Raw genomic sequence first — 49,403 nt, forward strand, 5'->3', positions numbered from 1 at the left:
CCGGGGCGTATTCGGGCTGCACCATAAAAGATCCGCCGGCCCGATGAACGGGCCGGCGGAAATTCAGCGGGTCTGGGCGGTGGAGCGGATCTCGCGGAAGAGCGTCGCGGCCTCGGGCTCGGTGCGGTCGGGGAACATCGCCATGGCGAGGCTGCCGTGGTCGGCCCAGCCGCAGACCGTCAGAGCGCCGTCCTCGGTCTTGGTGTTGCCGCACTTCATCGTGCCGCCGAGAGGACCGGCGTCCACGTCGTGCAGGCCGGTGACGGCGCCCTCGTTGTCGGAGATCAGGCCGAAGGCGGTGTCGAGGTCGTCGGAGGGCGTCCAGAAGAGGTTCGTGCCGCCGAGAAACAGGACGTTCTTGCCCGCGGTGTCCCGGTAGACGGCGCCGACCGCCTTGTCGAGCTCGACCTCGGCGGCGAGCGCGGTCCGCAGGTACTCGGCCGTCTCCTGTCCCGAGGCGCTGTCGTCCAGGGTGAGGCCGCCGATCTGGGCGGGCGCCGAGAGGGTCGCGTCCTTCTGGGTGTAGATCTGCCACCCCGTACGGCCGAAAGCGACCGCCCCCGCGAGGCCCACCGCCAGCACGACCCCCAGGGCTATGCGCCGGGCCGGCACGCGACGGCGCGACTTCTCGTCGGCGGCCTCCTCGCCCGGAGGGAGATCGTCGGCGAAGGCCGGCTCGGGACGGTCGACGGTGCCGATGTCGATCGGGCGGGACTCGGCGGTGCCGATGTCGCTGGGGCGGGACTCGGCGGGGCCGGATGCGGACATTCGGCGAGCGTAGCAACCCCGGTCGTTCGTGGGTGGTGCGAATTCGGCGATGCCATGCGACATCCGTAGACTTGTCGGGTGACCGATGCGACCGAGACCCGCACCCCCGACAGCCGGCCCACGGGTGGCCTCTCAGCCCAGTACCAGCCGGGTGAGGTAGAGCAGCGGCGGTACGAGAAGTGGGTATCGGAGGGCTACTTCACCGCGGACCCCAAGAGCGACAAGCCGCCGTTCTCCATCGTCATCCCGCCGCCCAACGTCACCGGCTCGCTGCACGTCGGGCACGCGCTCGACCACACCATCCAGGACACGCTCGCGCGCCTCAAGCGCATGCGCGGATACGAGGTGCTCTGGCTGCCCGGCATGGACCACGCCGGCATCGCCACGCAGAACGTCGTGGAGCGCCAGCTCGCCTCGCAGCAGCTGTCCCGGCACGACCTCGGCCGCGAGAAGTTCGTGGAAAAGGTGTGGGAGTGGAAGGCGCAGTCCGGCGGCGCCATCCTCGGCCAGATGCGCCGGCTCGGCGACTCCGTCGACTGGACCCGCGAGCGGTTCACCATGGACGAGGGCCTCTCGCGGGCCGTCCAGACGATCTTCAAGCGGCTGTACGAGGACGGGCTCATCTACCGGGCCAACCGGATCATCAACTGGTGCCCGCGCTGCCTCACCGCGCTCAGCGACATCGAGGTGGAGCACACCGACGACGAGGGCGAGCTCGTCTCCATCCGGTACGGCGACGGTGACCACTCGATCGTGGTCGCCACCACCCGCGCCGAGACGATGCTGGGCGACACCGCCGTGGCGGTACACCCCGACGACGAGCGCTACAAGCACATGGTCGGCACCGAGGTGAAGCTGCCGCTCACCGGCCGGCGCATCCCGATCGTCGCCGACGAGCACGTCGACCCCTCGTTCGGCACCGGCGCCGTCAAGGTGACGCCGGCCCACGACCCGAACGACTTCGAGATCGGCCAGCGGCACAACCTGCCCAGCCTCACGATCATGGACGAGCGCGCGGTCGTCACCGTGCCGGGGCCGTTCGAGGGCCTCGACCGGTACGAAGCACGCCCCGCCATCGTCGACGCGCTGCGCGAGGAGGGCCGCATCGTCGCCGAGAAGCGTCCCTACCTGCACTCGGTGGGACACTGCTCGCGCTGCAAGACCACCGTCGAGCCGAGGCTGTCGCTCCAGTGGTTCGTCAACACCGGCCCGCTGGCCAAGGCGGCCGGCGACGCCGTGCGCGACGGCCGGGTCACCATCGAGCCCGCCGAGCTGGCCAAGCGCTACTTCGCCTGGGTCGACAACATGCACGACTGGTGCATCTCGCGTCAGCTGTGGTGGGGACACCGCATCCCGGTCTGGTACGGGCCGGCCGGCGAGGTCGTCTGCGTCGGGCCCGACGACGAGGCGCCGACCGGCGAGGGCTGGAAGCAGGACGAGGACGTGCTCGACACGTGGTTCTCCTCGGCGCTGTGGCCGTTCTCGACCATGGGGTGGCCGGAGCAGACGGCCGAGCTCGAGAAGTTCTACCCGACCAGCGTGCTCGTCACCGGCTACGACATCCTGTTCTTCTGGGTCGCCCGGATGATGATGTTCGGCCTCTACGCGATGGACGGCCAACAGCCGTTCGACGTGGTCAACCTGCACGGCATGGTGCGCGACGGCCACGGCAAGAAGATGTCGAAGTCGTTCGGCAACGTGGTCGACCCGCTCGACTGGATCGAGCGGTACGGCGCCGACGCCACCCGCTTCACGCTGGCCCGCGGCGCCAACCCCGGCTCCGACGTGCCGATCAGCGAGGAGTGGTGCCAGGGCTCGCGCAACTTCTGCAACAAGCTGTGGAACGCGACCCGCTTCGCCCTGATGAACGGCGCGACCGTCCAGGGCCCGCTGCCCGAGCCGGCGGAGCTGTCGGCGATCGACAAGTGGATCCTGTCGCGCCTCCAGCACGTGATCGGCGAGGTCGACCAGTACTTCGAGACGTACGAGTACGCGAAGGTCTGCGACACGCTCTACCACTTCGCGTGGGACGACGTCTGCGACTGGTACGTCGAGCTCAGCAAGCCCGTCCTCGGCGCCGCGGGCCCCGAGGCGGACCGGAGCCGGCGCGTCCTCGGGCACGTGCTCGACCAGCTGCTGCGCCTGCTGCACCCGGTCATCCCGTTCGTCACCGAGGAGCTGTGGATCGCGCTGACCGGTGGCGAGACGGTGATGCGGGCGTCGTGGCCGGTCGCCGACCCGGCGCTCGTCGACGACGCCGCCGAGGAGGAGCTGGCCGCCCTGCAAAAGGTGGTCACCGAGGTCCGGCGGTTCCGCTCCGACCAGGGGCTCAAGCCGAGCCAGCGGGTCAGCGCGGCGCTCACCGGCCTGGGCAACGTCGGCATCGACACGCACGAGCCGCTGATCCGCTCGCTGGCCCGGCTCGACCCGCCGGCGGCCGACTTCACCGCGACGGCGACGCTCGCGGTGTCCGGCGCGATCACGGTCGACCTGGACACGCGCGGGGCGATCGACGTGGCGGCGGAGCGAGCCCGGCTCGAGAAGGACCGCGCGGCCGCCGAGAAGGAAGCGGCGCAGTGCCGGGCCAAGCTCGGCAACGAGTCGTTCGTGAGCAAGGCGCCCGAACAGGTCGTCGCCAAGATCAAAGACAGGCTGGCGACCGCTGAGGCGGACCTCACGCGAATTGCCGCCGCTCTGCAAGCGTTGCCTACATCATGAGCACGTACGAAGAGGTGGAGGCCGCGCTCGACCAGCGCGGCTTCACCCGCATGGCGTTCGACATGCAGAAGATCCGGGACCTCATGGACGTGCTGGGCAGCCCTCAGCGCGCCTACCCGGCGATCCACCTGACCGGCACGAACGGCAAGACCAGCACGGCTCGCATGATCGACGCGCTGCTCCGGGCACACGGGCTGCACACGGGCCGCTACACCAGCCCGCACCTCGAGACCGTCCGCGAGCGGATCAGCCTCGACGGCGAGCCGATCTCCGAGGAGCGGCTCGCCACGACGTACGACGAAGTGGCTCCTCTCGCCGACCTGATCGACGCGCGCAACTCGGAACCGCTGACCTACTTCGACATCACGACGGCGATGGCCTACGCGGCGTTCGCCGACGCGCCCGTCGACATCGCGGTGGTCGAGGTCGGCCTGGGCGGCGAGGAGGACGCGACCAACGTGATCGACGCCGGGGTCTGCGTGATGACGCCGATCGGGCTCGACCACACCGAATGGCTCGGCGACACCATCGAGGACATCGCCTGGGCCAAGGCCGGCATCATCCACAAGGGCGCCACGGTGATCAGCGCCGTGCAGACCGAGGAGGCCATGCGGCCGATCCTCGAGCGCTGCGCCGAGATGGGCGCGACGCTGGCCCGCGAGGGCAGCGAGTTCGGCGTGATCGAGCGGACCCAGGCGGTCGGCGGGCAGCTGCTCACCCTGCAGGGGCTCGGCGGCGTGTACGACGAGATCTTCCTGCCGCTGTTCGGCGCGCACCAGGCGCAGAACGCGGCGATGGCGCTCGCCGCGGTCGAGGCGTTCCTCGGCGCCGGCAAGGGCAAGCAGCTCGAGGCCGACCTGATCCGCGAGGGCTTCGCCCAGGTCGACTCGCCGGGCCGGCTCGAGCGGGTGCGCAGCGCGCCGACGATCCTGCTGGACGGGGCGCACAACCCGCACGGCATGGCGGCGACGGTGAGCGCGCTCGAGGAGGAGTTCTCGTTCCGCCACCTGGTCGCGGTGGTGGCGGTCCTCGCCGACAAGGACGTGTCGGGCCTGCTCGACCTGCTCGAGCCGGTGGCGGCGCGCATCGTGGTGACGCAGAACAGCTCGCCGAGGTCGATGCCGGTGACCGAGCTGGCCCAGGTGGCAGCGGGCATCTTCGGCGAGGACAGGGTGACGGTCGCGCAGAGCATGCCGGACGCCATCGAGGAGGCCGTGGTCCTGGCCGAGGAGGACACGTCCGGCGAGCTCAGCGGCGTCGGCGTGATCATCACCGGCTCGGTGGTCACGGTCGCGGACGCGAGGAAGCTGCTGAAGCGATGACGCCACCCGAACAGCCCCGGTCCGGTCTCAAGAACCCCCAGGCGGCGGTACGCGGCATGGGCGCCGGCACGCTCGTCATGGAGGCGATCGTGCTGCTGCTGGCGATCCAGCCGATCCGCATCATGGGCGGCCACCTGAGCGGGCTGGGTATCGCGTCGGTGGTCGGCCTGGCCGTGGCGGCGATCGTGCTGTCGGGCATGATGAAGCGCTCCTGGGCCTGGCCGGCGGGCCTGGTCCTCCAGGTCCTGCTCCTGGCCAGCGGCTTCTTCCACTACTCGCTGGCCGTCCTCGGCCTCATCTTCGGCGCCGCCTGGGTCTACGCGCTCAGCGTCCGCCGCACCATCCTGGGCCGGCCCGGCCTGCTCTGACCGGACCGGCCTCAGCGTTCCTCGGCTCAGTGGCTCAGTGGATGGCCCGCCACTGGGTGATGGCGATGTTGTGGTCGTCGGGGTCGCGGAACGACGCCGACCAGAGCTCCAGCCGGTCGCCCCGGTTGACCGGGCGCGGGGCGTGGACGAACTCGACGCCCTTCGCCCGCAACTCCTCGTAGACCGCCTCGACGTCGCCCACCTCAAGATTCAGGTAGATCAGGCGGCCGGCCTCGGCGGACAGGCCGTGCACCGTGCGCAGCACCAGCCGGGTGTCGCCGGAGGCCAGCACGGCGCTGCCCTCGCCGCTGTCGATCTCGTAGAACCCGAGGGTGTCCCGGTAGAACGCGATGGACCGGGCCAGATCGGTCACCAGCACGGTGATCCCCACACCGTGTATCGCCCCGGCCGGCCCCGGCCGGGCACTCGGATAAGCGGTGATCACCTCGGCCGTGCTCTCGTCGGGCTCACGGCTGCCGGCGAAGTCGGCCCACGGATTCTTGTCGCCCCCCGAAGCCGGCCCAGCGGCCGCAGCAGCGGCGGCAGCAGCCGCCAGAGCCGCGGCGGCCGGAGTGGGAGCGCTCGGCCGCGGAGCCGCGATCTCTTCTTCAGCGGCGGCCGAGGCTTCCCGGACCGGCCAGGCCGCGGCGCCACCGGCAGCCGGGGATTCTCCCGCCGAAGCCGCGGCATGAGCTGAGGGGGGCGCTGCACCCGCGGTGGCGTCGGCGTCCTCTGCGGTGGCGTCAGCGTCCTTTATGGGGGCGTCGGCGTCCTCTGCGGGGATGTGGGCGAAAGCCGGGGTGTCGTCGGCAGGTGTGGCCGTGGGGTGCGAGGCCGGGGTGTCGTCCGCAGGTGCGGCCGTGGGGTGCTGGGCCTGGGTGTCGTCGGCAGGCGTGGGCGTGGGGTGCTGGGCCTGGGTGTCGTCGGCAGGCTTGGCCGTGGGGTGCCCGGTGTCGGCGGCAGAGGGCTGGGGGGCCGAGGCTCGCTCGGTCACCGAGAAGGCGGCGGCAGCGGCGGGAGCCGGTGGCCGGGCGGCGTTGTCGGCGTCGGCTTCCGCTATGGCCGGGCCGTTGCCGGCCGGGGGCTCGTCGGCCGCTGGGACGGCCGTGGCAGCTGCTGCGGCGGGAGCCGGAGGGCGTGCCGCCGGTTGGTCCGGGATCGCCGCCGAGCCCGCGGGTATGTCGTCGGTGGGTGGTTCGTCGCGGTCCTGCTTGCCGGCCTTTTTGACGGCGGCGACGGCGGCAGCGGCCACAGCGCCCACGGCGGTGGCGATCAGGCCATGCTTCGCCTGAGAGTGCTCCTGCCCGCCGGAATGGGCCGCAGAGACCGGCTGGGCCGCGGAAGCGGGCTGGGCGTCGGAAGCGGGCTGGGTCGCGGAAGCGGGCTGGGCCTCGGAAACGGGCTGGGCGGCCTCGGCGTCTTGCGGCCGAGGTGGCGAGGCGGTCTCCGAATCGGCCGTTGAGACGGGCTGGGCCTCCTGCGGCCGGGGCGGTGAGCCGGTCCCGGAGGCGGTTTCCCTCGACTCGTCGGCGGGCGCGGCGCCGGCCTGGTCGGCCAAGGGTGCCTCATCCCGGCCGGAAGAGGACGGTTCGGGCTCCCACGGCACAGCCGCCACGCGCTGCTCGGGCGGGAGGTCGTCGCCGGCCGTCCGCGGCGCGGCCGCGGCGTCCCGCGCGGCCTCATCGGCCGAGCCCAGGTTGGCAGCGGCCGAGTCCCCGTCGGCAGCGGCCGAGGTGGCGGAGGTGGTGGCGGAGGCCGCGGTGGTGGCGTCGTGGGCCGCGTTGGAGACGAAGCGGGTGGACGACGGGGGTGGTGGGGCGATCAGGTCGTCCTCGACGGCGGCCGCGGCGTGGGGGGTGGTCTCGGGGGCCGGGTCGGGGTCGGCGTCGAGGGGCAGGTCGATCTCGTCGTCGGCCGGGGCCGGAGGTGGGGTCGACGGTGCTGGTGCCGTGGGTGGCGGGGTCGACGGGGGTGGCGCCGTCGGGAAGGAGCCGACCGGTGACGGGTGCGGTGCCGTGGAGGTCGGGACCGGCTCGGGGCGGCGGGGCTGCTGGGGCTGGTCGGCCGGCTCGTCGAGGGGGATGTCGGTGGCCAGGAGGTCGTCGGGGTGGGGCTCGCGCTGCGGGGGCGGCGCGGTGACCGTGGTGGGCTCGGCGGTGGCCGTCGCGGAGCCCGCGCCCCGGGGGTGCGGGCTGGGGCGGCGGGTGCCGGGGGTCGAGGCTGCCGTGCCCATGCCGGCGGCCGCGGCGCCCGCGGTGGCGGCGACGGTCGGGCTCTCGGCGCCGGTGGCGGCCTTGGGGGCCCGGCGGGGCAGGGTCTGGGGGGTGTCGTCGTGGTCGACGAACTCGCCCTCGACGACCGGGCCGGCGGGGGTGTCGCGGACCACCACCGTGCCGTCGTCCAGGCCGGGCTGGGGCGGCGACGCCGACGGGGGCGGCGGGGGTGGCGGCTCCTCGGGGCCGCGGCCCCACTGGCGGTCGCGGGTCACCCACGGCGGGGGCTCCACGTCGTCGAGCAGGTCGGAGTCGAGGTCCGACTCGTTGTCGAACTCGTCGTACTCGGGTGGGGGCGGCGGCGGATCCTCGCCGTGCTCGCGGGGGATCGCCTCGTCCCAGTTGATGCGGACGCGGCGCATGTCGTCGACGTCGACCGTGATCGGCAGCGTGTCGCCGGGCGCGGGCCACTTGACGACCGGGACCTTCGACTCGTTGATCTCCACCTCGGAGGTGGGGAGGCCGGGCGCCACCACGACCGCGAGGATGCGGGCGCGCCCGTAGACCGCTGCGGAGGTGGGCGGCGGGGAGATCGAGCGGACCTCGGCCGTGCCGCTCACCCAGGCGCGGGCGCCACGCCGCACCACGTTGACGGAGCCGAGCGCGACCGAGAGCGCGAGCAGGACCACGCCGAAGATGACCACGCCCAGGCTCGACATGCCGAAACCCAGCGCGACCACGAAGACCGCGATCGTTCCCGATACCGCCGCCACCAGCTTCCGTGCCGGTGCGATCGGACGGCCGGTCTGGTTTGCCAATGTGGACCTCCCGCTCGTTACGGTCAGGTTATTGCCCGCCGCCACCGGAGGGAAAGTGCGGCAGGTCCGGCGTTGGCGCTTGCCGGATTCCCGGTACCGATAGGCTGAACCTCCCCGCGTGTCGCGCAGTTGGTGAAGTCGCGCAGTCAGAACGGAGAAACACCGTGTCCAGCAACACCGAGCGTTCGCTCGTGCTCATCAAGCCCGACGCCGTCCGTCGCGGACTGCTCGGCGAGGTGCTCTCCCGCTTCGAGCGTAAGGGCCTGGTCGTCGAGGCGCTGGAGTTGCGCACGATGGATGCGGCGCTCGCCGACCAGCACTACGCCGACCACGTGGACAAGCCGTTCTACCCGCCGCTCAAGGAGTTCATGACCTCGGGCCCGCTGGTTGCGCTGATCCTGAGCGGCGACGAGGCGATCGAGGTGGTCCGGGCCATGATCGGCTCGACCGACGGCCGCAAGGCGGCCGCCGGCACGATCCGGGGCGATTTCGCGCTCTCCAACCGGGAAAATCTGGTGCACGCGTCCGACTCGCCCGAGAGCGCCAAGCGCGAGATCGACCTCTGGTTCCCCCAGCGTTAGGGTTTCCCCAGCGTCAGAGCGTGTCGAGCGACGCCTTCCGGCGCGACTCGACCTCGAAGACCTTGAGCAGGACCACGGCCGCGGCCGCGTAGAGGGCGCCGACCAGCAGTTCCCGGCCCAGCGCGGGCGCGGCCGCGGCGAATCCCGCCCCGGCGGCGATCTGCCGGGCGGCCTCGGCGGCGTGCGTGATCGGCAGCCACTGGCCCACGGTCACCATCCAGCCGGGCAGGCCCGAGGCGGGCACGTTCACCCCGGTGAGCAGCAGCAACAGGGCCACCGAGACGTTCGAGACCACCCAGACGTCGCGAAACCGCAGGCCCAGGGCGCCGAGCGTGAGCCCGAAGAAGCCGCAGGCGAGCGAGCCGGCCGCCATCGCGACCAGCAGTCCGGGCAGCGCCGGGACGGGGATGCGCAGCCCGAGCAGCAGCGCACCCGCCGACAGGGTCACCACGGCGATGAGCAGACCGTTTCCCGCGTACGGGAGCACGCGCCCCCAGAAGATCGCCGTGCGGCTGCGCGGCGAGAGCAGCACGTGCCCGAGGGTGCCGAAGCGCCGCTCGTTCGCGACCGCCATGGTGCCGCCGAAGACGCAGGCCAGCGACGCGGTCAGCACCGCGTTGCCGACGATGTAGAACCGGTCGTCCGCCACCTGCAACTGCCGGCCCAGATAGGCGAAGAAGAGCAGCTGGAACAGCGGCCCCACCAGCAGTGTGCCGACGAACATGCCCGGCGTCGTCCAGTTGAACAGGGCCCGGTAGGCGATCGTCCCGCCCACCGTCATCAATCGCAGAGTCTTCATCACGCCAGCGCCAGGGTTGCGGCCGCGCGGGCGCGGCGTTCGACATGGGTCAAGGTGAGGGCCCCGATCACCAGGCAGACGAGGCTGATGCCGAGGCAGAGCAGGATCGACGGCCACACCGGCCCGCCGCTGGTCGCCTCGCGCAGCGCCCGGGCGCCCCACGTGGTCGGCAGGATCGCCGCGATCGGCGTGGTCCACGCGGGCAGCACGGTGATCGGCACGAGCATGCCGGAGATCAGCCAGACCGGGTATTCGAGCGTGTTCGCGAGCGCGTTGGCGTTGCGCATGAGCACGAAGGTCGAGGCCAGCAGCAGGCCGAACATGCCGAGCCCGATCACGCACACCACGGCGGCCACGACGAAGGCGACCGGGTGCGCGAAGTCGAGGCGGATCCCGTACAGCACCCTGCCCCAGACCAGGGTGGCGAGCAGCGCATAGGTGCCGGTGACGCCGGTGGCGATGGTGATCGGCAGGATCACCAGGGCCGGGCGGCGTGGCGCCAGCATGATCATCTCCAGGGTGCCCTGCCAGCGCTGGTTCTGGATCGCGCCGCCGGAGCCGAAGAGCACCGACGACCAGACGCCCATCACGCCGGCGCCGACCGCGGCCTCGAGCAGGCGGTGCTGCTCGCCGCCGGAGCGGAACAGGTAGACCGCCAGGGTGGCCTGCACGACCGGCACGACCAGGGCGATCGCCACCTCGAACGGGGACCGGCTGATCTGCTTGGCGTGCAGCAGCGTGCCGACGGTCAGCAGCCGCAGCGTCCTCATGCCGTGCTCACGATCGCGACGTAGGCGTCCTCGAGGGTGGGCTCGCGGCTGTTCACCCGGCCGAGGCGGATGCCGGCCAGCTCGCGCAGCACGTCGCCCTGCACGTCGACGTGCGCGTCCGAGTGCACGGTCAGCAGCTGGAGGGCGCCTTTCACTTCCACTGCCGTTTCCCGTACGCCGGGAAGGCCGCGCAACGCGTCGACGGCGGTCTCCGGAACGCCGTACGCCTCCACCTCGACGACCCGCAGCCCGTCGGCGCGGCGGCGCAGCTCGGCCGGGGTGCCGAGCGCCTGGATCTCGCCGTCCGCGATGACCGCGATGCGGTCGCAGAGCTCGTCCGCCTCGGCCATGTAGTGCGTGGTCAGCAGCACTGTCGTGCCCGTCGCCGCGAGATCGCCGACCGTGCGGCGCAGCTCGCGGGCGGCGACCGGGTCGACGCCGATCGACGGCTCGTCGAGGAAGAGCACGTCGGGGGAGTGCAGCAGGCCCCGGGCGATGTGCAGCCGCTGGCGCATGCCGCGCGAGTAGCCCTCGACCCGCTCGCGCTCGCGCCCGGCGAGGCCCACCAGCTCGAGCAGCTCGGCGATGCGGCGCTTCTGCTCGCGCGGCGCGACGCCGTACAGCTCGGCGAAGTACCGCAGGTTGTCCAGGGCGGAGAGGCGGTCGTACAGCCCGCGGTCGCCGCCGAAGACGTAGCCGATGCGCCGGCGTACCTCCTTGGTCTGCTCGACCACGTCGTGGCCGCACACCCGCGCCGTGCCCGAGGTGGGGATGAGCAGGGTGTTGAGCATCTTGATGGTGGTGGTCTTGCCGGCGCCGTTCGGCCCGAGCAGGCCGAACAGCTCGCCGCGGCCGACCGTGAAGGTCACACCGCGGACCGCCTCGACCTCCGTGCGCTTGGGCCGCAGCCAGCCCGTGCGCGCCCGGTAGGTCCGGCGTAAGTCGTCCGCCTCGATGGCGTAGTCGCTCCCCATGCGCGAGACGGTAGGGAAGCGGCGGCGGTCTAGGAAACGAATTCGGTCCGGGCCGAATCCCCGAGGAGGTTGACGAGCGCCACCCCGGCGGGCTCGAGGCCGTAGAGGACGCGGCGGCCGGCCCGGCGGCGGTGCACCACCCCGGCGGCCTGGAGGCCCGAGAGGTGCTCGGACACCGTGCTCGGCGCGAGGCCCAGCGCGGTGGCGAGGCCCGTGGTGGTGGCCGGCACGGTCAGCGCGCGCAGGATCGAGGCCCGGCCGCGGCCGAGCAGCACGGCGAGGCGGTCGGCCGGCTGACCGGCGGGCCGCGGCGGGCCGTCCGCGAGCACGGCGGCGCCGCGCGACTGGTAGGTCACCATCACGATCTCGGGATGGTCGCCGGAGCACATCAGCGCGCCCCGCGAGAAGATCAGCGGAACCAGCAGCAGGCGCTGGTCGACCGCCTCCATCTCCTGGTCGAGCGGCTTGATCAGGGTGAGCACCGGCCGCTCCCAGCGGATCCGCTCGTGCAGCTGGGCGAGCAGCGCGTCGGGGCCGTCGGCGGCCAGCGCCCGGGCGCGCAGCAGCACCTCCTCGTCGAGCGCGGCCCGCATCGCCGGCCAGTACGGCGCGATCGCGGCGTCCCAGTACGCCTGCATGCCGTCGGCGAGCCGGGCCAGCGCCGCCCGCCGGTCGTCCCGGAACGGCCGCATGATCTCGGGCAGGTCGCCGTCCGGGTAGTGCTTGGCGAGCTGGAAGTCGATCACGTCGTCCGGGGTGTCGCGCAGCTCGTCGAGCTGCTCCTCGATGGTCGGCAGCGGCGACGTGGGCAGCGGCGAGAGGAAGTCCGGCGACACCGACGGCAGCCGCATGTGCAGCGTCGCGGGGGCGGTGGCCGGGTCGGTCCGCAGGATCTCCCGCGCTCGGCGGGCCCAGCCGTCGTACGGCCAGGGCACCACCTCGGGGTTGCGCTGGAGCAGGTAGAGGCTCACGGTCGCCTCGGTCAGCGGGCTGATCGCGATCCGGGTGCGGGCCAGGGTCGGTTCATCGATCTCGATGCGGATCACACACAGGATTTTAGGGAACGGCCACCCGCGCGCCATGTCCGATCGACAGGCATCGTGGTCACATCGTGGTCATGACGTATGTGTCCCGACGGAACCTGTTGCGCGCCGGCGTCGCCGGTGGTGTGGCGGGCGTGCTCCTCGAAGCGCCCGCGTTCTCCTCGGCCGGCACCCGCCCGGTCCTCACCCACGGCATCCAGAGCGGCGACGCCACCTCCGGCTCGGCGATCGTCTGGAGCCGCGCCGACCGGCCCGGGCGGCTGTGGGTGCAGGTCAGCCGCCGGCCCGACTTCCGCGGCTCCCGGGTGGTCCGCGGCCCGGTCGTCACGCCCGAGACCGGCTTCACCGGTAAGCTGCGGCTCGGCAACCTGCCCGCCGGCGGCCGGCTGCACTATCGGGTGCGCGCCGAGAGCCTGGAGCGTCCGGGCCTGTTCAGCGCCCCGCTGACCGGCACCTTCAGCACGGCGCCGGTGCGCCGCGAGGACATCCGGTTCGTCTGGACCGGCGACGTCGTCGGCCAGGGCTGGGGCATCGACCCCGCGTACGGCGGCCTGAAGATCTTCGAGTCGATGCGCCGCCGCCGGCCGGACTTCCTGCTGCACAGCGGCGACACCGTGTACGCGGACGGTCCGCTCCCGGAGACCGTGACGCTGCCGGACGGGCGCGTGTGGCGCAACGTGGTCACCGAGGAGAAGCTCAAGGTCGCCGAGACGCTGGACGAGTACCGCGGGCAGTACGCGTACAACCTGCTCGACAAGGCGTACAAGACCTTCGCCGCCGAGGTGCCCCAGATCAACCAGTGGGACGACCACGAGGTCACCAACAACTGGTATCCGGGGGAGATCCTCGACGACGCCCGCTACACCGAGAAGCGGGTGGACGTGCTCGCCGCGCGGGCGCGGCAGGCGTACCACGAGTGGATCCCGACGCCCTTCGCCGAGGGCCCGGTGTACCGCAAGATCTCGTACGGGCCGCTGCTCGACATCTTCGTGCTCGACATGCGCACCCTCAAGGACGTCAACGACGGCAACACGTACGCGGACCCGAAGCGCGGCCTGCTCGGCGCGAAGCAGCGGGACTGGCTGATCCGCGGGCTGCGCGAGTCGCGCGCGACCTGGAAGGTGATCGCCAACGACCTGCCGCTCGGCCTCGTGGTGCCGGACGGCGCGGCCGCGCAGGAGGGTGTCGCGCAGGGCGACCCGGGCGCGCCCCGGGGCCGCGAGCTCGAGTTCGCCCAGGTGCTGCGGGACGCGCACCGGCACGGCGTGACCGGCATCGTCTTCCTCACCGCTGACGTGCACTACACCGCCGCGCACCACTACGACCCGGCGCGCGCGGCGGTCCAGGACTTCACGCCGTTCTGGGAGTTCGTCTCCGGCCCGGCGCACGCGGGCGCCTTCGGCCCGAACGCGCTGGACGGCACGTTCGGCCCGCGGGCGGTCTTCGTCAACGCCCCGCCCGCGGCGAACACGTCGCCGGCCTCCGGTTTCCAGCACTTCGGCGAGGTGGAGATCGACGGCCGGACCGGCGCGTTCACGGTGAACCTGCGTGACCGTGACGGGAAGGTTCTCTGGTCCACCACCCTGGAGGCAATGCGTTCGTAGGAATGGGGTGAGGGCCGGTATCGTTGTCTCGCACACGGGCAACGATCCGGCCATCACCGGGGAGCCTCCGGAAGAACGGGCCTGCGGGCCTCACTAGAACCGGGCACCAGAAATGAGCGGGCGGGTTCGCTGAACCCGTCAAGCGAGGTGGTACCGCGGGCGGTCACGCTCGTCCTCGCAGTCTGATGACGACTGTTGGAGGAGAGCGCACCAGCGATGGCCTATCCCAAGCACACCGACGGCACGGGCGTCCCGGCGAGCCCCGATCTGCCCGCTGTCGAGCGCGCGGTCCTGGAGCACTGGGAGGCGGACAAGACCTTCGAGGCCTCCGTCGACCAGCGGCCGGCCGGGGAGAACGGCGCCAACGAGTACGTGTTCTACGACGGGCCGCCGTTCGCCAACGGGCTCCCGCACTACGGGCACCTGTTCACCGGCTACGTGAAGGACCTGGTGCCGCGCTACCAGACCATGCGCGGCAAGCACGTCGAGCGGCGGTTCGGCTGGGACACCCACGGCCTGCCCGCCGAGGTCGAGGCCGAGAAGCAGCTCGGCATCACCACCAAGGCGCAGATCGTCGAGCTCGGCATCGACAAGTTCAACGAGGCCTGCCGCACCTCCGTGCTCGCGTACACCAAGGACTGGGAGCGCTACGTCACCCGGCAGGCCCGCTGGGTCGACTTCTCCCACGACTACAAGACCCTCGACCCCAGCTACATGGAGTCGGTCATGTGGGCGTTCAAGACCCTGCACGACAAGGGCCTGGTGTACGAGGGCTTCCGCGTGCTCGCCTACTGCTTCCGCTGCGAGACGCCGCTGTCGAACACCGAGACGCGGATGGACGACGTCTACCGCGACCGCACCGACCCGGCGCTGACCGTCACCTTCCGGCTCGAGACCGGCGAGAAGATCGCGGTGTGGACCACCACGCCGTGGACGCTGCCCTCCAACCTCGCCCTCGCGGTCGGCCCGTCGATCGAGTACGCGGTGCTGGAGAAGGACGGCGAGAAGCTGATCCTCGGCGCCTCGCGCGTGGCCGCGTACGCCAAGGAGCTCGAAGGCTGGGAGCAGGTCGGCACGGTGCTCGGCAGCGAGCTGGCCGGGCGCCGGTATGAGCCGCTGTTCGACTTCCTGGTCGAGGCGGGCGGGCCGAACGCGTTCCAGGTGCTCGCCGCCGACTACGTGACCGACGAGGACGGCACCGGCGTGGTCCACCAGGCGCCCGCCTTCGGTGAGGACGACCAGAACGTCTGCAACGCGGCCGGCATCCCGACCGTGGTGACCGTCGACGACCACACCCGCTTCACCTCGCTGGTGCCCACCTGGCAGGGCGTGCAGGTCTTCGACGCCAACAAGCCGGTGATCGCCGAGCTCAAGGAGCGCGGCGTCGTCGTGCGGCACGAGGGCTACACGCACTCGTACCCGCACTGCTGGCGCTGCGACACCCCGCTGGTCTACAAGGCGGTCTCGTCGTGGTTCGTCGCGGTGACGCAGTTCCGCGACCGCATGGTCGAGCTCAACCAGGAGATCACCTGGACGCCGGCGCACATCAAGGACGGCTCGTTCGGCAAGTGGCTGGCGAACGCCCGCGACTGGTCGATCTCGCGCAACCGGTTCTGGGGATCGCCGATCCCGGTGTGGAAGTCCGACGACCCGCAATATCCGCGCGTGGACGTCTACGGCTCGTACGAGGAGCTCGAACGGGACTTCGGCGTGTCCGTGAAGGATCTCCACCGGCCGTACGTCGACGATCTCGTGCGCCCGAATCCCGACGATCCGACCGGTAAGTCGATGATGCGCCGGGTGCCCGAGGTGCTCGACTGCTGGTTCGAGTCGGGCTCGATGCCGTTCGCCCAGGTGCACTACCCGTTCGAGAACAAGGACTGGTTCGAGCACCACTACCCGGGCGACTTCATCGTCGAGTACATCGGGCAGACCCGCGGCTGGTTCTACACCATGCACGTGCTGGCCACCGCGCTGTTCGACCGGCCGGCGTTCCGTAACTGCCTGAGCCACGGCATCCTGCTCGGCGAGGACGGGCGCAAGATGTCCAAGTCACTGCGCAACTACCCGGACGTCTACAAGGTCTTCGACACGTACGGGTCGGACGCCATGCGCTGGATGCTCATGTCGTCTCCCGTGCTGCGCGGCGGCGACATGGCCGTCACCGAGGTGGCGATCCGGGACTCCGTCCGCCAGGTGCTGCTGCCGCTCTGGAACGTCTGGTACTTCTTCAGCCTGTACGCCAACGCGTCCGGCCACGAGGCCACGTTCCGCACGGACTCGCGGCACCTGCTCGACCGGTACATCCTCGCCAAGACCGGCGAGCTGGTCACCGACGTGCAGCGGCAGATGGACGACTACGACATCTCCGGCGCGGCCGGCTCCGTCCGCTCGTACCTCGACGCGCTGACCAACTGGTACGTGCGCCGCTCGCGGGACCGCTTCTGGGAGGGCGACCGGGACGCGTTCGACACCCTGGCCACCGTGCTCGAGACGGTGTGCCGCGTGGTGGCGCCGCTCGCGCCGCTGACCACCGAGGAGATCTGGCGCGGCCTCACCGGCGGCCGGTCGGTGCACCTGACCGACTGGCCCTCGGCGGCGGCGCTGCCGGCCGACCACGAGCTGGTCGCCTCGATGGACGCGATCCGCGACGTCGCCTCGGCGGCGCTGTCGCTGCGCAAGACCCGCTCGCTGCGGGTCCGGCTGCCGCTGGCCACGCTCACGGTCGCCACCGCGGACGCGGCGGCGCTGGCGGGCTTCGCCGACCTGCTCGCCGACGAGGTCAACGTCAAGGACGTCGTCTTCACCGGCGACGTGGCCGCGTACAGCCAACAGGTCCTGACCGTCGTGCCGCGCGCCCTGGGCCCGCGCGTCGGCAAGCAGGTGCAGCAGGTGATCAAGGCGGTGAAGGCCGGCGAGTGGGAGCTGGTCGACGGCGCGCCGGTCGCCGCCGGGGTGACCCTCCAGGAGGGCGAGTACGAGCTGAAGCAGGTCGCCTCCGACGTCGAGAACTCGGCGCCGCTGCCGGCCGGGGCGGGCGTGGTCGTGCTCGACACCGCGGTGACCCCCGAGCTGGCCGCCGAGGGCCTGGCGCGCGACGTGATCCGGGTCGTGCAGCAGGCCCGCCGCGAGGCGGACCTCGACGTCTCGGACCGCATCGCGCTGGTGGTCTCCGCCTCCGAGCAGGTGCGGGCCGCCGTCGAGGCGCACCGGGACTTCGTCGCGGGCGAGACGCTGGCCACCACGCTGAGCCTCGGCGAGGTGACCGAGGGTGGCTTCGCGGGTGAGGCCGGCGACGGTGAGCAGGTCATCGTCGCGGTGTCTGTTGCTTCTTAGGGTGTGAAACAAGCAACCGGGCCCGGGCATTTGCCGCTTCTACGGTGAATGTCCGGGCTCGCCCGCGAGATCGACAAGGACTTCCCGGGTGACGTCCGATACCCTCACAGCCGCCCCCCACTTTTTCGCACCACCCGTCCCGGAGGAACCCCCGTTGCCGCTGCTCTACTCGATCGGCAAAATCACCGTCGGCAACGCGCTGAAGGTCGGCTGGCGGCCACGCGTCGAGGGCCTCGAGCACGTGCCCAAGACGGGTGGAGTGATCTTCGCGAGCAACCACCTCTCCGTCGCCGACGAGCTCTTCCTCGGTGCGGTGGTGCCGCGGCACCTGGCGTTCTGGGCAAAATCCGACTACTTCGACGGCACCGGCCTGAGCGGCTGGTTCACCCGCAACCTGCTCAACGGCCTCGGCGCCATCCGCGTCGAGCGGGCCGGCGGCCGGGCGGCGCTCGCCGCGTTCGACGGCGCCATCCCGGTGCTCAAGGCCGGTGACCAGGTCGTCGTCTATCCCGAGGGCACCCGCTCGCCCGACGGCCGGCTCTACCGCGGCCGCACCGGCGTGGCCCGGCTGGCGATCGCGGCCGGCGTGCCGATCATCCCGGTCGGCTGCCTCGGCACCGACAAGATCCAGCCGATCGGCCAGCCCTACCCGTCGCCGGTGCTCCGCGGCGGCACCATCACCATCAAGTTCGGCAAGCCGATCGACCCCGTCGGCCGCGCCGACGACCGCACGTCGCTGCGCCAGCTCACCGACGAGGTCATGGTCGAGATCCAGAAGCTGACCGGCCAGGAGTACGTGCCGCGTTACGCCCCCAAGAAGGACCCGGCCTAGTTCAGCACCGCGTCGCGCAGGCGGGCGACCAGGTCGGCGCTGTCCTCGACCGAGCGGCGGGTGAGCAGCACAGTGGCGAGGCTGCCGTGGTCGGCCCATGCGCAGACGACGACGGTGGCGCCGTTGTCGCGGCCGACGCCGCAGCTCTCGTGCGCGCCGGTCTCGCCGAGGTCGAAAGCTTGCACCTCGGAGAGCTTGTATTCGTCGGCGACCTGGTCGAGATGGGTGCGCACGTCGGTGCCCGGGGTGAGCCGGAAGCCGGTGACGCCGAAGACGGTGACGCGCTTGCCGCGGCTGTCGCCGTATTCACCGGCGAAACCTCCGGCGCCGGTGTCCTCGGTGTCGCGCAGCTGGAGGTCGGCGAAGGACTCCGGCAGCCGGGCGCTCGCCGGATATTGCCCCGAGAGGCGGAACCAGCCGAACGGCACGCCGCAGCAGCAGGCGACCCCGAGCAGGCTGAGCAGCGCGAGCCGGCGGCCCCAGCGGCGCCGGCGCCGGGGCGGGGGAGGCATCGGCCGCTGCGGCTGCCGCGGCGCCCAGGGTGGCGGCGCAGGCAGCGGGCCACGGCCGCCGGTGGGCGGGCCGGCCGGCGGCCGCGGTGCCACGGCCTGACGCCGGCCGGCCTGAATCTGGGCGGCCTGAATCTGGGCGGCTTGGCGCTTGGCCGCCTTGCGGTCGCGGCGGCGCTGCTTCGCGCTCTTGGGCGCGGGCGGCAGCGGAGCGCGCGGCGGGCCGGTGACCGGGCGCGCGGGCGGCGGACCCGCTGCCGGGGGCGCGACCGGGCGCGCCGGCGGGCTCGCGGCCGGGCGCGCCGGCGGGCTCGCGACCGGGCGCGCCGGCGGGCTCGCCGCCGGGCGGGGCTGCGCGGTGATCGGCGGGCGGTTCGCGAAGGCCGGCGGCGCGGGCGGCTCGGCCCTGGTCGGCGGCGCGGGCGGCTCGGCCCCGGCGGGCGGCGCGGGCGGCTCGGCCCCGGCCGGCGGCGGGGTCTCGACGCGCGTCGGCGGCAGCGGCGCCTCGGGGATCTCGGGCACCAGGGGGAACGGGTCGACCGGGGTGTCGTGGTCGGCCCACGGGTCGACCGCCGGCGTGGCCAGCCGGTCGTCCTCGGGCTCCTCGTGCCGCTGCCACCACCGCTTCCTCGGCGTGGGCGGGGGCACCGCCGCGGCTCCGCTCCAGCGCGCCGGAGCGTCCACCGTGGAGGGCTCCGAGCCGTCCTCGACCCGGGTCCGGTCGGGCGCCGCGGCCGCCGGCGTGGGGTCGCCCGGCTGCTGCTCGGCCATCCGTCGATCTCCTTCGCTGCCGGCCCGATCGCCGGCGAGGTGGTCTTGTCCCAGGTTAGAGGCGGTTCGCCACCCCGCCGGCGGGCAACGAACCTGGAAACCGCATGCAAATGCCGGACAACCAGGGCGATGTGCCGGACGCTTCGGAGCCGTATGGTTACCGGGACATGAGAACGACACAGAGAAACGCCGTCACGCTGACCGGTAACCCGACCGGTCAGCCGATGGTGTTCGCGCATGGCTATGGCTGCGACCAGAACATGTGGCGCCTGGTCGCTCCGGCCTTCGCGGACACGCATCGGCTCGTCCTCTTCGACCACGTGGGCAACGGCAAGTCCGACTTGTCGGCCTACGATGACGACCGCTATTCGACCCTCGAGGGCTACGCCCGCGACATTCTCGAGATCCTGCACGAGCACGACCTGCGCGACGTCGTCTTCGTCGGCCACTCGGTGAGCGCCATGATCGGCGTGCTCGCCGCGATCGAGGAACCGGAGCGCTTCGCCAAGCTGGTGCTCGTCGGCCCGTCACCGCGCTACATCAACGAGCCCACCGAGGACTACGTCGGCGGGTTCGACCGCGCCGACATCGAGTCGCTGCTCGACTCGCTCGACAGCAACTACCTCGGCTGGTCCAGCACGATGGCGCCGGTCATCATGGGCAACCCCGACCGGCCGGAGCTCGGCGAGGAGCTGACCAACAGCTTCTGCCGCACCGATCCGGACATCGCCAAGAAGTTCGCGCGTGTCACGTTCCTCTCCGACAACCGCGACGACCTGCTCAGACTCCGTACCCCCGCCTTGATCCTGCAATGCTCGGACGATGTGATCGCGCCGGACTGCGTGGGAGACTACGTTCACAAGCACACCCCGAACAGCACCCTCATGCGGCTCAACGCCACCGGGCACTGCCCGAACCTCAGCGCCCCCGAGGAGACCATCGACGCCATGAAGGCCTGGCTGTAAGAAGCGGCGGATCGTGAGTGACTCTGGTGGGCCGGACGTGACGCAAGAGTTGCGCCTGCCCTGGGACGAAGATCCGGACGACCTGTACGAGCACGCGCCGTGCGGGTACCTGACCACGCTTCCCGACGGCACGATCGTCCGGGTCAACCAGACCTTCCTGACCTGGACGGGATACACGCGCGGCGAGCTGGTCGGTCACCGCCGGTTCCGGGACCTGCTCAGCTCCGGCGGGCAGATCTACCACGAGACCCACTACGCCCCGCTGCTGCGCATGCAGGACGAGGTGCACGAGCTGGCCTTCGACGTGGTCTGCGCCGACGGGCGGCAGCTGCCCACGCTGGTCAACTCGATGCTCGGGCGCGACGAGTCCGGACAGCCCCGCGCCATCCGGACCATGATCTTCAACGCGACCGAGCGGCGGCAGTACGAGAAGGAGCTGCTGCACGCCCGCAACATCGCCGAGGCGTCCGAGCGCCGGGTGCGCGTCCTTCAGCAGATAGTGGCCGACCTGGCGGCCGCGCCGACCGAGGCCGAGGTGGCCGAGTCGGTGGTGCGCGCGCCCGAGGCCGCCTTCGGGGCGGCGAGCAGCAGCATCTACCTGGTCGACACCGAGCGCGATCTGATCGTGGCGGTGACCTCCACCGACCCGACCACCGGCAACTGGGACGACATGCCGCGCAGCTCGGCGCGGGCCGTCGCCCGGGTGGCCGAGCGCGGCGACCTGCACGTGGTGGCCTCGCTCACCGAGGCCAAGCAGCACTTCCCCGACCTGGTCGAGTCGATGCGCCGCTCCGGGCGCAACACCGTGGTGCTGCTGCCGCTGACCACCGGCCCGACCGACGAGCACGGCGGCGTCGTCACGCTCGGCGTGCTCGCGTTCAGCTTCAAGGGCGAGCACAAGCTCACCGACGGCGAGCTGCGGGTGGTGCGGCTGCTCGGCCAGCAGGCCGGCCAGGCGCTCGACCGGGCCCGCCTCTACGACGACGCCCGCCGCCGCGAGGAGCGCAGCAAGTTCCTGGCCGAGACCACCGGCGCGCTCGACGAGGTGCACCGGCTCCAGCCGAGGATCCACCGCCTGCTCGACCGGCTCGTGCCCGAGGTCGCCGACTGGGCCGAGGTGCGCCTCCAGGTCGGTGCCGTGCCGATCGAGGAGCCCAAGGGCACGCCGGCGCCCGACACCGAGCTGCTGATGAAGCGCGTCGCCAAGGTGGCCGCGAGCGGCGAGCCGATCTTCGCGCTCGAGGGCGACCCGCTCGACTGCTCGGTGCTGCCGCTGACCGCCCGCGGGCTGGTCCTCGGCACGCTGGCGCTGCGCATGGCGCCCGACCGCCGCGACGCCGCCGGCGAGCGGGTCTTCCTCTCCGACCTCGCCGACCGGGCCGGTCTCGCGCTCGAGAACGCCCGGCTCTACGAGCAGGAACGGCAGATCGCCCGGACGCTCCAGCGCAGCCTGCTCGCCGGCGACCTGCCCAGCGGCGACAACCGCTTCGCGGTCGAGACCTTCTACCAGGCGGCCGGGCAGGACCTCGAGGTCGGCGGCGACTGGTACGACGCGTTCCTGATCACCGTCGACAAGCTGGCCGTGGTGGTCGGCGACGTGGTGGGCCGGGGCATCGACGCGGCCACCACGATGGGCCAGCTGCGCAGCGCGGTCCGCGCCCTCGCCTCGAACGAGGACGGGCCGGCCCGGCTGATCGAGGGCCTGGACCGGTTCTGCGAGCGGGTCGAGTCGGCCCGCATGGCCACGGTGGCCTACGCGGAGATCGACCTCACCACCGGCGAGATCGCCTACTGCTGCGCCGGCCACCTGCCGCCGCTGCTCCAGGAGCCGGCCGGGTCGCCCGAGTTCCTGATGCACGCGCGCTCGGCGCCGATCGGCAGCCGGGCCGGCAACCTCAGCCGCACGGAACACCGCCGCCGGCTCTCCGCCGGCAGCCGGATGCTGCTCTACACCGACGGCCTGATCGAGCGGCGCAGCCGCAGCATCGACAAGGGCTTCGAGATCCTCGCCCGCGAATACGCGCGGCGGCGGGACGCGCCGCTGCAGGGTCTCGCCGCCGGGCTGGCCGACACCCTGGTCGGCAAGGACCACGCGGACGACGTCTGCATGCTGTGCCTGTCGCTCGGCACCGAGGAGCGCATCGAGCGCACGATCGGCGCCGACCGGATGCAGATCGCGCTGCTCCGCGCCGACCTGCGCACCTGGCTGGTGGCGCACGGCGTCGGGGCCGAGTGCCGCGACGCGGTGCTGCTGGCCTGCTCCGAGGCGGTGGCGAACGCGATCGAGCACGGCTACCGGGACGACCCGTTCGGCATGATCGACGTGGTCGCGACGGTGACCGACGACGCGGTCGAGGTGCGGGTCACCGACCGGGGCACCTGGCGTGGCCCGCTCGGCGACGTCTCCCGCGGCCGCGGCCTCCAGCTCATCCGGGAGTCGATGGACCAGGTGCTGTTCGACCGCAGCGACGGCACCACCGTCACGATGCGGCGCCGCCGCGGAGAGGACGACCAGTGACGGATCAGTGGGTGACCTTCTCGAGGTTCGGCGACGCCGAGTTGGTCAGCTTGACCGGCGAGATCGACCTGGCGAACGCGCCGGAGATCGGCAGGGCGATCGTCAAGCGGATCAACCAGGCCGGCAAGGTGCTCATCGACCTGACCACGGTCTCGTTCCTCGACAGCGCCGGCGTGCGGCTGCTGGACGCCCTGGTCGGCGATCTGTACGAGCATGGGACCCCGACTCGGCTGGTCGTCGGCGAGCGCGGGGCCGCACGGATGACCTTGCAGCTGTGCTCCTTCCGGGAGGACGTGCTGGCCACCGACCTCGACCGGGCGGCGGCGGATCTTCAGGTTTAACCGCGTACCCTGGAGCCCCATGAGCGTGAGTTCCGTCTTCCCGCAGCTCGAGCAGCTGCTGCCCCGGGTCAGCAAGCCGATCCAGTACGTGGGCGGCGAGCTCGGCGCCGTCGTCAAGGACTGGGACGCGACCACGGTCCGCTGGGCGCTGATGTACCCCGACGCGTACGAGGTGGGCCTGCCCAACCAGGGCGTCCAGATCCTCTACGAGGTGCTCAACGAGCAGCCCGACGTCCTGGCCGAGCGCACCTACGCGGTCTGGCCCGACCTCGAGGCGCTGATGAAGGAGCACGGCGTCCCGCAGTTCACCGTCGACGCGCACCGCCCGGTGAAGGCGTTCGACGTGCTCGGCCTCTCGTTCGCCACCGAGCTCGGCTACACCAACATGCTCTCCGCCCTCGACCTGGCCGGCATCCCGCTGGACAGCGCCGACCGTGGCGACGACGACCCGATCGTCCTCGCCGGCGGTCACGCCAGCTTCAACCCGGAGCCGATCGCCGACTTCATCGACGCCGCCGTGCTCGGCGACGGCGAGGAGGCCGTGCTCGAGATCACCGGCATCATCCGGGAGTGGAAGGACGAGGGCCGCCCGGGCGGCCGCGACGAGCTGCTGCTGCGCCTGGCGCGCACCGAGAGCATCTACGTCCCGCGCTTCTACGACGTCGACTACCTGCCCGACGGCCGCATCCAGCGGGTCGTGCCCAACCGGCCCGACGTGCCGTTCCGCGTCGCCAAGCGCACGACCATGGACCTCGACGCCTGGCCGTACCCCAAGAAGCCGCTGGTCCCGCTCGCCGAGACGGTCCACGAGCGGTACGCGGTGGAGATCTTCCGCGGCTGCACCCGCGGCTGCCGCTTCTGCCAGGCCGGCATGATCACCCGCCCGGTCCGCGAGCGCTCGATCACCACGGTCGGCCAGATGGTCAAGGAGGGCCTCGAGTTCTCCGGCTTCTCCGAGGTGGGCCTGCTGTCGCTCTCCTCCGCCGACCACTCCGAGATCGGCGACATGTGCTCCGGCCTCGCCGAGCAGTACGCGGACACCAACGTCTCGCTGTCGCTCCCGTCGACCCGGGTGGACGCCTTCAACATCGACCTGGCCCAGGAGCTCTCCCGCAACGGGCGGCGCACCGGCCTCACCTTCGCCCCCGAGGGCGGCTCCGAGCGCATCCGCAAGGTCATCAACAAGATGGTGACCAAGGAGGACCTGATCCGCACGGTCGTCACGGCCTACAGCAACGGCTGGCGGCAGGTGAAGCTCTACTTCATGTGCGGCCTGCCCACCGAGACCGACGAGGACGTACTCGAGATCGCCCAGATGGCCCACGAGGTCATCCGGGCCGGTCGTGAGGCCGCCGGCACCAAGGACATCCGCTGCACGGTGTCGATCGGCGGGTTCGTGCCCAAGCCGCACACACCGTTCCAGTGGGCGCCGATGGAGCGCCCCGAGGTGATCGACGCCCGGCTCAAGATGCTCAAGCAAGAGATCAACAGCGACCGGTCCCTGGGCCGCGCGATCGGCTACCGCTACCACGACGGCGAGCCGTCGCTGATCGAGGGCCTGCTCTCGCGCGGCGACCGCCGGGTCGGCGCGGTCATCCGCCGCGTCTGGGAGAAGGGCGGCCGGTTCGACGGCTGGAGCGAGCACTTCTCGTACGCGCGCTGGATCGAGTCCGCGGCCGAGGTGCTGCCCGAGTACGGCGTCGACCTCGACTGGTTCACCACCCGCGAGCGCGAGCAGCTCGAGGTGCTGCCCTGGGACCACCTCGACTCCGGTCTCGACAAGGACTGGCTCTGGCAGGACTGGCAGGACTCGCTGACCGAGTACGAGCAGGACGACTGCCGCTGGACCCCGTGCTTCGACTGCGGCGTCTGCCCGTCCATGGACACCGAGATCCAGATCGGCCCCACCGGCAAGAAGCTGCTCCCGCTGACCCCGGTCACCAACACCCTGCGGGTACCGGTCTGATCATGGCTCCCAAGAATCAGCCCGTCGGCGGCCAGGCACCGGTCGTCCAGCGCCTCCGTCTCCGCTACGCCAAACGGGGCCCGCTGCGCTTCACCTCACATCGCGACTTCGCCCGCGCGTTCGAGCGTGCCCTGCGCCGGGCCGGGGTCCCCATCGCCTTCTCGCAGGGTTTCACCCCCCACCCCAAGATCTCGTACGCCTCGGCCGCGCCCACCGGCGTCGGCAGCGAGGCGGAGTACCTCGAGATCGGCCTCCAGGCGGAGGTCGACCCCGAGATGCTGCGGCGGGCCCTGGACGCGGCCCTCTCGCCGGGCCTCGACGTGCTCGAGGCCGTGATCGCGCGCGAGGGCGGCGGCAGCCTGGCCGACCGGATCGACGCCTCACACTGGCGCCTGGAGCTTCCCCAGGTCGACCCAGCCGAGGCCGAGGCGGCGGTCAAGGCGTTCCAGGAGGCCGGCGAGGTGCTGGTCGAGCGCATGACCAAGCAGGGCCGGCGCACCTTCGACGCCCGGCAGGCAGTGACCCGGATCGCTGTGACGCAGCAGTCTGACCTACCTTCCGAGGCGGACGGCGCACCGTGTGCGATAATCGACCTTGTCGTACGACAGGTGACGCCCGCCGTACGTCCCGATGACGTCCTTTCCGGCCTGCGCGCGGTAGCGGGCCTGGAGCCGCCGGTGCCCCCGCGGGTGACCCGGCTGGCCCAGGGCATGCTCACCGCGCAGGGGGAGATCGTCGATCCGTTGGACGCGGATCGCGAACCAGCCCTTCCTGGGTAAGGACGCCTCCATCGGAGGGCGCTGGCGGCAAGCCGGTGTCCGTTGACAGACTTCGGAAGCCCGTTCGCTTACCCGGCGGGGCCGAAATACTTGCGGCGACCCTGCGTGGCAGCGCTCCAACGCGCCCGGGGCCGCCAGAACTGGAGAGCGCCCCATGCTCGATAACGAGCCCCGAGACAACTCGGGAGACCAGGGCGGTGAGCGGGACGGAGTCACTCCGCCCGATGCCGCCGCAACCACCACCCCCGCGCGCAAGCGCGCCCCTCGCCGTAAGGCGGCGGCGCCGGCAGCCTCGGCCGCCGAGGTTCCGGCCTCCGACGCTCCGGGTGCGGAGCCCGGCGCGGGCATCGAGGCCGCGAGCGCTTCGGAGGCCGCGGCGCCGGGCGACCCCGTGGCCGCGGTCCACGAGGCCGTGACCCCGCCGGCGGCCGAGGAGGCCCCGGTCAAGCCGGTCAAGCGCACCCGCCGCAAGGCGGCGGCACCGGCCGCCGCTCCGGCTGCTTCCGCTGAGGCTGCTCCGGTTGCTTCCGCCGAGGGTGCTCCGGCCGCTTCCGTCGCGGCTGCTCCGGCCGCCGAGGAGGCCGCCGCTCCGGCTGCTCCGGTGAAGCGGACCCGCCGCAAGAAGGCCGCCGCGCCCGCCGCCGCTCCGGCCGAGGTCGAGGCGCCGGCGCCGGTCGTGACGCCCGGCGAGGTCACGCCGGTCGAGGCCGCCGCCGTCGCGGAGCCGGCTCCCGCCGAGCCGGTCACCGTGGCCGAGGTGGTCGCGGCCGAGGAGCCGGCCGTCGAGGAGCCTGAGGCCGCCGAGGAGCCCGAGGCCGCTGCCGGGGAGACCACGGTCATCGGCGTGCTGCCGCTGGACGCGGACTTCGTGGAGGAGGAGCCGGCGCCGCGTAAGCGCAGCCGCCGGGCTGCCGCGCTGCCGCCCGCCGTCCTGTTCATGCCGCCGGACGCCACCGAGGCCGAGCCCGCTCCGGCTCCCAGCCGCCGCACCCGTCGCGGCGCCACCACTGTTCCCCCCGCCGTGACCCCGGAGCCGGCCGCCGAGGCGGTCGGCGAGGCCGAGGCCGAGGTCGCCGACCTGCCCGCCGTCGAGGAGCCCGCCGAGGGCGGCCGGCGCACCCGCCGCCGCCGTCGTGGCGCCGCCGAGGAGCAGCCGGTCGAGGCCGAGGCCGTCGAGACCGTGACCGAGCCTGCCGTGGACGAGGTCGACGAGACCGCCGACGACGTCGAGGAGGGCGTCGAGGACGAGTCGGACGAGGACGACGAGGCCGGTGGCCGCCGTCGCCGCCGTCGTGGCCGTCGCGGCCGCGGCCGCGGCAAGGGCCCGTCCGACGAGGGCGACCAGGACGACAGCGACCAGGACGAGGGCGACGAGGACCCCGAGGCGTCCGCCGAGGACGAGTCCGAGGACGACGAGGGCGAGGGCGTCACCCGCCGTCGCCGCCGCCGTCGTCGCAAGGGCTCCAGCGGCGACGGCGACACCGGCGGCATCGAGGACGGCGTGCACACCGTCGTGCGGGTGCGCGAGCCGCGCCGCACCGACGAGGTGCAGGGCGTCTCCGGCTCGACCCGGCTCGAGGCCAAGCGCCAGCGCCGCCGCGACGGCCGCGAGCAGCGCCGCACCCGGCCGCCGATCCTGAGCGAGTCGGAGTTCCTGGCCCGCCGCGAGGCCGTCGACCGGGTCATGGTCGTGCGCCAGAAGCCGGACCGGATCCAGATCGTCGTGCTCGAGGACGGCGTGCTCGTCGAGCACTACGTCTCCCGCAGCACCTCCGGCACCATGGTCGGCAACGTCTACCTCGGCAAGGTGCAGAACGTGCTGCCGAGCATGGAGGCGGCCTTCGTCGACATCGGCCGGGGCCGCAACGCGGTGCTGTACGCGGGCGAGGTCAACTGGGACGCCACCGGCCTGGAGGGGCGCGCGCGCTCGATCGAGCAGGCGCTGCGCTCCGGCGACTCGGTGCTGGTGCAGGTCACCAAGGACCCGATCGGACACAAGGGCGCCCGGCTGAGCAGCCACATCGCGCTCTCCGGCCGGCACCTGGTCTACGTGCCCAACGGCAACGCGTCCGGCATCAGCCGCAAGCTGCCCGACAACGAGCGCAAGCGCCTGCGCGACGTCCTCAAGAAGCTCGTGCCGGACGGCGCCGGCGTGATCGTCCGGACCGCCGCCGAGGGCGCGAGCGAGGACGAGCTGGCCCGCGACGTGAAGCGGCTCCAGGCGCAGTGGGAGGACATCCAGCGCAAGGCCGCCGACGGTCACGCGCCGGTCGCCCTCTCCGAGGAGCCCGACCTGGTGATCCGGGTCGTGCGTGACCTCTTCAACGAGGACTTCCGCGAGCTGATCGTGCAGGGCGACCAGGCGTACGCCGAGCTGGAGAACTACCTCAACTCGGTCTCGCCCGACCTGCTCGACCGGATGCACCGCTACACCGGCACGGGCGACGTCTTCGCCGACAAGCGCATCGACGAGCAGATCCTCAAGGGCCTCGACCGCAAGGTCTTCCTGCCCTCGGGTGGTCACCTGGTCTTCGACCGCACCGAGGCGATGACCGTCGTCGACGTCAACACCGGCAAGTACACGGGCGCCGGCGGCAACCTCGAGGAGACGGTCACCCGCAACAACCTCGAGGCGGCCGAGGAGATCGTCCGGCAGCTGCGGCTGCGCGACCTCGGCGGCATCGTGGTGATCGACTTCATCGACATGGTGCTGGAGAGCAACCGCGAGCTGGTGCTGCGGCGGCTCACCGAGTGCCTGGGCCGCGACCGCACCAAGCACCAGGTCACCGAGATCACCTCGCTGGGCCTGGTGCAGATGACCCGCAAGCGGATCGGCGCGGGCCTGCTCGAGGCGTTCAGCGAGACCTGTGACCACTGCAAGGGCCGCGGCGTGCTGATCCACACCGAGCCGGTGCCGGAGAAGCGCTCGAACGGTGCGGCCAACCAGGTCAAGGCGGTCGCCGCGGCGACCACCGCGCCGGCGCCGGCCCAGCCGCAGGCGCAGACGCCGAAGGACGAGAAGCCGGGCCGGTCACGCCGGCGCCGGGGCGGCGGCGAGAGCGCGCCGGTCCTGGAGGCTCCCGAGGCCGTGGTGGTCGAGGAGCCGGTCGCCGAGATCGAGAACCCGCCCGCGACGCCCACCGAGGTGGTCCTCAGCGAGCCGGGGGAGAGCCCGATCGCCCTGGTCGCGGAGCTGCCGCCGGTGCACGGGTCGGGCATCGTCACGCCCGGGGCCAAGCTGACCACCGCCGACCCCGAGGACGACTACGACATCAGCGGCTACGACCTGTCGCGCTACGAGACGGCGGAGCCGGAGCCCGAGACCGAGCCGCTGCGCCTGACCGGCGCGGACGACCCGGACGCGGCCGACGACGAGGACGAGGACGACGACGAGCCGGTGGGTGCCGGCGCGGGACGGCGGCGGTCGCGCCGCGGGGGCACGCGCAGGCGTACCCGTCCCTGATCTCGATCGGAAGAAGCGGTTCGGTAAAGAAAGTTAACTGCCGGGCCGCTTCTCTCGTCGACGTCGGTTACCCTCGCGGGATCGATCCCCGTCGTCCCCGCGAGGTCCCTCCCATGCGTCTCCCTCTTGCGGCCTGTGCCGCGGCTCTGGTCCTTGCCGGCTGCTCCGGGTCGCCCTCGGGGCAGACCCCGGCCGCCGGCACCCCCGCCGCGCCCGCCGGCACGCCCGCCACCGGGCCCACGGCCGTTCCGCCGGCGCCGGTGGACCCCTCCGTGGCGGCGTCGGCCGACGCGGCGCTCTCCGGCGACACCGAGGCGATCTGCGCCCAGGCCGCCCGGGTGAACAGCGATTTCGGCAAGACCTTCATCGCCGACCTCAAGCTCCAGATCGACGCGGCGAGCAAGGGCGGCGCGGCCAAGCAGCAGGCCGACCAGAAGATCGCGCGGGACGTGTCCAACTACTCGTACGCCCTGGCCGACATGGCGAAGCTGACCACCGATCCGGTGCTGAAGAAGGCGCTGACCGACATGAGTCAGCAGGTCACCGCGCTCAAGGGCGATCTCACCAAGATCAACGCTGAGAAGATGTCCCAGCTCACGGGTACACTCGACAAAGCGTGCGGAAAGGGCTGACGCTCCTCCCCGGTTTGGGGAAGAGGTCCCTGATGAAGTACGCTTTCGGACGGCGCTTTTCCAGCGTCGTGTTCCCGTGTCTGACAACCGGGACCAGCACCATCCGCCAAGCAGCGCTCCTCGCTGCGTAAGTCTCAGGGAGTCCGCGTCCGATGTACGCGATCGTCAAGACCGGCGGCAAGCAGTACAAGGTTGCCGAGGGCGACGTGATCGAGGTCGAGAAGCTCGCGGGTGCGCCCGGCGATGCCCTGACGCTCGCCGCGGTCCTCCTCGTCGACGGTGACAACCTGGTGACCGATGCGGCCAAGCTTGCCAGCGTGACGGTGTCCGGCGAGATCGCCGAGCACACCAAGGGTCCGAAGATCCGGATCCACAAGTTCAAGAACAAGACCGGCTACCACAAGCGCCAGGGTCACCGCCAGCCGCTGACCCGCGTCAAGGTGACCGGCATCAAGAGCGGGAAGTAGGGGGCGGATCACTCATGGCTCACAAAAAGGGTGCGTCCAGCTCGCGTAACGGCCGTGACTCCGCCGCGCAGCGGCTCGGCGTCAAGCGGTTCGGCGGCCAGCTGGTCAGCGCGGGCGAGATCCTGATCCGCCAGCGCGGCACGAAGTTCCACCCGGGCGAGCTCGTCGGCCGCGGTGGCGACGACACGCTGTTCGCCCTGGCGACCGGCAACGTCCAGTTCGGCACGAAGCGCGGCCGCAAGACCGTCAGCATCGTTCCGGCTGCGGAGTAAGTTTCTCAGAAGCGGGCCGCGGACCTCTCGGGGTCCGTGGCCCGCTTTCTTGTTTTTCCGTGAGGAGTTCGAGCAGTGACCACGTTCGTCGACCGGGTTGTGCTGCACCTTCAGGCTGGTGACGGCGGACACGGCTGTGTCTCGGTGCGCCGCGAGAAGTTCAAGCCGCTCGGCGGCCCCGACGGCGGCAACGGCGGGCACGGCGGCGGCATCACGCTGGTCGTCGACCCGCAGCAGCACACGCTGCTCGACTTCCACTTCCACCCGCACGTCAAGGCGTCCAACGGCGGGGGCGGCGCGGGCGCCAACCGCGACGGCGCCAACGGCAAGGACCTGGTCCTCAAGGTGCCCGACGGCACGGTCGTGCAGACCGCCGACGGCGAGGTGCTGGCCGACCTGATCGGCGCCGGCACCACCTTCGAGGTGGCGCGCGGCGGCCGCGGCGGCCGGGGCAACGCCTCGCTGGCCAACACCCGCCGCAAGGTGCCGGGCTTCGCCGAGCTCGGCGAGCCGGGCGACCGGCTCGACGTCGTGCTCGAGCTCAAGAGCGTCGCCGACGTGGGCCTGGTGGGCTTCCCGTCCGCCGGCAAGTCCTCGCTCATCTCGGTGATCTCCGCGGCCAAGCCCAAGATCGCCGACTACCCGTTCACCACGCTGGTGCCCAACCTCGGCGTGGTGCAGGCGGGCGACCAGACCTTCACGGTCGCCGACGTGCCGGGCCTCATCCCGGGCGCGGCCACCGGCAAGGGCCTGGGCATGCAGTTCCTGCGCCACATCGAGCGCACCTCGGTGCTGGTGCACGTGCTCGACGCGGCGGCGCCCGAGATCGAGCGCGACCCGCTGGCCGACCTCGACGCGATCGAGGCCGAGCTCGCGGCGTACGGCGGTCTCGAGGACCGGCCGCGCCTCGTGGTGCTCAACAAGATCGACATCCCGGACGGGCGCGACCTGGCCGAGATGGTCCGGCCCGACCTGGAGGCCCGCGGATACCGCGTCTTCGAGGTCAGCGCTGTCACCCGCGAGGGCCTCAAGGAGCTCACGTACGCCCTCGCGCAGGTCGTCGAGGAGCACCGGCTGTCCCGGCCCGCGCCCGAGCCCACCCGCGTCGTCCTGCGGCCCCAGGCGGTCGACGAGTCCGGCTTCACGGTCGAGCAGGACGACGACGGCGTCTTCGTGGTGCGCGGCGCCAAGGTCGAGCGCTGGATCCGCCAGACCAACTTCGACAACGAGGAGGCCGTCGGCTATCTGGCCGACCGGCTGGAGCGCATCGGCGTCGAGGACGCGCTCGCCAAGAAGGGCGCGCAGCCCGGCGACCCGGTGCGGATCGGCGAGCGCGAGTTCGACTGGCACCCCAACGCCGGCGAATACGTGGCCGGACCGCGCGGCACCGACTCCCGCCTCGAGGAGGAGAGCGGCCGGGCCACCGCGGCGCAGCGTCTCGCGGCCCGCAAGGCGCGCCGGGTGCGCTCCGACGACGAGCTGCTGCACATGGACGCCGACGGCACCGTCACCAGCATGACGAACGCCCGGCAGCCGGTGCTGGTCCAGGACGACGACGAGCCCGACACCGCCGAATAGGCGGGCGTCCAGATTGCCGCAACCATCCGGAAACGGGCATCGCTTAGAGTCACCACCGTGATGATCGAAGCGCGGCCCGCCCTGGACCCCGAGCTCGCCGCGCTGGTCGCGGCCCAGCACCACGAGCTGGGCTCGACCACCTTCACCCCGGACGACGGCGCCAGGTATCTGGTGGCGGTCGTGGACGGCCGGGCGGTGGCCTGCGCCGCCTGGCGGCCCGCGCCGGGCCACGGCGTCGCCGAGCTCCAGCGCATGTACGTGCGCCCGGCGTTCCGCGGCCGCGGCATCGCGCGCCAGCTGATCGTCTGGATCGAGGAGGAGGCCCTGGCCGCGGGCCGGTCGGTCATCCGGCTGGAGACCGGCGCGTGCTCGCCCGCGGCCGTCGCCCTCTTCCAGTCGTCCGGTTACGACCAGGCGGCCGGCACGTTCGTGAAGCGCCTGGCCGCGTTAGTCCAGTAGCCCGATGGCCGCGCGTGCCCGGCGTACCGTCTCCTCGGCCCTGGGGCGCACCCGCGCGCGCCCGTCCGCCAGGATCTTCCGCACGTGGCCGGGGTCCTCGCTCAGCTCGGCGAAACGCGCCCTGATCGGCGTGAGCACCGCCTCGATCGCGTCGGTGACCTCCCGTTTCAGCTCTCCGTACGAGGTGAGCGTCCGCGGTTGCGCGCCCGTGCACGCGCGCAGGATCTCCAGCAGGTTGGTGACGCCCGGCTGGTTCTCGCGGTCGTGCCGCACGACGCCGACCGTGTCGGTGACCGCGCGGGCGACCTTGCGGCGGATCACGTCGGGCGGGTCGAGCAGCCCGATGCGCCCCGCCGGGTTCGGCGAGCTCTTGCTCATCTTCCGGGTGGGGTCGGCCAGATCCATGATCCGTTCCGCGGCGTCGGGGCGGATGGCCTCGGGCACCGCGAAGGTCTCGCCGTAGCGGCCGTTGAAGCGGGTGGCGAGCGTGCGGGCCAGTTCGAGGTGCTGGCTCTGGTCGTCGCCGACCGGCACGTGGTCGGTGTCGTGCACGAGGATGTCCGAGGCCATCAGCACCGGATAGGTGAGCAGGCTGAGCCGCACCGGCCCGCCGCAGGCCGACTTCTCCTTGAACTGGATCATGCGGGCGGCCTCGCCGAAGCCGGCGGCGCACTCGAGCAGGTAGTGCAGCTCCGCGTGCTCGGGCACCTGGGAGTTGGCGATCAGGGCGGTGCGCGCCGGGTCGACGCCGGCGGCGAGCAGCAGGGTCGCGACCTCCACGGTGTTCGCGCGCAGCCGCGCCGGATCGTGCTCGACCGTCAGCGCGTGCAGGTCGGCGATCATCGCGATCGAGTCGGTGGTGGCCGGGTCGTCCTGGGCGGCCACGAGCGGGCGCATCGCGCCGAGCAGGTTGCCGAGGTGCAGGTTGCCGGTGGGCTGGAAGCCGGTGAGCCGACGGGTCATGGTGGGTCCTTCCGGGCCGGGGCGGACGCGCCCTCCCGGGACCGTGCAAAAGCAGAACGGCCGCCCGGAGGGGCGGCCGCGATGAGGTCATGCGCGAGGTGGTGAGCCGCCCGTCAGGGCAGCCACCAGCTGAGGTTCGCGCAACGAAGCATGCCGGCAAGTGTACAGCGGGGCGCGGTGTGTGGCCGGAACCGATACCGGCATGATTGTCGTCATGCCGAGCCTGACCCGCGCCGAGGCCACCGCCCGCGCCGCCGCCGTCGAAGTCCGCGAGTACGAGGTCGACCTCGACCTGACCGGCGAGGGGGAGACGTTCGGCGCCCGCACCACCGTGCGTTTCGCGGCGCGTCCCGGCGCCTCGACGTTCCTGGAGTTCGAGCCGGTCAGCGTCGGCTCGGTCACGCTGAACGGCGCCCCGGTGCCGGCCGGGGCGATGGACGGCGAGCGGCTGCACCTCTCCGGCCTCGCGGAGTCCAACGAGCTCGTGGTCGACGCGGTGATGCGCTACTCCAACACCGGCGAGGGCCTGCACCGGTACGTCGACCCGGCGGACGGCTCGACCTACCTCTACCAGCACATGTTCATCAACAACGCCGGCCGCATCCTGCCCAGCTTCGACCAGCCGGACATGAAGGCGTCGTTCAAGATCAGTGTCACCGCGCCGGCGGGCTGGCTGGTCGCGGCGAACGGCCCGCTGGTCGCCGGCAAGGACGGGCGCTGGGAGTTCGCTCCGACCAAGCCGATCTCCACGTACCTCTGCTCGCTGATCGCCGGGCCGTACCACGCGGTCACCGACGAGCACGACGGCATCCCGCTGGCCCTTTACGCGCGGGCCGCCCTCGCCGAGCCGCTCGAGGCGGAGGCGCCCGAGATCTTCCAGGTCACCAAGCAGTGCCTCGACCGCTTCCACGAGATCTTCAAGATCCGGTACCCGTTCGGGCACTACCAGCAGGCGTTCGCGCCCGAGTTCAACTTCGGCGCCATGGAGTACCCCGGCCTGGTCGTCTTCCGCGACGAGTTCATCTACCGCTCGGCGGTCACCGAGAGCGAGCGCGAGCACCGGGCCAACGTGATCGCGCACGAGATGGCGCACATGTGGTTCGGCGACCTGGTCACCATGGCCTGGTGGGACGACCTGTGGCTGAACGAGTCGTTCGCCGAGTACCTGGGCACCCGGATCGCCGCCGAGGCCACCCGGTTCCCCGGCACGTGGACCACCTTCGCCATGCAGCGCAAGGCGTGGGGCCTGCGCGCCGACCAGCACCCCTCGACCCACCCGGTGGCGCCGGCCGAGGTCACCGACACCGATCAGGCGCTGCTCAACTTCGACGGCATCTCGTACGCCAAGGGCGCTGCCGTGCTCAAGCAGCTCGTGGCGTGGGTGGGCGACGACGCGTTCCTGGCGGGCGTCAACGCACACTTCGAGGCCCACGCGTACGGGAACGCGACACTGGCCGACCTGCTCGGCGCGCTGTCCGCCGCGAGCGGGCGCGACCTCACCGCGTGGGCCGACGTCTGGCTGCGCCGCGCCCAGGTCAACACGCTGCGCACCGAGGTGACCCGGCAGGACGGCGCGTACACGTCGGTGGCCGTCCTCCAGACCGCCCCCGAGCAGTTCCTGACGCTTCGCCCGCACAAGGTCGGCATCGGGCTGTACGACCGGACCGCCGAGGGCGCCGTGGTGCTGCGCAAGCGCGTCGAGGTCGAGATTCAGGCGGCGGAGCGCACCGAGATCACCGAGCTGGCCGGCGAGCCGGTGGCTGACCTGCTGCTGCTGAACGACGGCGACCTCACGTACGCCAAGATCCGGCTGGACGAGGAGTCGACCGCCGCCGTCCCGGCGCTGCTGCCCCTGCTCGACGACTCGCTGGCCCGCGCGGTGCTCTGGGCCTCGACGCTCGACGCGGTGGTCGACGGCGAGCGCCCGGTGGCCGAGCTGGTCACGCTGGTGCTGGCCGCGCTGCCGGTCGAGTCCGAGGTGGTGGTGGTCGAGGACGTGCTGCGCGCCACCCGCAGCCTGGTCGACCGCTACTCGACCCCCGAGACGCGGCCCGCGGCCCTCGAACTGGTCGCCCAGGCCGCCGACCGGCTGCTCGCCGTCTCGGAACCGGGCGGGTCGCGCCAGCTCGCCGCGGCCCGCGGCCTGATCGGCGCCACGGTCGACGTCAACCGCCTGCGCGGCTGGCTCGAGGGGCGCGACGTGCCGGAGGGCCTGGCGATCGACGCCGACCTGCGCTGGCTGATCGTCTACCGGCTCGCGGTGCTCGGCGCCGCCGGCACGGCGATGATCGACGCGGAGTTCGAGCGCGACCGCAGCGCCACCGGCGAGCAGTGGGCCGCCCGGTCGCGGGCCGCCCGGCCCGACGCCGAGGCCAAGGCCGCCGCCTGGGAGGCGATCATCGGCGACGCCACGCTGTCGAACCGGCTCGTCGAGATGACGGCCTCCGGCTTCTGGCAGGCCGAGCAGCTCGACCTGGTCCGCCCGTACGTGGCGCGCTACTTCGCCGAGATGCCGGGGATGATGCGGCTGCGCAGCGGCATGAGCGCGGAGAAGACGGCCACCTACGCGTACCCGAACGTGATGGTGGAGCCGGCGACCCGCAGCCTCGCCGCCGAGCTGCTGGCCACGGGCGATCTGGACCCGATCCTGCGCCGCGTGGTCGAGGACGCCGACGACGATCTCCGCCGGGCGCTCGCTGCGCGCTTTTGACCTTTCGCCACGCTTTCAGCCGATACCCTCGGGGTCATCGGGGGTGAAGGCGTGGAGTGGTCCGAGGAACTGGCCGGTGGCCTGCTGCAAGCCGCCCCGGACGCCATCCTGGTCGTCTCCGGCACGACGATCGTGCTGGTCAACGACCGGGCCGTGGAGCTCTACGGCTGGCCGCGCGACCAGCTCATCGGCCGTGACGTCCACGAGCTGATCTCGGACGGCGCCCGGGCGCTGCTCCCCGAGCGCCGCAAGCGCGTCGAGGAGGACCGCCCGGGCCCGATCGGGGCGATCACGACCACCCTGCGGCGCCGCGACGGCACGGAGATTCCGATCGAGTCCTCGGTGTCGATCGTCGACACCCCACAGGGGCGGCTCGCCCTCGCCGTGGTCCGCGACCTCACCGAGCGCGAGCGCGCCGAGCGGGAGAAGGCCCGGCTGCGCGCCGAGGCCCAGGCGCACCGCAGCCAGCGGCTGGAGAGCCTCGGCCAGCTCGCGGGCGGCATCGCGCACGACTTCAACAACATGCTCGGCGTGATCGTCAACTACGCCAACTTCGTGGTGGAGGAGGCGGAGTCGCCCGAGCCGGACGTCAAGATGATCGCGGCGGACGCCCGGCAGGTGATCAAGGCGGGCGAGCGCGGCACCGATCTCACCCATCAGCTGCTCTCGTTCGCGCGCCGCGAGGTCGTCCGGCCGCAGGTCCTCGACCTCAACAAGGTGATCGGCGACGTCCAGGAGATGCTGCGCCGGTCGATCGGCGAGCACATCACGCTGATCTTCCGGCCCGAGGCGGACCTGCCGCCGGTCACCTGCGATCCCGGCCAGATCGAGCAGCTGCTGGTCAACCTGGCGGTCAACGCGCGTGACGCGATGCCGTCCGGCGGCAACCTGGTGATCGACACCGGGCGGCACGGCGACCAGGTGCGGCTGCGGGTCAGCGACTCCGGCAAGGGCATGACGCCGGACGTGGTGGAGCGCGCCTTCGAGCCGTTCTTCACCACCAAGGCCAGCGGCGAGGCGACCGGGCTGGGGCTGGCCACCGTCTACGGCATCGTCACCCAGGCGGACGGCGAGGTCAGCATCACCTCGGAGCCGGGGCTCGGCACGACGGTGACGGTGCTGTTGCCGATGTCCTCCTCGCTGGCGTCATCGTCGCCGGTCGTGGCGGAGGCCGAGGCGTCCACCCGGGGGCACGGCGAGACGCTGCTCGTGGTGGAGGACGAGGCGGCGCTGCGTGACGTGGCCGGGCGGATCCTGTCCGGGGCGGGCTACAACGTGCTCAAGGCCTCGTGCGGTGCGCAGGCGCTGGAGGTCGCGTCGGGGCACTCCGGGCAGATCGACCTGCTGCTGAGCGACGTGGTGATGCCGGGGATGCTGGGCAAGGAGCTGGCGGAGCGGCTGGTGGGGGAGCGACCGGATACGCGGGTGCTCTACATGTCCGGATACGCGCAACCCGTCCTGCACTCGCAGGGGACCTTGGATCCCGGGGTCGCGCTGCTGGAGAAGCCGTTCACGGCGGAGGACCTGCTGACCGCCGTACGAAAGCGCCTGGATGGTTGATCTATATTTCAGCGATGCGCGGACGCCGGATCGGGATCATGGGTGGGACCTTCGACCCCATCCATAACGGGCACCTGGTCGCCGCGAGCGAGGTGCAGGCCCGCTTCGACCTCGACGAGGTCGTCTTCGTGCCCACCGGGCAGCCGTACGAGAAGGGCAAGGTCTCCCCGGCCGAGGACCGCTATCTCATGACGGTGATCGCGACCGCCTCGAACCCGCGGTTCCACGTCAGCCGGGCCGACATCGACCGCGACGGCCCCACCTACACCATCGACACCCTGCGTGACATGCGCGCGGTCTTCGGCGCCGACTCGTCGCTGTTCTTCATCACCGGGGCCGACGCCCTCTCGCGCATCCTGGGCTGGAAGAGCGCGATGGAGATGTTCGAGCTGGCGCACTTCGTCGGCGTCACCCGCCCGGGCTTCGAGCTCACCGACGCGCACCTGCCGCGCGACAGCGTCACGCTGGTGGAGGTGCCGGCCATGGCGATCTCGTCCACCGACTGCCGGGCCCGCGCCGCCGCCGGCAAGCCGGTCTGGTACCTGGTGCCCGACGGTGTTGTTCAGTACATCAACAAGCGCGGGCTCTATCGGGGCTAAGGGAATGTCATAGGCGTGTGAGAGGCTTGAAGTAGCCGGCAGACTACCGAAGGGATCCTCTTGCCCGTCACCGAACGCGCGCTCGAACTGGCGATGACGGCCGCCCAGGCCGCCGCCGACAAGAAGGCGCAGGACATCGTCGTCATCGACGTCGCCGAGCAGCTCTACATCACCGACGCCTTCGTGATCGCCTCCGCCTCCAACGAGCGGCAGGTCATCGCGATCGTCGACGCCATCGAGGAAGCGCTGATCAACCTTCCCGAGAAGGCGAAGCCCGTCCGCCGCGAGGGCGAGCGCCAGGGCCGCTGGGTGCTCCTCGACTACGTCGACATCGTCGTCCACATCCAGCACGCCGAGGAGCGCGAGTTCTACGCCCTCGACAAGCTGTGGAAGGACTGCCCGACCGTGCCGTTCGTCGACCGTGACCTGGCCGACGCGGACGCCACGTGACCCGCCTGATCGTCTGGCGGCACGGCAACACCGACTGGAACGCGGGCTCCCGCGTCCAGGGGCAGACCGACGTGCCGCTCAACGACCTCGGACGCCAGCAGGCGCTCGACGCCGCCGAGCTGCTCATCAAGTTCCGGCCCGACGCGATCGTCTCCAGCGACCTGCTGCGCGCCTCCGACACCGCGGCCGCGCTCGCCGCCCTCAGCGGCCTGTCGATCACGTTCGACAAGCGGCTGCGGGAGCGCTACTTCGGCGCCTGGCAGGGCCTCACCATGACCGAGGTCGCCCAGCGTTTCCCCGAGCAGCACGTCGCGTGGAAGGCCGGTCAGGAGATCGGCGGCGACGTCGAGACGCTCGAGGCGCTCGGCATCCGCGTCGCCGACGCGCTGCGCGAGGCCGCGGCCTCGGTGCCGGCCGGTGGCACGGTCGTCGTCGCCACCCACGGCGCGGCCGCCCGCCAGGGGGTCGCCCGGGTGCTCGGCTGGTCCATGGACCAGGTACGCACGCTGCGGGCTCTGCAGAACTGCCACTGGGTCGAGCTGTCCCACGACGCCGACCGTGGCTGGCAGCTGGCCACGTACAACGTCGGGCCGTTCGCGGAGCGGCCGTCGCCGCCGCCGGTCTGACGGGAACCCCGGAAGATCCGGTAGCGTCCAAGCATCATGCTGACGACTCGTGCCGTTCCTGCCGTATTGTTCCTCGTGCTGGCCGCCGGCTGCGCCAGCAGTGATCCGGCGGCCGCACCCGCCGAGGCGCCCGCGCCGTCGCCCTCCACCTCACCCTCCGAGGTGATCGACCTGCCCGTGCCCACGGCCAAGACCTCCGGCCCGGCGGGCGAGCCCACCTCCGGCCGGCCCGGCGCCGGAGCCAAGACGATCACCGGCACGGTGACGGCCGGCGTCGAGCCCAACTGCCTGCTCCTGAGCGACTCCACCGGGTCCTACCTGCTGGTCTTCGACGACGCGGCGATGCGCCAGGACGCCCAGGTCGGCCGCAAGGTCACCGTGGTCGGGCGGGCCGCGGAGGGCATGATGTCCACCTGCCAGCAGGGCACACCGTTCGTCGTGACCTCCATCCGCGCGGCCTGAGCTGCCCGGGTGCTGTTAACGTGCCCGCATGCCCGTCGCGGTCGTCACCGACTCCACCGCGTACCTCCCTGCCGAGCTGGCCGGCACCTATGACCTGACGGTCGTGCCGCTCACCGTGGTGATCAACGGCGTCGACGGGCTCGAAGGCCTCGAGATCCAGCCGTCGGACGTCGCCCGCGCGCTCGCCGGGCGGCGCGCGCAGGTGAGCACGTCCCGGCCGGCGCCGTCCCAGTTCGCCGCGGCGTACAAGTCATTGCTCGAAGCCGGCGCCGACGGCATCGTCTCGATCCACCTGTCGGCGAAGCTGTCCGGCACCCACGAGGCCGCCGAACTGGCGGCTGCGGAGATCGGCCCCCAGGTCCTGGTGGTCGACAGTGGCACCACAGGCATGGGCCTGGGCTTCGCGGCGCTGGCGGCGGCCCGGGCGGCCCGCGAAGGACACGACCTGCACGCCGTACGCGACGAGGCGGCCACCCGGGCGTCGCGGGTGAGCACGCTCTTCTACGTCGACACGCTGGAGTTCCTCCGCCGGGGCGGCCGCATCGGGGCGGCACAGGCGCTGCTCGGCACGGCCCTGTCGGTCAAGCCGATCCTGCACGTGGTCGACGGCACGATCGTCGTCAGGGACAAGGTCCGGACGGCGGGGCGAGCGCTGGCGAAGCTGGTCGACTTCGCGGTCGAGGCCTCCGGGGACGGCGAGGTGGACATCGCCGTGCACCACCTGGCGGCCCAGGACAGGGCGGCGGCGCTCGCGGACGCGGTGGCGATGCGGTTGGGGGAGCGGCTGCGGGACTCCTACATCACGGAGCTGGGTGCGGTAGTGGGGGCACATGTGGGGCCGGGGGTGGCCGGCCTGGTGGTGCACCGCCGCTAGCTCTTCGCCGGCCAGGCGGTGGCGGTCCAGCGGGCCGGGTCGGTGTGCGGGGCGACGGTGAGGTGCGCGGCGAGCGCGGACCATGGGCGTACGTCCTCGCCCACCTGGACCTCGTCGGCCCTGGGTAGCAGGGTGGGCTCGTTCCTGGGCCAGATCGCGCGGGTGCGCCAGCCACCCGTCTCGTCGCCGACGAGCTCGATGTCCGCCATCTCGGAGCCGGCCGGTGTCTGCTCCTTCTGCAGCGTGTACTGCTGGATCGCCAAAATGCGTTCCGCCCGGGCCGCGGCGTGGTGCAGGGGATGACCCGGTGGGGCGTCGTACGGGACCGTGCAGCCGTGGGCGTCGCCCGCGTACGCCATGGGGGTGATGGGTCTGAGCGACTTGGCGTAGATCTCCTCGGCCTGGGCGAAGAGGCCCGGCAGGTGCCGGCTGTGATCGGCGGTGACCAGGAGGGTGCCGCGTTCCGGGGCGAAGGCGACGGGGGTGCCGCCGACCTGCGGCGCGAGGCGTTCCAGCCAATGCTCGAGGAGCAGGTGCGAGACCCAGTACGAGTCGCCGTCGTCGACGAAGTGGACCACCACCGGTTCGGGGGCCTCGCCCTGGAGGACGGCGCCGGGAAGGTTGGCGCGGGCCGCGGCGAAGACCTCGTCCGGGCGTACGCCCCAGGCGGCGGGCTGGTCGGCGGTCACGTACGTCATCGTGTCGGGGTGGTCGACGACGACGTGCTCGTAGAGGAAAGGCAGGAACGGCCGGCGCAGGGGTGTGCCGGGGGTGACGCCGCGGATCACGGGGCGGAGCAGCGGGCGTACGTCCGACCACGCCGGGGGGAGGCCGGCCGGGAGAAGGACGCCGGCCAGATGGTGCTCTATGTCCTTTTTCTTGCTGCTGGTGAAATCGGCGAGCTCGAGGATCGTGGGGGTCTCCTCGCCGGGTGCCGTCCAGCGGATCTGGAAGCCGCGGGCGTCGTAGCGCACGCTGGTGGCACCGGCGCGGCGCAGACGCCGCACGACCCGGGCGGCCAGCCGCGCCCGGGCAAGCCTCCGCAGCAAGCCCACGGCGCTACTCCCTCTTCCGGGCTCGGATCACTCGCGCTTCGAGATCATCGTCGTAGATCACGTCGCCGTCCAGACCCCGTTCGGCCAGGGCTTGGCGGGCCGGTTGCTCCTGCGCCTCGGTGATCTCGGACAGGAGCACGCCGTCAGGCGCGAGCCAGGACGCCGCGTCCTCGGCGACGCGGCGAAAGACGTCGAGCCCGTCACCGCCGCCGTCAAGGGCCGCCCGGGGCTCGTGGTCGCGGGCCTCGCTGGGGAGCAGCGGGATGTGGGCGGTGGCCACGTACGGGACGTTGGCCAGGATGACGTCCACGCGGTGGCGCAGGGCCGCGGGGAGCGGGGAGTAGAGATCGCCCTGGTACGCGTGGAGGACGCCGTTGTCGCGAGCGCACTCCACGGCGACGGGGTCGATGTCGGCGGCGTACAGATCGACGTCCGGTTTCTGGCTTTTGACCGCGATGCCGAGCGCGCCGGAGCCGCAGCACAGGTCGACGAGGACGTCGGGCTGCTCGGCGACGGCCACGCGGACCAGCAGCTCGCTGCGGACCCGGGGGACAAAGACCCCTTTGCGCAGCCGTACGTGGAGGCCACAGAAATCCGCGTAGCCGGCGACCTGTTCGAGGGGCTCGCCCTGTGCTCGGCGGCTCACGAGATCGGCCAAGGCGTCGTCGTCCCCGGCGACCGACCGGAGGACAGCGGCCTCGTCCTCGGCGAAGACACATCCGGCGGCGCGGAGCCGCGTCACGGCCGTGGCCAGCGCGGATTCGGTGATTGTCACGGTCTTCCCATAGCACGTTCGAGGCCGGTCGGTGGGTTATCCACAATGCACGGCTGTCCACAGGGCCGGAAGCGCGGGGTCCCGGAATTCCCTAGCGTCCGTGGCGTGCGAGAGCGGAAGAGTGCTGACGAGGCCGTGGCCGAGAGGCTGCGGTCGGCGCTGTCGAGCCCGGACCCCCGCGGGGCGGCCCCGGGCCACGAGGGCGGGCTGGCCGAGCTGTCGGTGGTGGGCTCGCCGTTGCACTGGTCGGACATCATCCCGGCCTGGCCGGACGATGTCGACCTCGATCCGGAGGGGGCGCCTTCGGCCGATTCCCCACCGAGACCCGAGGCACCACCGAGATCGGCTTGGGCCACGCCGCCGGGCGTTCTTTCCGATCGCGCGTCTGCCGGGTCTGCCGGGTCCGCCGGCGTTCCTTCCGATCGCGCGTCTGCCGGGTCCGCCGGCGTTCCTTCCGATCGCGTGGCTCCCGGGTCCGAGCGGCGTTCCCTGCCGCCGCCGGCCTGGGTCTTGCCGGAGGGGGACGAGCCCCACCCGCCAGTTCCCTCGTCCCCCTCCGCCTCTTTCCCGCCGGTCGGCGATCCGCCCCCGGTTGCCGAGGATCCGGTGCCGCTGAGCGCGGTGGGTGCGTTCGGTGCGGGGCGCCGCTTCGGGGTGCGCGCCTTCGATCCGGGCCGGCGTGGGGTCAGGGTGCTGGCCGTGGTGGCGGCGCTGGTGATCCTGGTCGCGGCCGTCCTGGCGTGGCGGGCCCGGCCCCGGGTCGACCCGGTGGAGGCGCCGCCGTTCGAGGCCACTGTGGAAGCCGTGGTCTCCGCGCCCGGGCCGTCGGCCGCCGCCGAGGTGGTGGTCGCGGTCGGCGGCAAGGTGCGCGAGCCGGGGCTCGTCCGGCTGCCGAGCGGCGCGCGGGTCGCCGACGCGCTCGACGCCGCCGGCGGTGCCGAGCCGGGCGTCGACGTGGCGCTGCTCAATCTCGCTCGCAAGGTCGTCGACGGCGAGCTGATCCTGGTCGGGGTGACCCCGCCACCGGGCGCGGTGGTGGCGCCCGGTCCCGCGGTCTCCGGTCCCGCGGCGGCGGCGTCCGGCGGCCCGGTCAACCTGAACACCGCGACGCTGTCCGACCTGGACGGCCTGCCGGGCGTGGGGCCGGTCCTGGCCCAGCGCATCCTCGACGCCCGCGACGCTCAGGGCGGCTTCAAGGCGGTGAGCGACCTGCGCAAGGTCGACGGCATCGGGGACGCCCGCTTCGAGCAGCTGAAGGACCTGGTGACGGTATGAGCCCCACCGGATCCGAGCCACCCCGGAGCGACGGGGCCGATCTGCGCCTGGCCGGGTTCGCCGTGGCCGCCTGGCTCTCGTCGCTGGCCGCGCTCCACCTGTCGGCGCGCTCCGGGGTGCTGCTGGGGGTGGGAGCCGCGCTGGTGGCCGGGCTGGCGGTGGCGCTTCCCGCGCGGCGGCCCTCCACCCTTCCCCGGCGCTCCGGCTGGGCGGCCGGAGTGCCGGGGTTGCGGTGGGCCGGGCTGTCGGTGTTGCTGGGGGTGGCTTGTGGAGGCGTGGCGACGGGGGCTCGTGTCAGCGTTCGTGAGGCGGGGCCGCTGGTGGCGCTCGTGCGGGCGGGAGAGCCCGTACAACTGGAAGTGATCGTGCGTGATGACCCGCGGGCGCTGCGGGGGCCGGCGGGGCCGCCGCCGACGTACCTGGTGGCCGTTGATCTGGTGATGGTGCGCGGTGCGGAGGGTGCGCCGCTGCGGTTGTCGGCGCGTGGGCTGGTGCTGGGCAGCGATCCGGGATGGCGAGGGCTGTTGCCGGGGCAGCGGGTGGGGGCACGGGGCAAGCTGATGCCGCCGCGCGGGGGTGACCTGCGCGCGGCGGTGGCGTCGGTGCGGGAGCCGCCGGTGTTGCTGGGGGAGCCGTCGTGGGCTCAGCGGGCCGCGGGAGTGCTGCGGGCCGGGCTTCAGCGGGCCTGCGAGCCGTTGCCGGACCTGCCGGGCGGGCTGCTGCCGGGGCTGGTGGTGGGTGACACGAGCCGGCTGGACCCGGCGCTCGAGGAGGACTTCCGGACCACCGGCATGACGCACCTCAACGCCGTCTCGGGCGCGAACGTGGCGATCGTGCTCGGGGTCGTGCTCTTCGTGCTGCGGCGCACCCGGGCGGGACCAGTGGTCACGGCGCTGCTGTGCGCGGTGGCGCTGGTGGGGTTCGTCATCCTGGCGCGGCCGTCGCCCAGCGTGGTGCGGGCCGCCGCGATGGGGGCGATCGGGCTGCTCGGGCTGGCGTCGGGCCGTCCCCGGGCGGCGTTGCCGGCGCTGGCGGCGGGGGTGGCGGTGCTGGTCCTCGCCGACCCCGAGCTGGCGGCGGACCCGGGGTTCGCGCTGTCCGTGCTCGCCACGACGGGGCTGCTGCTCCTGGCACCGGTCTGGCGGGACGGGCTGCGCAGGCGCGGATGCCCGGCGGGGCTGGCGGAGGCGCTGGCCGTTCCGGCGGCGGCACAGGTCGCGTGCGGGCCGGTGGTGGCGGGGCTGTCCGGCACGATCAGCCTGGTCGCGGTGCCGGCGAACCTGCTGGCGGTGCCGGCCATCGCGCCGGCCACGCTGCTCGGGGTGGGCTCGGCGGTGCTGTCGCCGCTGTGGCCGGCGGGGGCCGAGTTCGCGGCCTGGGCGGGGCACTGGCCGGCGAGGTGGTTGGTGCTGGTGGCGACGTACGGGGCGCGGATACCGGCGGGCGCGCTGCCCTGGCCGGGCGGGGTGACGGGGGCGGTGCTGCTCGCCGTGGTCACGGCCGGGCTGCTGGTGGCGGCGCGGCGGCCGCTGGTGCGCCGGCTGGTCACGATCGTCGCGCTGGGCGGCGTCCTGGGGGCGCTGCCCGTGCGGCTGGTGGCCTCGGGGTGGCCGCCGAAGGGCTGGGTCGTGGTCGCGTGCGCGGTGGGGCAGGGCGACGCGATCGTTCTGCCCGCGGGCAGGGGCAGCGCGGTGGTCGTCGACGCCGGGCCGGAGCCGAACGCCGTCGATCACTGCCTGCGGCGCTTGGGCGTACGGCGGATAGCGCTCTTCGTGGCGAGCCACTTCCACGTCGACCACATCGGCGGCGTGGCGGGGGTCTTCCGCGGGCGGGACGTGCGGGCCGTGGCGGGGCCGGACTGGCCGGAACCGCCGGCGGGGCGGGCGGCGGTGGCCCGGGCCGCGGGCCGGATGCCGATGCGGGTGATTCGGCACGGGTGGGCGTACGAGGTGGGCGGGCTGGAACTGAGCGTGCTCGGGCCCCTCGACCGGATGCGCGGCACCAACTCCGATCCGAACAACAACTCGCTGGTGTTGCGGGCGCGGGTGCACGGGCGGACGGTGCTGCTGCCGGGGGACGCGGAGACCGAGGAACAGGAGGACCTGCTGCACCGCTTGGGGCCGGAGGCCGTACGCGCGGACGTGTTGAAGGTCGCTCATCATGGGTCGAGCTATCAGTCGCCGGCCTTCGTCGACGAGGTCGATCCGGCGGTGGCGCTGGTGTCGGTGGGGCGGGACAACGACTACGGGCATCCGAACGCGGCGCTGCTGGCCCGCCTCGCGCGGGGCGGGGCCCGGGTGCTGAGGACGGACGAACTGGGCGACGTCGCCGCGGTGGACACCGAACGAGGGCTGGCCGTCGTGGCGCGGGGCAGCCCACCGGCCTCGTGACCGGGCCGCGGCTTTCCGGGTTGCCGGGTCGTGGCTTTCCGCGTCGCCATGCCTCAGCGTCCGCGTCGCCATGCCTCAGCGTCCGCGTCGCCATGCCTCAGCGTCCGCGTCGCCCTGCCCCAGCCTCCGCGTCGCTGAACCGGGCCGTCGGTGGGTGCGGGCGGGGCGGCGCGAGAATCGCGGGATGGAGCTTGAGGTGATCGCGGCGGGGGAGATCAGGCTGCGGCCGTTCTCCGTGGCGGACATCCCGTGGGTGTATGAGGTGTCGCTGGACCCGGCCGTGCAGAAGTACCTCCAGCTTCCGATTCCTTACCGGATGTCGGATGCGGACTTTTTCGTGCGCGAGATGGCGATCGCGGGCTGGGAGCAGGGGCAGCGGGCGGAGTTCGTCGTCGAGCAGGCGGGCGAGGGCGTGCCGCTGGGGCGCGTCGGGTTCGGGCTGGACGGGAGCGGGGCCGCGCAGATCGGTTACTGGATGGATCCGAAGGCGCGCGGGCGTGGCGTGGCCACGGCGGCCGTTCGGGCGTTGTGCGGGTGGGGGTTCGGGACGCTCGGGCTCGGGCTGATCGAGTGGCGGGCCGAGGTGGGGAACGTCGCGTCGCGGCGGGTCGCGGAGAAGGCGGGTTTCCAGTACGAGGCGATCCTGCGGCGGCGGCTCGTGCATCGGGGCGTGCGGGTCGACGCCTGGATCGGGTCGATGCTGCCGGATGATCTGCGATGAGGCGCGGGTGCCCGCTAGGGGGCCCTGTGCCCTGTTCTGGCGTTGCCCCGTCTTCTCGCGTTGCCCGTTCTTCGCATGGCCCTCTTGTTCTCGCGTTGCCGTGTTTTTATCGCGCGAGGTGACGACACGCCCGGGGTCGTCCGATCAGGCATTGCTCGTCGCGGGCGACGAGGGTCGATGGACGAACGGGCCCGAGCGGACGGGCGGGCGGCGGAGGCGGCCTGATGAGGCGAAGGTGATCTGGCCGGTGATATGGCAGAACGCCGATATGTCTGCTTTCGCATTCCCTGACGGGCCGGTCTGCGCTAAGGAGTGAGCCACGCGGAAACGTCAGTCCCTCGTGCGAGGATATTGGACGTGAACACCGCGCCTCCCGTCCCGCTGCTGCTCGTCCAAGGCGATGAGGAATTGCTCGCCTCCCGTGCGATCACCGCGGCGGTCGAGGCGGCCCGGGCCACCGATCCGGGTGCCGACGTCCGGGAGTACGAGGCGGGCGCGCTCGCCGCCGGTGAGGTCGCCGAGATGCTGAGCCCGTCGCTGTTCGGCGGCCGGCGGGTGCTCGTGATCCGCAGTGGACAGGACGCGCGCAAAGACTTGATCGCCGCTCTGCTGGCCTATGCGAAAAATCCCGACCCTGAGGTCTCGCTGATCGTCGCCCACCTGGGCGGGGCCAAGGGCAAGGCGCTGGCCGACGGGCTGCGGTCGGCCGGTGCCACAGTGGTGCCGGCGGCGAAGCTCAAGGGCGACCGGGAGCGGATAGCGTTCGTGCGCGACGAGTTCCGGCGCAACGGCGGGCGCTGCGACGAGGCGGCCGCGGCCGCCCTGCTGGCCTCGGTCGGCAACGACCTCCGGGAGATCGCGGCGGCCTGCTCGCAGCTGCTCGCGGACACCGACGGCAAGATCACTGAGGCGGTCGTGGCCCGCTACTACAAGGGCCGCGCCGAGGTGAGCGGCTTCACGGTGGCCGACGCCGCGATGATCGGTGACGTGCCGGCGGCGCTCGAGGCGCTGCGGTGGGCGTTGCACGTCGGCGTCGACCCGGTGCCGATCGCCGACGCGATCGCCGACGGCGTGCGCACCGTGGCCAAGGTCGCTTCGGCGGGCCGCGGAAACCCGTACCAGATGGCCAGCTCTCTCGGCATGCCCGCCTGGAAGATCCAGCGGGCACAGGAGCGCGCCCGCGGCTGGACGCCCGAGGGGCTGGTCGACGCGATGCGGGCGGCCGCCGACTGCAACGCGGCGGTCAAGGGCGGCGCCGAAGACCGCGGCTACGCGCTCGAGCAGGCCGTCTTCGCGGTGGCCGCGGCGCGCCGGGGCGGTGGCCGATGACCGAGGTGCATCAGCCGCTGTACGCGCGCATGTTGCGCCTGCGGCACGTGGCGCCGAGCGGGTTCCTGTGCTTCGTCTACCTCGAGGGCGCGGTGGCGCTCGGCATCCTGCTCGCCCTGGCCGAGCTGGTCAGCTGGTGGGGCGTGCTCGCGCTGCCGGCGACGGTCGCGGTGATGGTCAAGCTGAACGACGTCATCGCCGGCACCCTGACCCAGGGCGCAATGCCTCAGGCGGCCCGCGAGAGGGCGACTCTGGACGAGCCGGCTTCCGGGCCGATGCTGCGCCCGGCTTTCGAGCGTGCCCCACATGCGGGTCCGGAGTTCCACCGTGCGCCGCATGCGGGTCCGGACTTCCACCGTGCGCCGCATGCGGGTCCGGGCTTTGCGCGCGCTGCGGGTGCCGGTCCGGCTTTTGAACGCGGCCGAGACGCGGGTCCGCCGAATGCACGTCCGGCTTTCGACCACGCACCATATGGCGGCTCGGCCTTCGAGTCCGCGCCGGGTGGACAGACGGCCTTCGAGCGCGCGCCGGCCGGGCAGGTGTCGCCGGACGATGCGACGCGGCGGCTTCCCGGGGTGATCGACGGAGGCTGGGGCGCGCCGATCAAACGGCCGTGGGTGGAAAAGGCCGAGGCGCAACAGCAGTGGATCCGCCAGTCCGCCACGCGCCGCTACGAATAGGCACGTTCCAGCGTTAAGACGCGGCTCGCGCCCGGGGCGCTGGTTCGCCGCGTCCTGGCGCCGGTTCG

The 49,403-nt window shown here is 72.4% G+C and carries 39 protein-coding genes and 1 pseudogene; 30 read left to right on the plus strand and 10 right to left on the minus strand.

Translation table 11 applies throughout. From position 1 onward, the window contains the following. Nucleotides 1-63 precede the first annotated feature (63 nt). Nucleotides 64-768: a hypothetical protein gene (locus Ade02nite_RS20475; protein ID WP_203765831.1), complete on the minus strand. Its 705-nt coding sequence runs from the start codon at nucleotides 766-768 to the stop codon at nucleotides 64-66. A gap of 78 nt (nucleotides 769-846) precedes the next feature. Here Ade02nite_RS20475 and Ade02nite_RS20480 point away from each other — a divergent pair, with 78 nt between their 5' ends. Genes Ade02nite_RS20480 through Ade02nite_RS20490 form a run of 3 tightly spaced genes read left to right on the plus strand, consistent with a single transcriptional unit; the run spans nucleotide 847 to nucleotide 5,176 of the window. Then, nucleotides 847-3,486 carry a valine--tRNA ligase gene (locus tag Ade02nite_RS20480; RefSeq protein ID WP_203765839.1) on the plus strand — a complete coding sequence of 880 codons (2,640 nt, stop codon included), beginning with the start codon at nucleotides 847-849 and terminating at the stop codon, nucleotides 3,484-3,486. Further along, entirely contained in the window at nucleotides 3,483-4,808 is a 1,326-nt protein-coding gene (locus Ade02nite_RS20485) for a bifunctional folylpolyglutamate synthase/dihydrofolate synthase (RefSeq protein ID WP_203765841.1), read from the plus strand. Before Ade02nite_RS20480 ends, Ade02nite_RS20485 begins: the two co-directional genes overlap by 4 nt. Beyond that, nucleotides 4,805-5,176 (plus strand): DUF4233 domain-containing protein, encoded by a 372-nt coding sequence (locus Ade02nite_RS20490; RefSeq protein WP_203765843.1) that lies wholly within the window; start codon nucleotides 4,805-4,807, stop codon nucleotides 5,174-5,176. Before Ade02nite_RS20485 ends, Ade02nite_RS20490 begins: the two co-directional genes overlap by 4 nt. A 34-nt stretch (nucleotides 5,177-5,210) precedes the next feature. On the opposite strand, the gene Ade02nite_RS49410 is transcribed toward Ade02nite_RS20490, so the two are convergent. Continuing rightward, entirely contained in the window at nucleotides 5,211-8,162 is a 2,952-nt protein-coding gene (locus Ade02nite_RS49410; protein ID WP_239168910.1) for a VOC family protein, read from the minus strand. 209 nt (nucleotides 8,163-8,371) lie between these two features. Between Ade02nite_RS49410 and ndk the strand changes: the two genes are divergently transcribed. Then, nucleotides 8,372-8,788 carry a nucleoside-diphosphate kinase gene (ndk, locus tag Ade02nite_RS20500; protein ID WP_239168911.1) on the plus strand — a complete coding sequence of 139 codons (417 nt, stop codon included), beginning with the start codon at nucleotides 8,372-8,374 and terminating at the stop codon, nucleotides 8,786-8,788. Nucleotides 8,789-8,801: 13 nt separating this feature from the next. Here the strand turns inward: ndk and Ade02nite_RS20505 are convergent, their stop codons facing one another. From Ade02nite_RS20505 to Ade02nite_RS20520, 4 genes are read right to left on the minus strand one after another with little or no spacing between them, the layout of a single operon-like run. After that, nucleotides 8,802-9,587, minus strand: a complete 786-nt coding sequence (locus Ade02nite_RS20505; protein ID WP_203765847.1) for an ABC transporter permease — start codon at nucleotides 9,585-9,587, stop codon at nucleotides 8,802-8,804. Next, nucleotides 9,587-10,357 carry an ABC transporter permease gene (locus Ade02nite_RS20510; protein ID WP_239168912.1) on the minus strand — a complete coding sequence of 257 codons (771 nt, stop codon included), beginning with the start codon at nucleotides 10,355-10,357 and terminating at the stop codon, nucleotides 9,587-9,589. Before Ade02nite_RS20510 ends, Ade02nite_RS20505 begins: the two co-directional genes overlap by 1 nt. Continuing rightward, nucleotides 10,354-11,331, minus strand: a complete 978-nt coding sequence (locus Ade02nite_RS20515) for an ABC transporter ATP-binding protein (protein ID WP_239168913.1) — start codon at nucleotides 11,329-11,331, stop codon at nucleotides 10,354-10,356. Before Ade02nite_RS20515 ends, Ade02nite_RS20510 begins: the two co-directional genes overlap by 4 nt. Before the next feature lie 29 nt (nucleotides 11,332-11,360). After that, nucleotides 11,361-12,377: an ArsR/SmtB family transcription factor gene (locus tag Ade02nite_RS20520; protein WP_203765849.1), complete on the minus strand. Its 1,017-nt coding sequence runs from the start codon at nucleotides 12,375-12,377 to the stop codon at nucleotides 11,361-11,363. A 71-nt stretch (nucleotides 12,378-12,448) separates the two neighbouring features. Here Ade02nite_RS20520 and Ade02nite_RS20525 point away from each other — a divergent pair, with 71 nt between their 5' ends. The 3 genes from Ade02nite_RS20525 (at nucleotide 12,449) to Ade02nite_RS20535 (ending at nucleotide 18,146) form a co-directional block, all read left to right on the plus strand. Next, nucleotides 12,449-13,978: an alkaline phosphatase D family protein gene (locus tag Ade02nite_RS20525; protein ID WP_203765851.1), complete on the plus strand. Its 1,530-nt coding sequence runs from the start codon at nucleotides 12,449-12,451 to the stop codon at nucleotides 13,976-13,978. Nucleotides 13,979-14,194: 216 nt separating this feature from the next. Further along, entirely contained in the window at nucleotides 14,195-17,314 is a 3,120-nt protein-coding gene (gene ileS / locus Ade02nite_RS20530; RefSeq protein ID WP_203765859.1) for an isoleucine--tRNA ligase, read from the plus strand. A gap of 154 nt (nucleotides 17,315-17,468) precedes the next feature. Beyond that, nucleotides 17,469-18,146: a lysophospholipid acyltransferase family protein gene (locus Ade02nite_RS20535; protein WP_203765861.1), complete on the plus strand. Its 678-nt coding sequence runs from the start codon at nucleotides 17,469-17,471 to the stop codon at nucleotides 18,144-18,146. On the opposite strand, the gene Ade02nite_RS20540 is transcribed toward Ade02nite_RS20535, so the two are convergent. Then, nucleotides 18,143-19,426: a hypothetical protein gene (locus Ade02nite_RS20540; protein WP_203765863.1), complete on the minus strand. Its 1,284-nt coding sequence runs from the start codon at nucleotides 19,424-19,426 to the stop codon at nucleotides 18,143-18,145. The two genes, Ade02nite_RS20535 and Ade02nite_RS20540, sit on opposite strands and share 4 nt — an antisense overlap. A 167-nt stretch (nucleotides 19,427-19,593) precedes the next feature. Here Ade02nite_RS20540 and Ade02nite_RS20545 point away from each other — a divergent pair, with 167 nt between their 5' ends. The 11 genes from Ade02nite_RS20545 to Ade02nite_RS20595 all read left to right on the plus strand — a co-directional run bounded on the left by Ade02nite_RS20545 (nucleotide 19,594) and on the right by Ade02nite_RS20595 (nucleotide 32,866). After that, nucleotides 19,594-20,391 carry an alpha/beta fold hydrolase gene (locus tag Ade02nite_RS20545; protein WP_203765865.1) on the plus strand — a complete coding sequence of 266 codons (798 nt, stop codon included), beginning with the start codon at nucleotides 19,594-19,596 and terminating at the stop codon, nucleotides 20,389-20,391. A 13-nt stretch (nucleotides 20,392-20,404) separates the two neighbouring features. Continuing rightward, a complete protein-coding gene (locus tag Ade02nite_RS20550) occupies nucleotides 20,405-22,909 on the plus strand; it encodes a SpoIIE family protein phosphatase (protein ID WP_239168914.1) in 2,505 nt (834 codons plus the stop codon). A gap of 11 nt (nucleotides 22,910-22,920) precedes the next feature. Next, complete coding sequence (locus tag Ade02nite_RS20555; protein WP_239168915.1) at nucleotides 22,921-23,250, plus strand: STAS domain-containing protein; 330 nt, start codon at nucleotides 22,921-22,923, stop codon at nucleotides 23,248-23,250. Between the two features lie 19 nt (nucleotides 23,251-23,269). Then, nucleotides 23,270-25,216, plus strand: a complete 1,947-nt coding sequence (locus Ade02nite_RS20560) for a TIGR03960 family B12-binding radical SAM protein (protein WP_203765868.1) — start codon at nucleotides 23,270-23,272, stop codon at nucleotides 25,214-25,216. Between the two features lie 2 nt (nucleotides 25,217-25,218). Then, the gene (locus Ade02nite_RS20565) at nucleotides 25,219-25,995 is read left to right on the plus strand and encodes a TIGR03936 family radical SAM-associated protein (RefSeq protein ID WP_203765870.1); all 777 of its coding nucleotides are present in this window, start codon (nucleotides 25,219-25,221) and stop codon (nucleotides 25,993-25,995) included. A gap of 154 nt (nucleotides 25,996-26,149) precedes the next feature. After that, complete coding sequence (locus Ade02nite_RS20570; protein WP_203765872.1) at nucleotides 26,150-29,458, plus strand: Rne/Rng family ribonuclease; 3,309 nt, start codon at nucleotides 26,150-26,152, stop codon at nucleotides 29,456-29,458. A 113-nt stretch (nucleotides 29,459-29,571) separates the two neighbouring features. Further along, on the plus strand, nucleotides 29,572-30,090 hold the full coding sequence (locus Ade02nite_RS20575) for a hypothetical protein (RefSeq protein ID WP_203765874.1): 519 nt from the start codon (nucleotides 29,572-29,574) through the stop codon (nucleotides 30,088-30,090). A gap of 152 nt (nucleotides 30,091-30,242) precedes the next feature. Beyond that, nucleotides 30,243-30,557, plus strand: a complete 315-nt coding sequence (gene rplU, locus Ade02nite_RS20580; protein ID WP_203765876.1) for a 50S ribosomal protein L21 — start codon at nucleotides 30,243-30,245, stop codon at nucleotides 30,555-30,557. 14 nt (nucleotides 30,558-30,571) lie between these two features. Continuing rightward, nucleotides 30,572-30,829 carry a 50S ribosomal protein L27 gene (gene rpmA, locus Ade02nite_RS20585; protein WP_203765878.1) on the plus strand — a complete coding sequence of 86 codons (258 nt, stop codon included), beginning with the start codon at nucleotides 30,572-30,574 and terminating at the stop codon, nucleotides 30,827-30,829. A 75-nt stretch (nucleotides 30,830-30,904) separates the two neighbouring features. Next, entirely contained in the window at nucleotides 30,905-32,407 is a 1,503-nt protein-coding gene (obgE, locus tag Ade02nite_RS20590) for a GTPase ObgE (protein ID WP_203765885.1), read from the plus strand. A 60-nt stretch (nucleotides 32,408-32,467) separates the two neighbouring features. Beyond that, complete coding sequence (locus Ade02nite_RS20595; protein ID WP_239168920.1) at nucleotides 32,468-32,866, plus strand: GNAT family N-acetyltransferase; 399 nt, start codon at nucleotides 32,468-32,470, stop codon at nucleotides 32,864-32,866. On the opposite strand, the gene trpS is transcribed toward Ade02nite_RS20595, so the two are convergent. Next, the gene (gene trpS / locus Ade02nite_RS20600; RefSeq protein WP_203765889.1) at nucleotides 32,855-33,829 is read right to left on the minus strand and encodes a tryptophan--tRNA ligase; all 975 of its coding nucleotides are present in this window, start codon (nucleotides 33,827-33,829) and stop codon (nucleotides 32,855-32,857) included. The two genes, Ade02nite_RS20595 and trpS, sit on opposite strands and share 12 nt — an antisense overlap. 214 nt (nucleotides 33,830-34,043) lie before the next feature. Here trpS and pepN point away from each other — a divergent pair, with 214 nt between their 5' ends. The 7 genes from pepN to Ade02nite_RS20635 are packed head-to-tail and all read left to right on the plus strand — an operon-like array spanning nucleotide 34,044 to nucleotide 41,110. Then, nucleotides 34,044-36,539: an aminopeptidase N gene (gene pepN / locus Ade02nite_RS20605; protein WP_203765891.1), complete on the plus strand. Its 2,496-nt coding sequence runs from the start codon at nucleotides 34,044-34,046 to the stop codon at nucleotides 36,537-36,539. A gap of 51 nt (nucleotides 36,540-36,590) precedes the next feature. After that, on the plus strand, nucleotides 36,591-38,099 hold the full coding sequence (locus tag Ade02nite_RS20610; RefSeq protein ID WP_203765893.1) for a hybrid sensor histidine kinase/response regulator: 1,509 nt from the start codon (nucleotides 36,591-36,593) through the stop codon (nucleotides 38,097-38,099). A 14-nt stretch (nucleotides 38,100-38,113) separates the two neighbouring features. Beyond that, a complete protein-coding gene (gene nadD, locus Ade02nite_RS20615; RefSeq protein WP_203765895.1) occupies nucleotides 38,114-38,698 on the plus strand; it encodes a nicotinate-nucleotide adenylyltransferase in 585 nt (194 codons plus the stop codon). Between the two features lie 60 nt (nucleotides 38,699-38,758). Further along, nucleotides 38,759-39,148, plus strand: a complete 390-nt coding sequence (gene rsfS / locus Ade02nite_RS20620; protein WP_203765904.1) for a ribosome silencing factor — start codon at nucleotides 38,759-38,761, stop codon at nucleotides 39,146-39,148. Continuing rightward, entirely contained in the window at nucleotides 39,145-39,774 is a 630-nt protein-coding gene (locus Ade02nite_RS20625) for a histidine phosphatase family protein (RefSeq protein ID WP_203765906.1), read from the plus strand. The genes rsfS and Ade02nite_RS20625 overlap by 4 nt, the downstream gene beginning before the upstream one ends. Nucleotides 39,775-39,810: 36 nt before the next feature. Then, on the plus strand, nucleotides 39,811-40,236 hold the full coding sequence (locus Ade02nite_RS20630; protein WP_203765908.1) for a hypothetical protein: 426 nt from the start codon (nucleotides 39,811-39,813) through the stop codon (nucleotides 40,234-40,236). A 28-nt stretch (nucleotides 40,237-40,264) separates the two neighbouring features. After that, complete coding sequence (locus Ade02nite_RS20635) at nucleotides 40,265-41,110, plus strand: DegV family protein (protein WP_203765910.1); 846 nt, start codon at nucleotides 40,265-40,267, stop codon at nucleotides 41,108-41,110. Here Ade02nite_RS20635 and Ade02nite_RS20640 read toward each other — a convergent pair. Both Ade02nite_RS20640 and Ade02nite_RS20645 read right to left on the minus strand, forming a co-directional pair. Continuing rightward, entirely contained in the window at nucleotides 41,107-42,165 is a 1,059-nt protein-coding gene (locus tag Ade02nite_RS20640; protein WP_203765912.1) for a DUF1444 domain-containing protein, read from the minus strand. The two genes, Ade02nite_RS20635 and Ade02nite_RS20640, sit on opposite strands and share 4 nt — an antisense overlap. A gap of 4 nt (nucleotides 42,166-42,169) precedes the next feature. Beyond that, a complete protein-coding gene (locus Ade02nite_RS20645) occupies nucleotides 42,170-42,940 on the minus strand; it encodes a putative protein N(5)-glutamine methyltransferase (RefSeq protein ID WP_239168916.1) in 771 nt (256 codons plus the stop codon). A gap of 462 nt (nucleotides 42,941-43,402) precedes the next feature. On the opposite strand from Ade02nite_RS20645, the gene Ade02nite_RS49415 reads away from it, so the two are divergent. The 5 genes and pseudogenes from Ade02nite_RS49415 to Ade02nite_RS20670 form a co-directional block, all read left to right on the plus strand. Next, nucleotides 43,403-44,215 (plus strand): ComEA family DNA-binding protein, encoded by an 813-nt coding sequence (locus tag Ade02nite_RS49415; RefSeq protein ID WP_379037084.1) that lies wholly within the window; start codon nucleotides 43,403-43,405, stop codon nucleotides 44,213-44,215. Then, nucleotides 44,212-46,605, plus strand: coding sequence for a ComEC/Rec2 family competence protein (locus tag Ade02nite_RS20655; protein WP_203765924.1), 2,394 nt, complete (start codon nucleotides 44,212-44,214; stop codon nucleotides 46,603-46,605). The genes Ade02nite_RS49415 and Ade02nite_RS20655 overlap by 4 nt, the downstream gene beginning before the upstream one ends. A 184-nt stretch (nucleotides 46,606-46,789) precedes the next feature. Continuing rightward, nucleotides 46,790-47,326: a GNAT family N-acetyltransferase gene (locus tag Ade02nite_RS20660; protein WP_239168918.1), complete on the plus strand. Its 537-nt coding sequence runs from the start codon at nucleotides 46,790-46,792 to the stop codon at nucleotides 47,324-47,326. Nucleotides 47,327-47,674: 348 nt separating this feature from the next. Beyond that, nucleotides 47,675-48,655 (plus strand): DNA polymerase III subunit delta, encoded by a 981-nt coding sequence (holA, locus tag Ade02nite_RS20665; protein WP_203765944.1) that lies wholly within the window; start codon nucleotides 47,675-47,677, stop codon nucleotides 48,653-48,655. Then, nucleotides 48,652-48,900 (plus strand): annotated as a pseudogene (locus tag Ade02nite_RS20670) (hypothetical protein); the annotation flags it as partial. The gene holA and the pseudogene Ade02nite_RS20670, both read left to right, overlap by 4 nt. Nucleotides 48,901-49,403 lie beyond the last annotated feature (503 nt).

The organism is Paractinoplanes deccanensis (assembly GCF_016862115.1).
Classification (GTDB): domain Bacteria; phylum Actinomycetota; class Actinomycetes; order Mycobacteriales; family Micromonosporaceae; genus Actinoplanes; species Actinoplanes deccanensis.

What these genes read in the sequence shown, in the direction of transcription:
- Ade02nite_RS20565 (WP_203765870.1), top strand. Translation starts at nt 25,219, where the DNA reads ATGGCTCCCAAGAATCAGCCCGTCGGCGGCCAGGCACCGGTCGTCCAG.
- Ade02nite_RS20575 (WP_203765874.1), top strand. Translation starts at nt 29,572, where the DNA reads ATGCGTCTCCCTCTTGCGGCCTGTGCCGCGGCTCTGGTCCTTGCCGGC.
- Ade02nite_RS20635 (WP_203765910.1), top strand. Translation starts at nt 40,265, where the DNA reads ATGCCCGTCGCGGTCGTCACCGACTCCACCGCGTACCTCCCTGCCGAG.
- Ade02nite_RS20560 (WP_203765868.1), top strand. Translation starts at nt 23,270, where the DNA reads ATGAGCGTGAGTTCCGTCTTCCCGCAGCTCGAGCAGCTGCTGCCCCGG.
- Ade02nite_RS20595 (WP_239168920.1), top strand. Translation starts at nt 32,468, where the DNA reads ATGATCGAAGCGCGGCCCGCCCTGGACCCCGAGCTCGCCGCGCTGGTC.
- Ade02nite_RS20655 (WP_203765924.1), top strand. Translation starts at nt 44,212, where the DNA reads ATGAGCCCCACCGGATCCGAGCCACCCCGGAGCGACGGGGCCGATCTG.
- ileS (WP_203765859.1), top strand. Translation starts at nt 14,195, where the DNA reads ATGGCCTATCCCAAGCACACCGACGGCACGGGCGTCCCGGCGAGCCCC.
- nadD (WP_203765895.1), top strand. Translation starts at nt 38,114, where the DNA reads ATGCGCGGACGCCGGATCGGGATCATGGGTGGGACCTTCGACCCCATC.
- rpmA (WP_203765878.1), top strand. Translation starts at nt 30,572, where the DNA reads ATGGCTCACAAAAAGGGTGCGTCCAGCTCGCGTAACGGCCGTGACTCC.
- Ade02nite_RS20515 (WP_239168913.1), bottom strand. Translation starts at nt 11,331, where the DNA reads ATGGGGAGCGACTACGCCATCGAGGCGGACGACTTACGCCGGACCTAC.
- Ade02nite_RS20485 (WP_203765841.1), top strand. Translation starts at nt 3,483, where the DNA reads ATGAGCACGTACGAAGAGGTGGAGGCCGCGCTCGACCAGCGCGGCTTC.
- Ade02nite_RS20660 (WP_239168918.1), top strand. Translation starts at nt 46,790, where the DNA reads ATGGAGCTTGAGGTGATCGCGGCGGGGGAGATCAGGCTGCGGCCGTTC.
- Ade02nite_RS20545 (WP_203765865.1), top strand. Translation starts at nt 19,594, where the DNA reads ATGAGAACGACACAGAGAAACGCCGTCACGCTGACCGGTAACCCGACC.
- Ade02nite_RS20570 (WP_203765872.1), top strand. Translation starts at nt 26,150, where the DNA reads ATGCTCGATAACGAGCCCCGAGACAACTCGGGAGACCAGGGCGGTGAG.
- pepN (WP_203765891.1), top strand. Translation starts at nt 34,044, where the DNA reads ATGCCGAGCCTGACCCGCGCCGAGGCCACCGCCCGCGCCGCCGCCGTC.
- Ade02nite_RS20475 (WP_203765831.1), bottom strand. Translation starts at nt 768, where the DNA reads ATGTCCGCATCCGGCCCCGCCGAGTCCCGCCCCAGCGACATCGGCACC.
- Ade02nite_RS20490 (WP_203765843.1), top strand. Translation starts at nt 4,805, where the DNA reads ATGACGCCACCCGAACAGCCCCGGTCCGGTCTCAAGAACCCCCAGGCG.
- rplU (WP_203765876.1), top strand. Translation starts at nt 30,243, where the DNA reads ATGTACGCGATCGTCAAGACCGGCGGCAAGCAGTACAAGGTTGCCGAG.
- Ade02nite_RS20525 (WP_203765851.1), top strand. Translation starts at nt 12,449, where the DNA reads ATGACGTATGTGTCCCGACGGAACCTGTTGCGCGCCGGCGTCGCCGGT.
- trpS (WP_203765889.1), bottom strand. Translation starts at nt 33,829, where the DNA reads ATGACCCGTCGGCTCACCGGCTTCCAGCCCACCGGCAACCTGCACCTC.
- Ade02nite_RS20540 (WP_203765863.1), bottom strand. Translation starts at nt 19,426, where the DNA reads ATGGCCGAGCAGCAGCCGGGCGACCCCACGCCGGCGGCCGCGGCGCCC.
- Ade02nite_RS20505 (WP_203765847.1), bottom strand. Translation starts at nt 9,587, where the DNA reads ATGAAGACTCTGCGATTGATGACGGTGGGCGGGACGATCGCCTACCGG.
- Ade02nite_RS20510 (WP_239168912.1), bottom strand. Translation starts at nt 10,357, where the DNA reads ATGAGGACGCTGCGGCTGCTGACCGTCGGCACGCTGCTGCACGCCAAG.
- Ade02nite_RS20630 (WP_203765908.1), top strand. Translation starts at nt 39,811, where the DNA reads ATGCTGACGACTCGTGCCGTTCCTGCCGTATTGTTCCTCGTGCTGGCC.